The organism is Halorubrum pallidum, assembly GCF_055380345.1.
Map to the genome: position 1 here is coordinate 227,747 of NZ_AP043944.1, position 56,274 is coordinate 284,020.

At 57.1% G+C, this 56,274-nt stretch carries 57 protein-coding genes and 3 pseudogenes (2 of these 60 only partly in view); 28 read left to right on the forward strand and 32 right to left on the reverse strand.

Translation table 11 applies throughout. From position 1 onward, the window contains the following. On the forward strand, positions 1-93 hold the 3' portion of the coding sequence (locus tag ACZ45C_RS01210; RefSeq protein ID WP_379771240.1) for a CBS domain-containing protein. The gene continues 408 nt to the left of window position 1, outside the view; 93 of the gene's 501 nt are visible here — the last part of the coding sequence; its start codon lies off the left edge, out of view; it ends in the stop codon at positions 91-93. Positions 94-161: 68 nt separating this feature from the next. Here the strand turns inward: ACZ45C_RS01210 and acnA are convergent, their stop codons facing one another. From acnA to ACZ45C_RS01230, 4 genes are all read right to left on the reverse strand, one after another. Beyond that, positions 162-2,945, reverse strand: coding sequence for an aconitate hydratase AcnA (gene acnA / locus ACZ45C_RS01215; protein ID WP_379771238.1), 2,784 nt, complete (start codon positions 2,943-2,945; stop codon positions 162-164). A 96-nt stretch (positions 2,946-3,041) separates the two neighbouring features. After that, positions 3,042-3,317, reverse strand: coding sequence for a DUF7521 family protein (locus ACZ45C_RS01220; protein WP_434523278.1), 276 nt, complete (start codon positions 3,315-3,317; stop codon positions 3,042-3,044). Continuing rightward, positions 3,314-3,613: a DUF7521 family protein gene (locus ACZ45C_RS01225; protein ID WP_379771236.1), complete on the reverse strand. Its 300-nt coding sequence runs from the start codon at positions 3,611-3,613 to the stop codon at positions 3,314-3,316. The genes ACZ45C_RS01220 and ACZ45C_RS01225 overlap by 4 nt, the downstream gene beginning before the upstream one ends. 2 nt (positions 3,614-3,615) lie before the next feature. Next, a complete protein-coding gene (locus tag ACZ45C_RS01230) occupies positions 3,616-3,966 on the reverse strand; it encodes an ArsR/SmtB family transcription factor (protein ID WP_379771234.1) in 351 nt (116 codons plus the stop codon). A gap of 130 nt (positions 3,967-4,096) precedes the next feature. Between ACZ45C_RS01230 and ACZ45C_RS01235 the strand changes: the two genes are divergently transcribed. Beyond that, positions 4,097-4,765 carry a cupredoxin domain-containing protein gene (locus ACZ45C_RS01235; RefSeq protein ID WP_379771233.1) on the forward strand — a complete coding sequence of 223 codons (669 nt, stop codon included), beginning with the start codon at positions 4,097-4,099 and terminating at the stop codon, positions 4,763-4,765. Between the two features lie 56 nt (positions 4,766-4,821). Here the strand turns inward: ACZ45C_RS01235 and ACZ45C_RS01240 are convergent, their stop codons facing one another. After that, positions 4,822-5,355 (reverse strand): hypothetical protein, encoded by a 534-nt coding sequence (locus tag ACZ45C_RS01240; protein ID WP_379771231.1) that lies wholly within the window; start codon positions 5,353-5,355, stop codon positions 4,822-4,824. 399 nt (positions 5,356-5,754) lie between these two features. Here ACZ45C_RS01240 and ACZ45C_RS01245 point away from each other — a divergent pair, with 399 nt between their 5' ends. Beyond that, positions 5,755-6,264 carry a S16 family serine protease gene (locus ACZ45C_RS01245; RefSeq protein WP_379771229.1) on the forward strand — a complete coding sequence of 170 codons (510 nt, stop codon included), beginning with the start codon at positions 5,755-5,757 and terminating at the stop codon, positions 6,262-6,264. 60 nt (positions 6,265-6,324) lie between these two features. Here ACZ45C_RS01245 and ACZ45C_RS01250 read toward each other — a convergent pair whose 3' ends face one another. Further along, entirely contained in the window at positions 6,325-6,522 is a 198-nt protein-coding gene (locus ACZ45C_RS01250) for a heavy-metal-associated domain-containing protein (RefSeq protein WP_080505595.1), read from the reverse strand. A gap of 134 nt (positions 6,523-6,656) precedes the next feature. Between ACZ45C_RS01250 and ACZ45C_RS01255 the strand changes: the two genes are divergently transcribed. The 6 genes from ACZ45C_RS01255 (at position 6,657) to ACZ45C_RS01280 (ending at position 13,698) form a co-directional block, all read left to right on the forward strand. Next, positions 6,657-7,247, forward strand: coding sequence for an AsnC family transcriptional regulator (locus tag ACZ45C_RS01255; RefSeq protein WP_271904109.1), 591 nt, complete (start codon positions 6,657-6,659; stop codon positions 7,245-7,247). 94 nt (positions 7,248-7,341) lie between these two features. Further along, positions 7,342-9,948 (forward strand): heavy metal translocating P-type ATPase, encoded by a 2,607-nt coding sequence (locus tag ACZ45C_RS01260; protein WP_379771226.1) that lies wholly within the window; start codon positions 7,342-7,344, stop codon positions 9,946-9,948. 17 nt (positions 9,949-9,965) lie between these two features. Beyond that, a complete protein-coding gene (locus ACZ45C_RS01265) occupies positions 9,966-10,190 on the forward strand; it encodes a DUF7123 family protein (protein WP_128904675.1) in 225 nt (74 codons plus the stop codon). Then, on the forward strand, positions 10,187-11,188 hold the full coding sequence (locus tag ACZ45C_RS01270) for a DUF63 family protein (protein ID WP_379771224.1): 1,002 nt from the start codon (positions 10,187-10,189) through the stop codon (positions 11,186-11,188). The genes ACZ45C_RS01265 and ACZ45C_RS01270 overlap by 4 nt, the downstream gene beginning before the upstream one ends. Positions 11,189-11,562: 374 nt before the next feature. Further along, entirely contained in the window at positions 11,563-11,934 is a 372-nt protein-coding gene (locus ACZ45C_RS01275; protein WP_239638655.1) for a DUF411 domain-containing protein, read from the forward strand. 807 nt (positions 11,935-12,741) lie between these two features. After that, positions 12,742-13,698, forward strand: coding sequence for a hypothetical protein (locus ACZ45C_RS01280; RefSeq protein ID WP_379771222.1), 957 nt, complete (start codon positions 12,742-12,744; stop codon positions 13,696-13,698). A gap of 209 nt (positions 13,699-13,907) precedes the next feature. Here the strand turns inward: ACZ45C_RS01280 and ACZ45C_RS01285 are convergent, their stop codons facing one another. After that, positions 13,908-14,729 carry an IS5 family transposase gene (locus ACZ45C_RS01285; protein ID WP_379771219.1) on the reverse strand — a complete coding sequence of 274 codons (822 nt, stop codon included), beginning with the start codon at positions 14,727-14,729 and terminating at the stop codon, positions 13,908-13,910. A 378-nt stretch (positions 14,730-15,107) separates the two neighbouring features. Between ACZ45C_RS01285 and ACZ45C_RS01290 the strand changes: the two genes are divergently transcribed. From ACZ45C_RS01290 to ACZ45C_RS01300, 3 genes are read left to right on the forward strand one after another with little or no spacing between them, the layout of a single operon-like run. Beyond that, positions 15,108-15,839: an ATP-binding cassette domain-containing protein gene (locus ACZ45C_RS01290; protein WP_379771217.1), complete on the forward strand. Its 732-nt coding sequence runs from the start codon at positions 15,108-15,110 to the stop codon at positions 15,837-15,839. Further along, the gene (locus ACZ45C_RS01295; RefSeq protein ID WP_094529644.1) at positions 15,832-16,569 is read left to right on the forward strand and encodes an ABC transporter permease; all 738 of its coding nucleotides are present in this window, start codon (positions 15,832-15,834) and stop codon (positions 16,567-16,569) included. Before ACZ45C_RS01290 ends, ACZ45C_RS01295 begins: the two co-directional genes overlap by 8 nt. Next, positions 16,566-17,318 carry an ABC transporter permease gene (locus tag ACZ45C_RS01300; protein WP_049909288.1) on the forward strand — a complete coding sequence of 251 codons (753 nt, stop codon included), beginning with the start codon at positions 16,566-16,568 and terminating at the stop codon, positions 17,316-17,318. Before ACZ45C_RS01295 ends, ACZ45C_RS01300 begins: the two co-directional genes overlap by 4 nt. Positions 17,319-17,453: 135 nt before the next feature. On the opposite strand, the gene ACZ45C_RS01305 is transcribed toward ACZ45C_RS01300, so the two are convergent. The 10 genes and pseudogenes from ACZ45C_RS01305 to ACZ45C_RS01350 form a co-directional block, all read right to left on the reverse strand. Beyond that, on the reverse strand, positions 17,454-17,696 hold the full coding sequence (locus tag ACZ45C_RS01305) for an SHOCT domain-containing protein (RefSeq protein ID WP_271968267.1): 243 nt from the start codon (positions 17,694-17,696) through the stop codon (positions 17,454-17,456). A 219-nt stretch (positions 17,697-17,915) separates the two neighbouring features. Further along, positions 17,916-18,098 (reverse strand): annotated as a pseudogene (locus ACZ45C_RS01310) (cupredoxin domain-containing protein); the annotation flags it as partial. A 160-nt stretch (positions 18,099-18,258) separates the two neighbouring features. Beyond that, the gene (locus ACZ45C_RS01315) at positions 18,259-19,431 is read right to left on the reverse strand and encodes an ISH3 family transposase (RefSeq protein ID WP_460561835.1); all 1,173 of its coding nucleotides are present in this window, start codon (positions 19,429-19,431) and stop codon (positions 18,259-18,261) included. 472 nt (positions 19,432-19,903) lie between these two features. After that, positions 19,904-20,257, reverse strand: a complete 354-nt coding sequence (locus ACZ45C_RS01320; protein WP_049983674.1) for an SHOCT domain-containing protein — start codon at positions 20,255-20,257, stop codon at positions 19,904-19,906. 6 nt (positions 20,258-20,263) lie between these two features. Further along, positions 20,264-20,680 carry a DUF302 domain-containing protein gene (locus ACZ45C_RS01325; RefSeq protein WP_004048654.1) on the reverse strand — a complete coding sequence of 139 codons (417 nt, stop codon included), beginning with the start codon at positions 20,678-20,680 and terminating at the stop codon, positions 20,264-20,266. Between the two features lie 105 nt (positions 20,681-20,785). Then, complete coding sequence (locus ACZ45C_RS01330) at positions 20,786-21,133, reverse strand: SHOCT domain-containing protein (RefSeq protein ID WP_049986201.1); 348 nt, start codon at positions 21,131-21,133, stop codon at positions 20,786-20,788. Positions 21,134-21,196: 63 nt separating this feature from the next. After that, entirely contained in the window at positions 21,197-21,514 is a 318-nt protein-coding gene (locus ACZ45C_RS01335) for a hypothetical protein (protein ID WP_004048656.1), read from the reverse strand. 272 nt (positions 21,515-21,786) lie between these two features. Beyond that, positions 21,787-22,491, reverse strand: a complete 705-nt coding sequence (locus ACZ45C_RS01340; protein ID WP_123624180.1) for a DUF7546 family protein — start codon at positions 22,489-22,491, stop codon at positions 21,787-21,789. Positions 22,492-22,524: 33 nt separating this feature from the next. Beyond that, positions 22,525-23,106, reverse strand: a complete 582-nt coding sequence (locus ACZ45C_RS01345; protein WP_004048657.1) for a helix-turn-helix transcriptional regulator — start codon at positions 23,104-23,106, stop codon at positions 22,525-22,527. Between the two features lie 125 nt (positions 23,107-23,231). Next, positions 23,232-24,620 carry a permease gene (locus tag ACZ45C_RS01350; protein WP_049986199.1) on the reverse strand — a complete coding sequence of 463 codons (1,389 nt, stop codon included), beginning with the start codon at positions 24,618-24,620 and terminating at the stop codon, positions 23,232-23,234. 328 nt (positions 24,621-24,948) lie between these two features. Between ACZ45C_RS01350 and ACZ45C_RS01355 the strand changes: the two genes are divergently transcribed. Then, entirely contained in the window at positions 24,949-26,415 is a 1,467-nt protein-coding gene (locus ACZ45C_RS01355; RefSeq protein WP_004594621.1) for an amidohydrolase family protein, read from the forward strand. 29 nt (positions 26,416-26,444) lie between these two features. Here the strand turns inward: ACZ45C_RS01355 and ACZ45C_RS01360 are convergent, their stop codons facing one another. Continuing rightward, positions 26,445-26,969: an ArsR/SmtB family transcription factor gene (locus ACZ45C_RS01360; RefSeq protein ID WP_004048660.1), complete on the reverse strand. Its 525-nt coding sequence runs from the start codon at positions 26,967-26,969 to the stop codon at positions 26,445-26,447. 201 nt (positions 26,970-27,170) lie between these two features. Here ACZ45C_RS01360 and ACZ45C_RS01365 point away from each other — a divergent pair, with 201 nt between their 5' ends. From ACZ45C_RS01365 to ACZ45C_RS01375, 3 genes are read left to right on the forward strand one after another with little or no spacing between them, the layout of a single operon-like run. Then, positions 27,171-27,386 carry a heavy-metal-associated domain-containing protein gene (locus ACZ45C_RS01365; protein WP_004048661.1) on the forward strand — a complete coding sequence of 72 codons (216 nt, stop codon included), beginning with the start codon at positions 27,171-27,173 and terminating at the stop codon, positions 27,384-27,386. Between the two features lie 4 nt (positions 27,387-27,390). Beyond that, positions 27,391-29,310 carry a heavy metal translocating P-type ATPase gene (locus tag ACZ45C_RS01370; protein WP_006186939.1) on the forward strand — a complete coding sequence of 640 codons (1,920 nt, stop codon included), beginning with the start codon at positions 27,391-27,393 and terminating at the stop codon, positions 29,308-29,310. Between the two features lie 28 nt (positions 29,311-29,338). Next, entirely contained in the window at positions 29,339-29,992 is a 654-nt protein-coding gene (locus ACZ45C_RS01375) for a hypothetical protein (protein ID WP_006186940.1), read from the forward strand. 35 nt (positions 29,993-30,027) lie between these two features. Here ACZ45C_RS01375 and ACZ45C_RS01380 read toward each other — a convergent pair. Continuing rightward, positions 30,028-30,305, reverse strand: a pseudogene (locus ACZ45C_RS01380) (site-specific integrase); the annotation flags it as partial. A gap of 349 nt (positions 30,306-30,654) precedes the next feature. Next, complete coding sequence (locus ACZ45C_RS01385) at positions 30,655-32,331, reverse strand: transposase (protein ID WP_464374310.1); 1,677 nt, start codon at positions 32,329-32,331, stop codon at positions 30,655-30,657. Positions 32,332-32,485: 154 nt separating this feature from the next. Here ACZ45C_RS01385 and ACZ45C_RS01390 point away from each other — a divergent pair, with 154 nt between their 5' ends. Both ACZ45C_RS01390 and ACZ45C_RS01395 read left to right on the forward strand, forming a co-directional pair. Then, on the forward strand, positions 32,486-33,478 hold the full coding sequence (locus ACZ45C_RS01390; protein ID WP_144927967.1) for a DUF8137 family protein: 993 nt from the start codon (positions 32,486-32,488) through the stop codon (positions 33,476-33,478). A 476-nt stretch (positions 33,479-33,954) separates the two neighbouring features. Next, positions 33,955-34,272: a hypothetical protein gene (locus ACZ45C_RS01395; RefSeq protein WP_144927964.1), complete on the forward strand. Its 318-nt coding sequence runs from the start codon at positions 33,955-33,957 to the stop codon at positions 34,270-34,272. Positions 34,273-35,147: 875 nt separating this feature from the next. On the opposite strand, the gene ACZ45C_RS01400 is transcribed toward ACZ45C_RS01395, so the two are convergent. Next, entirely contained in the window at positions 35,148-36,383 is a 1,236-nt protein-coding gene (locus ACZ45C_RS01400; protein WP_095638109.1) for an MFS transporter, read from the reverse strand. A gap of 259 nt (positions 36,384-36,642) precedes the next feature. Here ACZ45C_RS01400 and ACZ45C_RS01405 point away from each other — a divergent pair, with 259 nt between their 5' ends. From ACZ45C_RS01405 to gdhB, 3 genes are all read left to right on the forward strand, one after another. Beyond that, positions 36,643-39,525, forward strand: coding sequence for a bacterio-opsin activator domain-containing protein (locus ACZ45C_RS01405; RefSeq protein WP_144927961.1), 2,883 nt, complete (start codon positions 36,643-36,645; stop codon positions 39,523-39,525). Between the two features lie 109 nt (positions 39,526-39,634). Further along, positions 39,635-39,778 carry a rubrerythrin-like domain-containing protein gene (locus ACZ45C_RS01410; protein WP_137691468.1) on the forward strand — a complete coding sequence of 48 codons (144 nt, stop codon included), beginning with the start codon at positions 39,635-39,637 and terminating at the stop codon, positions 39,776-39,778. A gap of 2 nt (positions 39,779-39,780) precedes the next feature. Further along, complete coding sequence (gene gdhB, locus ACZ45C_RS01415; protein ID WP_095638111.1) at positions 39,781-41,082, forward strand: glutamate dehydrogenase GdhB; 1,302 nt, start codon at positions 39,781-39,783, stop codon at positions 41,080-41,082. Positions 41,083-41,821: 739 nt separating this feature from the next. Here the strand turns inward: gdhB and ACZ45C_RS01420 are convergent. Then, complete coding sequence (locus tag ACZ45C_RS01420; protein WP_095638113.1) at positions 41,822-42,796, reverse strand: deoxyhypusine synthase; 975 nt, start codon at positions 42,794-42,796, stop codon at positions 41,822-41,824. Between the two features lie 91 nt (positions 42,797-42,887). On the opposite strand from ACZ45C_RS01420, the pseudogene ACZ45C_RS01425 reads away from it, so the two are divergent. Next, positions 42,888-43,625, forward strand: a pseudogene (locus ACZ45C_RS01425) (uroporphyrinogen-III synthase). A gap of 39 nt (positions 43,626-43,664) precedes the next feature. Here ACZ45C_RS01425 and ACZ45C_RS01430 read toward each other — a convergent pair. Together ACZ45C_RS01430 and ACZ45C_RS01435 are read right to left on the reverse strand one after the other, a co-directional pair. Continuing rightward, the gene (locus ACZ45C_RS01430) at positions 43,665-44,831 is read right to left on the reverse strand and encodes an MFS transporter (protein ID WP_095638114.1); all 1,167 of its coding nucleotides are present in this window, start codon (positions 44,829-44,831) and stop codon (positions 43,665-43,667) included. A 457-nt stretch (positions 44,832-45,288) separates the two neighbouring features. Continuing rightward, positions 45,289-46,059, reverse strand: a complete 771-nt coding sequence (locus tag ACZ45C_RS01435; protein ID WP_144927955.1) for a glucose 1-dehydrogenase — start codon at positions 46,057-46,059, stop codon at positions 45,289-45,291. Between the two features lie 161 nt (positions 46,060-46,220). Between ACZ45C_RS01435 and ACZ45C_RS01440 the strand changes: the two genes are divergently transcribed. The 3 genes from ACZ45C_RS01440 to ACZ45C_RS01450 all read left to right on the forward strand — a co-directional run bounded on the left by ACZ45C_RS01440 (position 46,221) and on the right by ACZ45C_RS01450 (position 47,342). Continuing rightward, entirely contained in the window at positions 46,221-46,454 is a 234-nt protein-coding gene (locus ACZ45C_RS01440; protein WP_095638115.1) for a hypothetical protein, read from the forward strand. Between the two features lie 155 nt (positions 46,455-46,609). Then, positions 46,610-46,891, forward strand: a complete 282-nt coding sequence (locus tag ACZ45C_RS01445) for a helix-turn-helix transcriptional regulator (RefSeq protein ID WP_095638116.1) — start codon at positions 46,610-46,612, stop codon at positions 46,889-46,891. A gap of 106 nt (positions 46,892-46,997) precedes the next feature. Further along, positions 46,998-47,342 (forward strand): plastocyanin/azurin family copper-binding protein, encoded by a 345-nt coding sequence (locus ACZ45C_RS01450; protein ID WP_233139251.1) that lies wholly within the window; start codon positions 46,998-47,000, stop codon positions 47,340-47,342. Here ACZ45C_RS01450 and ACZ45C_RS01455 read toward each other — a convergent pair. After that, entirely contained in the window at positions 47,299-48,483 is a 1,185-nt protein-coding gene (locus ACZ45C_RS01455) for a tellurite resistance/C4-dicarboxylate transporter family protein (protein WP_095638118.1), read from the reverse strand. The two genes, ACZ45C_RS01450 and ACZ45C_RS01455, sit on opposite strands and share 44 nt — an antisense overlap. Positions 48,484-48,648: 165 nt before the next feature. On the opposite strand from ACZ45C_RS01455, the gene ACZ45C_RS01460 reads away from it, so the two are divergent. Continuing rightward, positions 48,649-49,014 carry a group I truncated hemoglobin gene (locus ACZ45C_RS01460; protein ID WP_186313448.1) on the forward strand — a complete coding sequence of 122 codons (366 nt, stop codon included), beginning with the start codon at positions 48,649-48,651 and terminating at the stop codon, positions 49,012-49,014. 45 nt (positions 49,015-49,059) lie between these two features. On the opposite strand, the gene ACZ45C_RS01465 is transcribed toward ACZ45C_RS01460, so the two are convergent. Then, on the reverse strand, positions 49,060-49,401 hold the full coding sequence (locus tag ACZ45C_RS01465; protein WP_095638119.1) for a CGCGG family putative rSAM-modified RiPP protein: 342 nt from the start codon (positions 49,399-49,401) through the stop codon (positions 49,060-49,062). 140 nt (positions 49,402-49,541) lie between these two features. Continuing rightward, complete coding sequence (locus ACZ45C_RS01470; protein ID WP_144927952.1) at positions 49,542-50,213, reverse strand: helix-turn-helix domain-containing protein; 672 nt, start codon at positions 50,211-50,213, stop codon at positions 49,542-49,544. A 544-nt stretch (positions 50,214-50,757) separates the two neighbouring features. On the opposite strand from ACZ45C_RS01470, the gene ACZ45C_RS01475 reads away from it, so the two are divergent. Further along, on the forward strand, positions 50,758-51,975 hold the full coding sequence (locus tag ACZ45C_RS01475) for a hypothetical protein (RefSeq protein WP_144049585.1): 1,218 nt from the start codon (positions 50,758-50,760) through the stop codon (positions 51,973-51,975). A 70-nt stretch (positions 51,976-52,045) separates the two neighbouring features. On the opposite strand, the gene ACZ45C_RS01480 is transcribed toward ACZ45C_RS01475, so the two are convergent. Together ACZ45C_RS01480 and ACZ45C_RS01485 are read right to left on the reverse strand one after the other, a co-directional pair. Then, positions 52,046-53,275: an RNA-guided endonuclease InsQ/TnpB family protein gene (locus tag ACZ45C_RS01480; RefSeq protein ID WP_144927947.1), complete on the reverse strand. Its 1,230-nt coding sequence runs from the start codon at positions 53,273-53,275 to the stop codon at positions 52,046-52,048. Between the two features lie 9 nt (positions 53,276-53,284). After that, positions 53,285-53,425: a DUF2080 family transposase-associated protein gene (locus ACZ45C_RS01485; protein ID WP_144049586.1), complete on the reverse strand. Its 141-nt coding sequence runs from the start codon at positions 53,423-53,425 to the stop codon at positions 53,285-53,287. Positions 53,426-54,029: 604 nt separating this feature from the next. On the opposite strand from ACZ45C_RS01485, the gene ACZ45C_RS01490 reads away from it, so the two are divergent. Further along, complete coding sequence (locus ACZ45C_RS01490; protein ID WP_186313447.1) at positions 54,030-54,182, forward strand: DUF7837 family putative zinc-binding protein; 153 nt, start codon at positions 54,030-54,032, stop codon at positions 54,180-54,182. A 305-nt stretch (positions 54,183-54,487) separates the two neighbouring features. Here the strand turns inward: ACZ45C_RS01490 and ACZ45C_RS01495 are convergent, their stop codons facing one another. The 3 genes from ACZ45C_RS01495 to ACZ45C_RS01505 form a co-directional block, all read right to left on the reverse strand. After that, complete coding sequence (locus ACZ45C_RS01495) at positions 54,488-54,793, reverse strand: cupin domain-containing protein (RefSeq protein WP_095638124.1); 306 nt, start codon at positions 54,791-54,793, stop codon at positions 54,488-54,490. After that, positions 54,790-55,170, reverse strand: coding sequence for a cupin domain-containing protein (locus ACZ45C_RS01500; RefSeq protein WP_095638125.1), 381 nt, complete (start codon positions 55,168-55,170; stop codon positions 54,790-54,792). The genes ACZ45C_RS01495 and ACZ45C_RS01500 overlap by 4 nt, the downstream gene beginning before the upstream one ends. A 186-nt stretch (positions 55,171-55,356) precedes the next feature. Continuing rightward, positions 55,357-56,274: the 3' portion of a multicopper oxidase family protein gene (locus tag ACZ45C_RS01505; RefSeq protein WP_144927944.1), read on the reverse strand. It continues 921 nt past the right edge of the window; the window shows 918 of its 1,839 coding nt (coding positions 922-1,839); its start codon lies off the right edge, out of view; its stop codon occupies positions 55,357-55,359.

Here is a 56,274-nt window from a genome sequence, read left to right on the forward strand (position 1 = left end):
TTAATTACGCATGTTGCTGGTGAGAGCGCACACGTTTCAGCTCAGATGGATAACGTAGCGGGCATCATCCGAACAGAGTCTACGCACGATTGAAACGCTAATTTGGACTCAAAGTTATTCGTGTTGCTTGTGCTTCCAGAAATAGAGTCAGTTGAGAGAGATTATTGCGTGAGGAGCCGTCTAAGGACGTAGTGGAGGATGCCGCCGTGTTCGATATAGGTCACGGCGGCCGGCGTGCCGACCTGTGCTGTGACCGGGAACTCGACAGTCGACCCGTCCGCACGCTCGGCGATAACGGCCAGTTCGTCCATCACGTCGAGCCCGTCATCGAGGCCGTGGATCGTGAAGATCTCCGACCCATCCAGACCGAGAGATTCCCACGAGTCGCCATCATCGAACTGCAGGGGGAGCACACCCATGCCGACGAGGTTGTCGCGGTAGATGCGCTCGTAACTCTCGGCGATGGTTGCGCGAACACCGAGTAGGTCCGTTCCTTTCGCCGCCCAGTCCCGGCTGGAGCCGGTACCGAACTCTTCGCCCGCCATCACGACGAGCGGGACTCCCTCCTCGCGGTAGCGCTGGCTGGCTTCGAACACGGTCGTCTGCTCGTCGGTTGGGTGGTGGATCGTATAGCCACCCTCGACATCGTCGAGCATCTCGTTCTCGATGCGGACATTGGCGAACGTTCCCCGCATCATCACCTCGTGGTTGCCCCGACGTGCGCCGTAGGTGTTGAACTCGTGTGGCTCGACACCGTGATCGAGCAGCCACTGACCTGCGGGGAGGTCGGGACCGAACGGGCCGGCTGGACTGATGTGGTCGGTCGTAACGGTATCGCCGAGCGTCAGTAGACAGCGTGCGTCCTCGATATCGGCGACGCCGGGTTTCTCTACCGGGAAGTCCTTGAAGAACGGCGGTTCACGGATGTATGTCGAGTCCTCATCCCACTCGTAGACGTCACCCGTGGGCGCGTCGAGAGCAGCCCATCGCTCATCGCCCTCGAACACGGAGGCGTACTTCTCCTCGAACATCTCCGGAGAGACGTTCTCGTGGATTGCGGCCTGCACGTCCGCTGCGTCCGGCCAGATGTCCGCCAGATAGACTGGGTTACCCTCATCGTCAGTGCCCAGCGGCTCGTGTTCGAGATCGATGTCCATCCGCCCTGCGAGCCCGTAGGCGACGACGAGCGGCGGGCTCGCGAGGTAGTTCGCGCGGATCTTCGGGTGGATACGCGCCTCGAAGTTCCGGTTCCCGGAGAGAACGCTCGTCGTCCAGAGGTCGTGGTCGTCGATTGCCTGCTCGATGGGATCGGGAAGCGGCCCAGCGTTACCGATACAGGTGGTACAGCCGTAGCCGACGACGGCGTACCCGAGCTCTTCGAGATACGGAAGCAGCCCCGATTCTTCGAGATACTGCGTGACGACACGGCTACCCGGTGCGAGACTCGTCTTGACGTACGGCGGGACGTCTAGGCCTTTCTCGACGGCGTTCTGGGCGAGCAGTCCAGCAGCGATCATCACCGACGGGTTCGACGTGTTCGTACAGCTCGTGATGGCGCTGACGAGGACGTCTCCGTGTCCGATTTCGACCGTCTCACCGTCGAGGTCGACCTCAACGTGTTTGGTTAACGGATGCAGTTCGGCTTCAGGTTCGACCTGAACGCCACCGTCGGTCTCCGCACCAGCTGCGCCACCCTCACCGAGCCACCGCTGTAGGGCGTCCTCGTCGACGTCACCGAGGTCGTCTTCGAACTCTCCGTGGAGAAGTTTTCGGAAGCTCTGTTTCACGTCCCCCATCGGAATCCGGTCCTGTGGCCGCTTGTGTCCGGCCAGACTCGGTTCGACAGTCGAGAGGTCGAATTCGACGACCTCAGTATATTCTGGTTCCTGTTCTCCGAACAGCCCTTGCGCTTCGAGGTACTCGCGGACGAGATCGATGTGGTCGGGATCACGCCCGGTGAGTTCGAGATACTCGAGCGTCTGGTCGTCGACCGGGAACATACTGATCGTCGAACCCTGTTCGGGCGCCATATTGGCGATCGTGGCCCGGTCGGGGACTGTGAGGTTCTCCACACCAGGACCGAAGAATTCCACGAACCGGTCGACGACGCCGACCTCGCGGAGTCGTTCGGTGATGTGGAGCACGAGATCCGTAGCCGTCGCGCCCTCGGGTAATTCGCCTTCGAGACGGACGCCGACGACCTCGGGGAGTTTCATCGTGACCGGTTGACCGAGCATCGCCGCTTCCGCTTCGATGCCGCCGACGCCCCAACCGACCACACCGATGCCACCGATCATCGGGGTGTGGCTGTCCGTGCCGACGAGCGTGTCCGGCAGGAGCCAGTTCTCGCCGTCTTGCTCGCGGGCGTGGACGACCCGACCCAGATGTTCGAGATTCACCTGGTGGACGATACCGGTCCCCGGCGGGACGACGTTGAAGTTCTCGAAGGCGTTCTGCGCCCACTTGATCGCGCGATACCGTTCGGCGTTTCGCTCGTACTCCAGTTCGACGTTCTTCTCGTAGGCGTCCTCGGAGTCGAAGTAGTCGACTTGGACGCTGTGGTCGATCACGAGATCAATAGGAATCTCCGGTTCGACCAGGGTGGGATCTCGGTCTTTGCGGTCGACCTCGGATCGAAGGGCCGCCAGGTCGACGACTGCGGGTACACCGGTGAGATCCTGTAGGACGACTCGTGATGGAGAGAACGGAACCTCTGCGTCCGGTACGTCTGGCTTCCAGCCAGCAGCATTCCTGACATCTGACGCGGTGATAGTTTTGCCGTCGACGTTTCGGAGCACCGATTCGAGGAGGATACGGATACTCACCGGAAGCGTGTCGAGTTCACAGAGTCCATGTTCTTCGAGTGCTCGAAGGTCAGCCATCTTGTACGTCGTCCCGTCGACGTCAAGTTCGCGGACGGCATCGAACGGGAGTGTGTCAGTCATAGTATCTAAATGTGTGCTCGGGAGCGATATTAATCTCCCTTCGAATCCATTCCAATGGGAATCGGGATCCTGAATACTGTGACGGCATTTCGGAACTCACCGAATGAAAGACCAGAGGAGGACGGCAAACCCACACGCCAACGCAGCGGATTCGGCAACATGTACCTGCGTGAGCGTTAATGCTGTGAGCTGGTAGAGAAAACCTTCTATGAGGACACCGAGCGTCATGAACCCGAAGCCGATCGTTGCGTCACGTAGGTATCGAGTCCGTTCCTGACGATACGCGCGAAAGCTGATCGCTGTCGTCGCAATACCCAAGAAGAGGAGAAAGACACGGACTCCAATTAGCGTGACTTCCCATCCAGTAGTCACGATTCCTCGCCCCCCTGTGTCGGCTGGGACATTTGTCCGTGTAGCGAATAAAGGATAATGAGCATACCTACCGCGACAAGTGTAGTCTGAATGGTCCCAGCAACGAAGATGGACAACCCAACGACGTCGAAAAGAATGCCTTCGATTACGGACCCGACGCTGATGAATAGGAATCCGATAGCGACGTACAGCATTGGTTCGCTACCGTAGACTCTGTATCCACGATACGCTTGATACGTTATCGACAGCCCTAGTCCGACTGCGATGAGCTTTGCAATGACGAGTGCGGTGTGCATGGTTAGGTGTCTCGGATGTCGGTCCAAATACGCGAGAACCGCTGCGCGGCGTCCTCACGAACGTCCATCTTGATGTCGATCGTTCCATCTTCGATATCGACATCGATGTGGTCAACGTTTGCTTCGTACACGCTATGATGGCTCCCATCAGTCTCAATCTGTGTTTGTTCGACGAGCAGGTCATTAGCGACCATATCTTCGACCCGGCGGTAAATCGTTGAGAGGGCAACGTCGCATTCCTCACTCAGCTCCTTCGCTGAGAGGGGGTCCCGGCTCGTCGCGGCCAGAATCTGACGAACCCGCTCCTCCCCGAGGAGGTCTAATAACTCGTCAGCGCGATGATCCGTGGACACAGCTGTTCCTCGCAATACAAATTAATGCCCTACCGAAACGTAAGTAACGACCAGTTTTGCGTCGCACGCAAAACAGCTCACCCGTCTATTTTCCCCCCCTCGTATTCTCACCTGTGAGGTGACCTACCCTATGACAACCAATTCAGGACTCACCCGGCGGCGAGTGCTCCAGTTGACTGGTGGTACAGCTGTCATTGGACTCGCAGGATGTACGGGATCGGAATCAGACGGCAGTGATAGTGGGGCCGAAAGCACTGCGACATCTACCGAAGACGGAGGCGAGTCGGGGCATGACGAAGGAGAGAACAGTAGCGAAGGAGAATCGGGGCATGACGACGAGGGAGGTCACGATGAAGCCGTCGGGGAACCGAGCGATACAGCTGAGGTGGCGATGGTCACCGAAGACGGAGGATATCACTTCGAACCGCACGTCGTCCGCGTCAATGTCGGTGGGACGGTAACGTGGACTAACGAGAGCGGCAGTCACTCCGCGACGGCCTACCATCCAGACAACGACCAACCCCAGCTCGTTCCCGATGGTGCTACATCATGGGATAGTGGTCTCCGCTCGGAGGAAGGAGCGACGTTCGACCACACCTTCGAGACCGAGGGTGTCTACCACTACTACTGTACGCCCCACGAGACGGTCGGTATGCTCGGGAGCGTCATCGTCGGCGACCCCGATCCACATGAACAGATCGCGCTCGAAGAACCCCCCGAGGAGAAACCGGATACTGTCCGAGAGAAGCTCACCGAACTGAACGGGATGGTCTCAAGTGCACTTGGCGATGACCACTAACTGCTGACGTACGCTCCCGGCATCTTTTCTATCGCTGCCGGACGCGGTTTAAGGAGTCATACCAGTAGGTTATACATAGCGTGTGCTATTGCGAGAATGAGATACCCTCCCAGAAGGAAAAGAAGAGTTCTTCGAGGCAGTGATGGCAGGCCAATCGTGTCGGATCCGTGAATACGCTCACCGAGGGCATACACAAACCGACCGGCTACCAATGCGAATGGAAGATGCACGAGTAGTATCGGGACAACCATCGCATCGAATCTGGCGGTGGCTTCAAGCCGGGACAAGTATTCGAGTTTGAAGATTAGTTCCAGCCCCCCAACAGTGATCCCGGATGCGGCGGTCGCCAAGATCCCCTCCGTTTTCGAGAGTAGCTGGCTTCGCCAGTAACTCCAGAAGTAGAAGACTACGATCAACGGAAGCAGTCGGACGAACGCTTCCTCGATAAAACCGACAAGAAGCATTCCGATGCGAGAGGTCGTAGCCGGTAGGAGTACAAGCTCAACCTGATACGCGATCCAGACACCGACACCTGTCACTACAGCACTGATCGCCACAAGTGCGAAGAGAGAGCGGTACCTGGTGGACACGGCTGACTAATTGGGGATGCGTCAAGATAGTCGTGTGGAATCTAACACGGGAATACTCGTTTTTGCGCCGAATTTCTGACCGACACCATTCTTATATATTCACAAGCGTTACCTAGTGACATAGTACCATCACTACCCACGAAACACTCCCAGAGTATGCCACCTACCGAACGAGAGACAACGTCCGCATCCACGTCTGACTCAAGTGACGACATCGTCTCTCGCATCGAGCGAGACCTCCTTTCGCGGAGAGAATTTCTTGCTGGACTGGGTCTCGGATCGATAGGCGGTGCCGGTGGAGCAGTCGCTCTCACGCGGTCAGATACCGATTTCCAGTCACTAGCGACACTGGCAGGCGGGGCGGCCTCTCTCCCGGACACACAGTTCCATCTTCCGGCAGTGGACGCAGCTAACTCAGGTCTCATTATCGCGACCAATTTCGAGTTTTCTGATGGCAACGGTGAGCTGTTTGTCAATCTGAACGGTATCGAGATCCGCCACGACCTCCAGCGTGCACTGGATGAGGCGAGACAAACCGCTACCCGTCTTACTGGTCGTTCACTTGGAGATACGGCTACGCACGTATCATTCGTCTCACCTGAGACGGGCACTCTTACACTCCGTGGAAAAAGCTGGGAAGCCGGCCTTACGGTTGCTTTTATTGCCAGTCTTCGCCAGCAGTCGCTGTCGTCTGAGACCCTCATCACTGGAATCGTTGCCGACGATGGCAAGCTGCTCCCGGTTGGCGGAATCAAAGCAAAGGCCCGGAGTGCCCGGGCGTTCGGAGCGACCGAATTGCTTGTTCCCAGCGATCCCGATTCAGATGTAGCTATCGAGGGATTACGCGTGACACCCGTTGAATCGATCTCAGACGCACTTAGCCACTTGGCACAAACTCAACGTTCGTAGCAGTGAAGGCGAGATACGCTACGATGGGGCGTCGCTCGCCTTCTATCGTTACGTGATAGCTTACGTAGAGGCGTCGTACCCGGCGTCTTCGACCACAGTCACGAGGTCATCTGATTCAGCTGTTCCTTCGACTGTCGCGGATTCCGAGTCCCGATCCGCAGTCGCCGATGTGACTCCGTCGACTTCTTTGAGTGCTTCCTCTACAGTTTGCTCACAGTGTTCACAGGTCATTCCTTCGACCGAGATGGTCTGACTCATATCCATACATGATTAGGGCCCCCTATTCTATGTGCTTTTCTGCTTGGAACCCAAAGTTATTCCGAGTTCAAAACCGCACTCTCAAAGGTCTATTTTGAGAAAAAATAATGTATCCTGCGGTGCGACGCTGTTGTATGCGCAACCTAGACGAAACAGATCTGGAGATTCTCTCGTTACTGGCCGAAAACGCCCGTCGTCCATTCAGCGCCATCGGCGAAGAAGTTGATCTGTCCGGGCCAGCTGTTTCCGATCGAGTCCAACGATTACAGGAAGCAGATGTTATTAACAACTTCACGATTGATGTAAACCGGGCGCACCTTCGGGCCGGTGTTCCAGTATTCATTCAAACAGAAATCGAACCGGGATCGCTCGAAGAGGCCCGTACGCGAGTCCGGGAATCGGACGGCATCGAACACGTCTTCACGACCTCAGAAGGCGATCTCTGGTTCTATGCCCGCGTTGAGGCACAGAACGTCCGTCAGTGGGTAGACAGCCTGTTTGATGGGCTTGGGATATCTGGATATTCAGTCACCTTGATCGACGAAGCTGAATGGACGCCTTCGATCGACGGCGTCGAATTTGCTCTCACCTGCACTGAATGTAACAATACCGTCGACAATGAAGGTGAGACGAAGCGCATCGATGGCGAGATCTATCACTTCTGTTGTCCATCTTGTCTCGCACGGTTTGAAGACCGCTATCAGCGGCTCGAAGAGGGTGTATAGAACGGTCTTTGGATTCCAAATTTTCTTGGTGTCGATAACCACCTTCTCGAAACAGTAAACCGCCTAAACATAGACCCCGTATAGTAAGATGAACATGACAAGCCGAACAACCCATCTCGATATTACGGGGATGTCCTGTGCCAACTGTTCGGGAACGATCCAGGACACCCTCGAATCCCTTGACGGGGTATCGAAGGCGGATGCGAACTTCGCCACCGACGAGGGATCCGTAACCTACGATCCCGATGAGGTATCACTCCAGGAAATCTATGAGGCGATCGACGAGGCAGGCTACGGCGCAATCACGGAGACGGTCTCTATTGCTATCTCCGATATGACGTGTGCCAATTGCGCCGAGACCAACGAAACCGCTCTCGAGAATACACCGGGTGTCGTCACCGCCGAAGTCAACTACGCGACTGACGAAGCGCAGGTCACCTACAATCCGGCAGAGGTGTCTCTCAATACACTGTATGATGCTATTGAGGACGCTGGCTACTCGCCCGTCCGCGAAGATGGTGATGACGACGAGTCGGGTCAAGACGCACGAGATGCCGCACGACAGGCTGAGACCCAAAAGCAACTCAGACTGACCCTCTTTGGGGCAGTGTTGTCGGCTCCGTTGCTCTTCTTCCTCATCGACAAGTTTCTGCTCGGTGGCGCGATCGTCCCTGATGCCGTCTTCGGCGTTGAAATCGGGTGGCTCGAGTTCCTCCTCGCCACACCGGTGCAGGCGATCCTCGGCTGGCCGTTCTATAAGAACTCGTACAAGGCGATCGTGAAAAACGGCCGCGCCAATATGGACGTGCTAATCGCAATCGGTTCAACAACCGCCTATCTCTACTCCGTGGCAGTCCTGTCTGAACTCATTGCAGGTGGGCTCTACTTCGACACGGCAGCGCTCATCCTCGTGTTCATTACGCTCGGCAACTACCTCGAAGCTCGGTCGAAGGGGCAAGCGGGCGAGGCCCTCCGGAAGCTCCTCGAAATGGAAGCCGAAACGGCGACCATTATCCGCGAGGACGGCAGTGAAGAAGAAGTTCCGCTCGAAGAGGTCACAACGGGTGACCGGATGAAAATCCGTCCGGGTGAGAAAGTTCCCACAGACGGCGTCGTTGTCGACGGTCAGTCCGCCGTCGACGAGTCGATGGTCACTGGTGAATCCGTCCCTGTAGAGAAGGAAGAGGGCGATGAGGTCGTCGGCTCGACGATTAACGAGAACGGCGTCCTTGTCGTGGAGGCGACAAAGGTCGGAGAAGATACGGCTCTTCAACAGATCGTTCAGACTGTCAAGGAGGCGCAGTCGCGCCAGCCCGACATCCAGAACCTCGCGGACCGTATCTCCGCGTACTTCGTGCCTGCGGTCATCGCGAACGCTCTCCTCTGGGGCATTGTTTGGTTCCTGTTCCCGGAGGTACTGGCTGGCTTCGTCGACTGGCTCCCGCTGTGGGGTCAGGTCGCTGGCGGCCCGGCCCCGGTCGGTGGGACCGTTTCCGTCTTCGAGTTCGCGATTATTGTCTTCGCGTCCTCGATCCTCATCGCCTGTCCCTGTGCGCTGGGGCTGGCGACGCCCGCAGCCACGATGGTCGGGACGACGATTGGTGCCCAGAACGGCGTCCTGTTCAAGGGCGGTGACATCCTCGAACGCGCAAAAGACGTCGACACGGTCGTCTTCGACAAGACGGGCACCCTCACGGAGGGTGAAATGGAATTGACCGATGTGGTCGTCTTCGATAGCGATGGAAATGCAGTGACTGACGGTGGCGAGCCGACGCCAGATGGTGGACAGATCAGCACTCGTGAGCGCCTCTCCGAGGACGACGTGCTGCGGCTGGCGGCGATAGCAGAAAGCGGAAGCGAACACCCGCTCGCGCGGGCAATCGTCGACGGGGCTGAAGAACGCGGGCTGGACGTGACTGAGCCCGACGACTTCGAGAACGTTCCTGGTCACGGGATCAAAGCGGTTGTTGGTGACAACGAGGTACTGGTCGGCAACCGCAAGTTGCTGCGAGACAACGACATCGACCCGTCACCCGCCGAGGAGACGATGGAACGCCTCGAAAACGAGGGGAAGACGGCGATGCTTGTCGCTTCCGAGGGCAAACTGGTTGGTGTAGTGGCTGACGCCGACACAATCAAAGAGAGCTCCAAGCAGGCCGTTACAGCCCTCCAAGAGCGGGGCGTCGACGTAATGATGATTACGGGCGACAACGAGCGAACTGCTCGTGCGGTCGCCAAACAGGTGGGTATCGACCCGGAGAATGTCCGAGCAGGGGTCCTTCCCGAAGACAAGTCTAACGCGGTCGACAGTATTCAAGACGAGGGCCGTCAGGCGATGATGGTCGGAGACGGCGTTAACGACGCCCCCGCGCTCGCGGTCGCGCACGTGGGGACAGCCATCGGCTCCGGCACGGACGTGGCCATCGAGGCTGCAGACCTTACGCTGATGCGCGACGACCCGCTCGACGTGGTGAAGGCGATCCGAATCTCGGACGCGACACTCCAGAAGATCAAGCAGAACCTCGTGTGGGCGCTCGGATACAATACCGCGATGATTCCCCTCGCGTCGCTCGGGCTGCTCCAGCCGGTGCTCGCTGCAGCAGCAATGGCGTTCTCGTCGGTGTCGGTGCTGACGAACAGCCTGTTGTTCCGGCGGTACACCCCCGATCACGACTACAAGCTCTTCGGGTTCCTTCGCTAACCGTCGCCTCTATCTCAATGTCGAATATTTCCCGCCAAACGGTTCGGAGGTACCTCGTCGAGACAGCCAGTAGCGAACCGACGTACCTCCGGGCTCACGAGATCGCCGGTGATCTTGACGGCTCTCCGAAGGCTGTCGCGCAATACCTCAGCCAACTTCAGGACGACCTCTCACTCGTCTCACTCGAACAGTGGGGGCGCTCTAAGAGCACGACGTGGCGCTTGGAGGTGAACGAGTCGTGAGTACTGTCACGCGACGCGTCGAAACCGCCCTTCCGGAAACAGGCTCACGCGAGTGGTGGGCGCTGTACCTACTTGCTCCGCCCGTCCTCATCGGTGCGGGAATCCTTGCGTTCCCGGGCCTCGTCTTCGACCAGTTCATTTGGCAGTACCTCTGGGGACCAGTCGTCGCTGACGCTGCCAGTGAGCCAGTCATGCATGAGGGGATTCGTGCTGTTCGGGGCTACAACGCGGTGAACACCGTAACCTACCTCGCGGCGGTCGTGTACAGCCTCCCCGGACTACGAGTGTATCTCGATCAACTCGACGTCACGTTTGACGCACGACTGGCCTACGGGTTCGCCCCGATCATTATCGCCGGCGGAGCGATGCGCGCCCTCGAGGACATCGGCCTACTCGGGGACTACGCGGTGTGGTTCATCACGCCGTCAATCTACTTTGTCGTTACCGCTGTCACCGTCCTCGCGCTCGGCATCGGCGCACTTGCGCGTGATCGGAATACCGGTTCCATTCCGTCAACGGTCGGGCTTATCGGGTCGGTGTGGGCTGTCGGTGCTGTCGGGTGGGTGCTTTGGTACGGCCTCTCGATGTCGACCCCGCTCCGTCTGTGGGTTCCTGTCGCAACGACGGGGATTGCTCTCGGGGCGACCGCGCTCTACTACTGGGGAGCGAGTTTCGTCAATGTCACACACCTTCGACACCCGCTGATTCTGCTGGCCGTCTTTGGCCAGCTGTGGGACGCTGCACAGAACCTCATCGGTGTGACGTTTCTCGGCTACTCCCCCAAGCTGGTCGTCACGAATCTCGTATACCAGGCGACTGGATTTGCCGGATCGACGTTCGTGCTGAAACTCGTCGTGACTGTCGGCATCGTGTGGTATCTCGCTGATGCGAAAGAGGAGATGAACCACACATGGTGGTGGCTTATGACGTTCTTCATCGGAGCGATCGGGCTCCCGATGGGCGTTCGCGGGTCACTTCGGATGCTACTGGGGGCCTAACAACGGCCTCGGCGATGTACCGCGCTTTCTGTTAAGAATCGAAACCGGCCGAACGGTATCTGGGATGGTGGATTGAGGCGTTCACCGCGCGTAGCCTTGCTGGATCACTCCCGTTTCGAAAGAAAACAGAGTGGAGTGTGGGACCGGCGTGTCCTAGAATAGACAATCCTACCGAAGGCGACTGTGATCACATTCCGGGTTATTAGTAACAGGGGTAAAGCGTATGGGAACTACTGTTGTATCGTCTAATAATGCCGCAACCGTGGAATCGTCGTCGGGTGCTTCAACATAGTGGTACAATCGGAATACTAGGTCTTACAGGCTGTCTAGGTGGCTCAAGCACGAACTCATGGGATATTGATGACCCAGTAGCAGTGGCATCAGCACAACAATTTAACTCACCAGGATGTAGCTGTTGCGAGCAGTATGCATCATATCTTCGTGAGAATATCACTGGTGACCTCTCAGAGACCGTACCGGATGATATCCAAGCAGTAAAGCAGGAATATGGGATCCCCGAAGACCTCCAGAGCTGTCACACACTCGTCCTCACAGATTACGTCGTAGAAGGACACGTCCCGGTCGAAGTAATCGCCCGGCTTCTCGATGAAAACCCACCGATAGATGGAGTTGCACTCCCTGGTATGCCATCTGGGACACCGGGGATGGGTGGAGAGAAAGATGGCTCGTTAAGCATATACGCTATTGACGGCGATAAAGCCGGAGCTGAGTACACTGAGGTATAGATTCAGAGATACAGTAGATCTGGCTCTGTTGAAATCCTCAGTAAGTGATATATTCTCACCCAGTCGCGGTCAGTACAGGGAAAACACTTACCGGAGCTGTGGGAGAATTTAGTCATGAATCGTCGGCAGCTTCTTCGTGGTGCTGTGGGTGGGGGAATCTGGCTTCTGGCGGGTTGTTCCTCTACTGGCAGTGAGGGATATGCGACGATACAAGACCTCAGTTTCGTAAACACGGGGTCTACTACGGTGCCAGTAGAGTTACGGATAGAGCGGACTGATACGGATGAAGTAGTTCATACGGAGACTCGTGAGCTGACGGTAGACCCGGAATGGGTTATCATCGAGTGTGTGTGGCCAGATGTACCGTTAACAGTCATGGCCCGTCATGAAGATGGAGAGTGGAATAGCTTCAATACAGAGGACCGAGACGGCTGTGTCGGTGTCATAGCTGCAGTACACGACCAGAGAACATCATTTTACGCGCATAACGCTGAGTGTCCAATTGATAACGCGAGATGCCACACTGATTAGTCCGCAGTTTTCATCGACCGGCTGTTTCAGGCGAGAATATGTCTGAATAATAGGATTTCAACAGAGCTACAAATTCATAATAACATCTTTCGGGTCTATCCTGATCTGGTAACCGGACGGTGTCGTTTTGTCTACCGGGGGCTGATACGCGGCAGATCGGTGGCTGGCGCTTTCGATATTCATAAATGAATCTACGGCTCTATTGGCGCGCTACGCACCAAAAACAGATGTTTAAGCCTCCCAAAGGTATTTTTGATACAACATCTTTTTTCAAGTATGGATCGAAGGGCATCGATCGCCGTCGTTGGCAACGGTTTAGTCCTTGCCCTCGCTGGGTGTATCCAGTTTGAGGAAACTCCCAACCCGCGCTCTAACGGTGATCCGGGGGTGGAACCAATAGCGAGTTTGGAGATGATTCCGGTGACGGACAAAGAGATCGCCCGAAGGCTCACGTACTCGCTCGATGAGCCACAACGGAAATTCGCGGCGGAGGTCATCGAAAATGGTTCGAAGACAGTCCGAGGAACGGACGAACCATTCCCACCCGATAGACGGTTCGTCTACGATGATACACTGTATGAATTCACAGCTGAGGTCATTGACTCCCAGCCTGCGGTAGTCTTTCGGATCACTCTTGAAGAGGTGGATGACACGGACGCTGAGACGATCGCATACGATGACCTCCCACCCGTTGACAAACAGGCCCTCGAAGAGTACGGGTGGGACGACCCGGACGTGTTCGAAGTCGGAGGAGCTCCGTTTGTCTACTTGGAAGACGAAGTCTCAGATTCCATGTTGGTTCCGGAGCCTGATTACCCCGTAATCGTGTGGGAGTCCGGCATTCAGGGCCGGTTTATTATCGAAAGTCAGTCTGAAACAGCGATGAACAAGTATACGTATCGTGCTCACACGGTTCACGAATCTGCGAGCGAATACGGGGGAGAGATTCGACGCGAACACGAATTCCAGCTTTCAAGCCTCCCGGAAGCTCAAGAGCGCATCGTGTCCGAGGCGATCTCGGATGAACATGGGTACAAAATATTGCCAGATGAATCGATTCCAGATACTTTTAATGAACTTGTAAAATACTTTTCAGACGAGGAGAAATTCAGACCAGAAGATACTGGATCCGAAACGACAATCTCTGGTCTATATTTTGTCGAATACGACGGAACGAACCACTGGACCGAGTTACACGTAGAGGACGACAGGAGTGAAGATTCGAAATCGTGAACCGAGGTTGGATTGAACCAAGAATTTGACTTGTTTTACAGAAAGTCTCGTAGCGCTCTCAAAATGGACTGTCTCCGAAAACCAATCATCTTCGAGGCTCTGTTGAAATTCCCTTCTTCACAGAGGTACTTGCCTGAAACACCCGGTTGATAAGACAATTCAATTGAGTCTGTGGCGGTGTTGGTAATTGTACACCCTGTATAGACCGCTCAGAGCGACCGGTCGAGATTATGAACGAGACAGGCGATGGCGAGTTCACGGAACTGTTTCCACCATCGTCGTGATCGGACGAATGCACCGTACTTCCGCTTGAGCGTAGAGTTGACGGTCTCGGATTGACTCCGCTGTCCGTAGAGTTCAGCATCTAAGCGCGCGTTCCATGCCTTATGAATTGGTGTGAACTCACGGTGCTTGATCAGAGGGCGAGCCTCGTATTCATGGGCGAGTCGCCTGATTTTCTGGTCGTCGTAGCCTTTGTCACCGAGCAGAACATCAATTTCCTCGGGATTGCGCTTAATCAAAGAGGGCGCGATCTGGCTGTCGTGTTTTCGTGTCGTGGTCACATGTAGGTCGATGACTGCGTTCACCTTCGCATCGACCAACAGCGTCACTTTGAGCTGCTGAATCGTGAGTTCGGCGCGTTTCGTGTAATGTTTCGAGGCGTGACTGCGGTCGAACCCTGACGCATCAACTCCAACGACGCCACTCGTCGGAAGGAGCGCCGTTGAGAGACCCAGTATGACACGCCACACAGCCATATCAAGCCGATTGAACGCCTTACAGAGCGTTGAAGGTGTAGGAAGTTCAGCTAATCCAAGAGCGCGACGGATACGTGGCATCTCGATCAGTTCGTCAAGAAGGCCACGATAAGTCGTGTTTTTCCGAACTTTGAGACATAGCAGAACAACGTGCTGCGGGAGTGTATAGCGGTGTTTAGAGAATTTCGAGGAGTATCGAGAAACGGCTCGGCGGGCCAGATGGATCGCCTTCTCAGTAAACCGGAGAATCTGCGACTTCGGGAGGGCCTTCATCTCGTCGAATTACAGGCCGAACATGTAACTCTCTGAGGATTTCAACAGAGCCGTAGATCTGCAACTGATGTTCAGACGGCTTCTCTATGGGTTCGGATACACCTTCGCGCGTCTCATCTTTTTCAACGCGAAACTTCAACAGCTGTCTTGAAGCGGGTTTGTATCGCGTTCTGGCTTGTTGGTGATCCAATTCAGAAGCTTTCCCGTGTAAACTGTGAAACAGCTTATAGGAGACAGTATTCAGAAAATCAAGAGGTATCTAACACGTTGAGTCCAGCGTCAGCTCTGTATGCAATCTCTGATTATTCACGGGGTTGCTACTGATAGTTTAGATTTGAAACAGTAATCGCAGTAAATGAGGAGCGTGTGTATTCATCTATGGAAGCGCCCACAACCTCCACGACAGAGGCTACCACCAGCGAGGTACTCGTCCGTGCTGATGAGATTGAAAAAACGTACGGGTCAAACCTCCCATTTACACGATCGGTTCCCGTCCTCACCGGTGCCTATCTGGAAATCCGAGCAGGAGAAATCGTCGGAATCGTCGGGGGGAACGGTTCGGGGAAATCCACGCTTATGAACATCCTCGTCGGCGTCCTCAAGCAGGATTCCGGAGCAGTTGAACGAACAGGGACGGTTGGCTGGTGTCCACAAGAACCACTGCTTTACGACCGCCTGACGGTCACAGAGACGTTCCGCCTGTTCGGTTCCGGATACGGAATGACCGCCGAAGAAATCGACGAGGCCAAACGCCGATTCGCATCGAAACTCGATTTCGAGCAGTACCTTGACTATCGAATCGACCAACTCAGCGGTGGAAACCGACAAAAAATCAATCTCAGTATCGCCCTAATGTATGATCCGGACGTCCTCATGCTAGACGAGCCCTACACCGGGTTCGACTGGGAGACATATCTCACCTTCTGGGACCTCGCCGACGAACTTGCTGCCGACGGAACAGCTGTCGTAATGATTTCACACTTGATCGAGGAGCAGAGCCGTCTCGACCGTATCTACGAGGTTCGTGATGGACACGTCTACGACGTGACTGAGCGGGAAAGTGAGACCGAAGCGACGACCGGTGAACGGAGGAGAAAGGCCGATGAATAGAATTCAAACGGGGATCCGGACGAACGTCTCCACCTTCCTCAGGACCCCCCTGAATGTCGTCTTAGCACTCCTCCTTCCGGTTGTCGTTATCGAAGGCTGGGGACAAGCGATGGCGGGGTTGCCAACTATGCCGACAGTTGAGGCGATTCCGATCGATCTGGGTCGCCTCCTCGGAGCGATATTCGGTGTCGCCATCATCGCCGGCCTGATGGGACTCGCCCAGATGATTAGTGCGCGTGCAGCCGATCGACGACTCGTTCAGACAGGCTATCCACCCCGAACACTGCTTGCGACTCGATTAGCGACGCTCGGAGGGGTCACGGTCGTCGTGGCTGCCGTGAACTACGGCGTGCTCTGGCTGACGATTTCACCGGAAGCCCCTGTCCTGACGTTCGTATTCCTCGTCCTCGCCGGCCTCGTCTATGCGTTTCTTGGCGCACTCGTCGGGGCGCTCCTTCCGCGACTGTTCGAAGGCTCGCTCGTCGTGGTGTTCCTCGCGATGATGGACGCGTTCCTCAGTGGCGACAGCCCGCTGGCTGCTGACATTCCTGAGTTCGTGGAATACTTCCCGCTCTATCATCCGAAGGAACTCCTTCAGGAGGCGATGTTCCAAGGTACATATACGACGGGCGACCTCGGCTTCGTTGCCGGATACCTGCTCGTCTTGCTCGTGCTCGTCACCGTAGTGTTCGGAGTGACGATGCGCACCAGTGGTGGGTGGTCCGCATGAACCGTACGACAACGGCGTTCTCGATCGGCATCAAAGAACAGGCGCGTAACTACGTCCTCGTCGCTCTACTGGTCGTCCTACCGGTCTCGTTCATCACGTTGGCGTTCGCAGTCACCCAGGACGTCGAGATGCCGGTTCGGACGCTCGTCGACGGTGAGACGGCGACGGTCATGCGGGGGATGCCTGAGGTCCACGGCGTGATCATGACGCCGATTACGAGTGCTCTCATCGCCGGACTCGCCGGGTTGTTCCTGATGCGAGAAGCCAAAGACACGGACGGTCGTCTGGCAGTCGCTGGCTATCGTGCATGGCAGGTAATCGCTGCCCGGTTTGGGGTTCTCGCAGCAATTACTCTCATCGTCACCGGTGTCTCAGTTGGTGTGATGCTCGTCGATTTCCAGCCCGAGTATCTCTGGTGGTTCGTCGCAGCGATGCTCGTCGTCTCGGTCACGTATGGTCTCATCGGGATGCTCGTCGGGGCCGTCTTCAACCGCCTAGCCGGGATGTGGCTGATGCTGATTCTCCCGATGCTCGATATCGGACTGTTTCAGGATCCGCTGTTTATTCAATCTGAACCTGATTGGTGGATGAAACTCTTTCCGGGCTATTGGCCAGTCCGTGTAATGGTCGATACCGGACTCACAACCGACGTAGATACGGCTCTCTCGTTGGTGTGGGCTACTGGATATCTTCTCCTCGTAGCCGTGCTCGCAATTGGTGTTTACTACCGAGCCACACAGGCGAGTTGATCACAAGAGAAATCAGTCATAAATGGAACAAAACAAGTCACGGGATCGTTCTGAAATCAAAGGTATCGGTGAGGGCGGTATTCTCTAATCCCCGAATCACTTGACCCCGGTGAGTTCACCCTCTCACGGTGGCAATCAGTTGGAGATGTCCTCATCAGTAGCATCTAATCGCTCACGGCGACGTCTATACTCCTCCTCGTCAATTTCGCCCCTGGCATAGCGGTTCTGGAGCGTTTTTCTGGCTGAGTCGTCGGTAGTCGATTGAGGAGATTTTTGGTTTCCAAGCCAGTAGAGCCCGCCACCGAGAACGCCCAGCATTCCGAGTACGCCACCAACAGCTGGTAGCCCTCCAACTCCACCTCCGTTGCGGCCACTCATCATTCCAGAACCACCTCGTCCCATCATTCCACCACCAGTATTCCCGCTTCCATCGCTGCTTGAGCCGTAGGCGACTGTACCCTGGTCAACAATCGCCTCACTCGATGGGACCTCTCCATCCGGGATTGAATCCTCCTCTGCCGGTCCGCCAGGACTGCCAACTACGATCCGTCCGACCATCCCAATCGACTTGTGCGGGATGCAGTAGTAATCATACGTCCCTGGCGTTTCGAACGTATATTCGAAGCTCCCGTCTGAGATCGTCCCACTATCGAAGGCGGAAGCGCCCTCCGGAATACGATCTGCGTACGCCGTAGCGGAATGTGCCCCCGCTGCGAGTTCAAATTCGTTACTTCCCGAACGAACCGTGTGAGCACTGCCTGAACGCCACGAAACAGTCACTTTCTGTATGATTAGACGGTCAATCTCGGTTGCTACCGCAGAATAGATTGAGGCAGTTCCAAGATACCGATCCGAACAGACCAGATCAACCGAATTTCGACGGTAGCTGCCGAGAGCTGTCGCTCACCGCCCAACGGACAGGCCGTGGGCTGACCCCTGGTCAGCCCGCAGCCACTGCTTGTGACGCTGGTAGACCAACCCCGTTCGCCCTAATCTTCCACCGCCGACGCAACTCCTCTTCCAGTTCGTGGCGAATCCAGTCACAGAACGTCTTGAACGTGAACTCATCGGGCAGGTCGCGCCCGCCCCGCCGCGGGCGGGCGACGACCGCCCACCTCAGTACGAGCCACAGATTCTCCAGCAGTGCTGCAACCAACATGATCGCAAACCGCACGACGGGATCACGCGTCGTCGTGATCCCGCGTGCTTGTCGGAGCAATCGGTAGCTCGTTTCGATGCCTGAACGCTTTCTGTAGAGGCGTTCGACCTGCTTCGCTGATCGATCAGTAACGCCGCAGGCGACGTAGCCACGAACAACCTCGCCGTGCTTGCCCCGATCTCCGTTCTGGTAGGAAACAGCGACCGCGAGCGGGAAGCGCAGTTCCCGCTCGCTGTCCTTGTACATGCGGTAGGTCGTCATGTACGACTTGTGCGTGTCGAGTTTGTCCTTCATCCGCTCGCCCTTCTTTGGGACGTGGACGACCGTTGCGGCGATCTCACGAGCACGGCGGATGACGCGCTCGTTGTAGAACCCGCTGTCGGCAAGCAGGAGGTCGATCTCAAAGGGGTAGTTCTCGACGCGGGCGAGCACACGCTCGACCGCGTCGGCCTCGTCTTCGTCGTTGCGGACGTACGTCATCGCCAACGTCACCGGCTTCTCGTTGGAGACGACGTAGGCCGTGCAATAGCGGTGGCAAGTGGTCGTCCCGTCTTTGGGAGCCATCGAGCAGAGTTCGCCTTCCTCGTTGTAGTGCTCGCCATGATAGGGATTGTCGATGAAGTCGATGGAGACGATTCTCGACCGGTCAGGGTCGAGAATCGTCATGGCAAGGCGTCCAAGCAGAAGGTTAGCGACGAACTCAAGCCAGTCACGGTCGAGGGTGTGAAGCCACGTGAAAGTCGTGTCGTCACAGGGTGTTCCGTCGGTGTCTTTGCACGTTTCCCAGATCGAGGTCTGGTTGACACAGGCGAGGATGACGACGAGCCAGATGTCGCCGGGGTCGAGGGGACTCCCCTCGACGCCCGGCAAGGGGAGTGGAGCAATGACTTCTTCCGCTACGTCTTTCACGTCCGAGGCCGAAAGGTACCCGTCTGGGTTTGGGAGGTTGAACACATCCGAACCCAGACACTTTCTCGTGGTCAATCCGGCGATTCAATTCAGCTGATTACATCAGTTGGGAAGTACCGAAATTGAACGGTTGTCCCGGGATCAACACGTAGGCCGATTGGGTCGAAGTAATTGTTTCCCATCTCCACGATGGGCGTCTCCTGTGCGTTCGCTGACTGAGCAAAGCCGGTGCTGGCGACTGCGCTGGCACCGACAATGCCTAAGAATTGACGTCGGCTGTGATGTGTCATGTTGTCTGGATCATTCTTCGGTGGGTAGCTACGCGCGATACTGGTGCGAAGACTTCGGACGTGACTCACTCCGAACTTGTCGTTTGTTCCCATTACTACTCATAACCATATGCTGAATCGAGCACACCATTTCGATGTAACGGAACGATGCTGCCGAACGGTTGGTTTCGATACCCTCGAGTCGATCCGCAGGTGTTCAAACGGGTGAAACGCGGTTTGGGTAGTGGTCACTCTGATTGTTCGAGCTTTTCTCGTCGGGCTTCGAACTCTTCGTCCGTGAGATCGCCACGAGCGTACGCCAGACGTAACTCTTCCATCGCGGGATTATGAGACGTCTGTGTCTCGCTCATCCGCCGGAAGATGAGATATCCACCGCCCAGAAGCGCAAGGAGGAAGATGACCGGGACGAGCATCCCGATGAGGGGCCACCAACCACCTGTGGTACCGTACTGGCCCATCATTCCTCCGTATCCCATCATCCCACCGAACCCCATACCCATTGTGAGCAAGGGAAGGAGGATGAACGCTCCGAGGACGATGAGCAGTATCGTCGTCGTATCCAGTTGATCCGATGATGCCATCAGAGATCAGGCCTCCGATGCGGATCCGAACTCGTCAGTTACGGCTGCCAGTACGCGGTCGAATCGTTCGCTGACCTCGGTCGCGACGGAGTCAAGCGCGTCGTTATCAGCGATCCCGACTAACTGTTCCGGGTCGACCGCACTCACCACGATGACGCCGTCATCGTTCTCGTAGACGATGACGTTACAGGGCAAGAGCGCACCGAGTTCAGTTTCTACACTCAACCCTTCGTATGCCAGCGGAGGATTGCACGCACCGAGGATGCGATACTGGCGGAACTCCTCACCGAGTTTCTCCTTGAGCGTCGCCTGAATGTCGATGTCACAGAGAACACCGAATCCCTCGTCTTTGAGCGCGGCATTCGTTGCGTCGACGACATCGTCGAACTCTCCATCAATCTTGGTTTGTATTGTGTAACTCATGTAATACTGTATCCTGTTTACGCACTTAAGCGTTCGGTCCCGTCGCCCCAACTGGCAGACGAGAATTTTTTCTCGACGATGCTCCTTCTATTTCGGTCATGGGCACTACTCGAGTTGCTTTCGTCGACGTTCGAACTCTTCATCGGAGAGTTCACCGCGAGCGTAACGCTCACGAAGAACCGAAAGCGGCCGACTATCACTCCTCTCAGAATCTCTGTTGAGGAGTGAGTAGACGAGATAGAGCGGGACGACGATTAGGAGCCCCATCCAAAGGAAGCTCCAGAGGCCCATTCCACCGCTGAAGACCCCCCAACCGCCGCTACCCATCATACCGCCGCCGTAGCCTCCACCACCGTGAGCCGCTGCGGTGCCCGTTGCTACAATCAACAGCGGAACCGCTAGTATTGCGATTCGACGAGTCGTCCGCCCGAGAGTGTTGGTGTAGTGTGTCATTGTGATCGTTGAGTCAGTAAGTCGAATATCTATCGTGTCAGACGAGGATCCGAACAGGGATCGTTAGCAGCCGTACCCCTGTCCGTTCATCCCCGTCGCGGTGTGATTGTCGTCCGCCATATCTTGGGCCATCTCGTCGACGGTCACGCCCATGTGCGCTTCCATCTCGTCAACGGCATTCGGGCCCATGTAGTCGGTCATGTGACCTTCCATCCAGGCCGCCCAGTCTGCTGCACTACCATCGGCTGGCGTCCCTTCAGCTGCCGTCTCGTTCCCCTGGATCGGTTCGTCACCGTGTGCGCTAACTACCGGGGCGGCAAACGCGAGTCCGACAATCGCGAGCACCACGAGCAGCCATCGTCCGAGGTTTCGGTTGGTCATTGTTTTTCGCCTCAAGTAGTCATACGGTGGGTTCGGAGTTATCTTCGTGGGAGTGAACTCAAACAGGAGAGCGTTCAAGAACGTCTATAACGCCATCTAAACGTTTTCTACTGACGGGATCGTTCATACCTGCCGAATTCGAAAGGATCAGAGGAATGGTGAGAGCAAAGGGGATCCGTCGAGACTGTTCACCTCATTGCGGCGATCCAGACAATAACCACGGTTCAGGCGGCGAGGGAGGCTCGGGTATTGCTGACCACGAACGAGATGGATCAGTTCCCTCGGAACTGGTGATACTGCCTCGTGAGTGCCTGACGATGGTAGAGGATTCCAATTGTCATGAGGAACAGAACGGTCGCAATTTCGTAGCCATACGCACCAAGCAATAACATCGTTGAAGAACCACTCAGTCCGCCTGCAAGTAGTACGGCAAACAACGGGCTAACGCAGGCAGGGCACGCCACAATCCCGACTATTCCTCCGACTGCCGACTGCGAGAAATCAAGCAATGCATCATAGACGAGATACGCCAGCGCGAACAGGCCAACCGCTTGGTAAGGAATGAGCGAGACCGTGATCAGGTCACCTGTATAGACGAAGACCGGACTCCATCCCAAAGATCGACCCCACGTTATTCCGAAGCCGCTTGGTCCAGTGAGCTGCCCGAAATGAGAGGTGCTCGGTCCAAGTAATCCTGAAAAATAAAACATCACGATGAGATATAGAGCAACGACAAGTGCGGCACCAATACGATACACTCGACGTTTCGTTACAGGTCGAGTGTGCCAGATCACCCAGACTGAGGCGGTGAACCAAATAAATGGAAGGACGAAATGGGTCCACCGGCTCCCCATATCTCCTGTGAAATATGCGTACACCAACCCGGCGATCAACTGTGCGGCGAGGAGGAGATTGAGCCACGTGCTTGACTTGAGAACCCGGCTAATGCGATCAGTTTCGAGTGTTGCTTGTGACATGATGGGTAGTGTTAGTATGAATTTCTACGTCTGTTAGTTCTGCAGGTCATCACTCGGATACACGCGGTAGGTTCGACCCTGTCGTTCCCGATACAGCAGCCCGCGCTCCTCGAGTGAACTCACGGTCTGGCTCACTTTACTCTTTGAGAACTCAGATCGATCCCGAAGTTCGATCTGCGTGATTCCAGGCGAGTTCAGGACGGGTTCAAGGACGCGTCGTTCATCATCCGGTAAGAGATCGAGAACGCGCGCTTGCGGATCCGATTCAGGATTGATAGGCGTCGCCGGCGAGGCGTCATCGTCTATCGATGTAGGCGTTGCCTCCGATACCTGATCGGGGTCGATGTGATCCGCTGAGTCGGTTGTCGAATCGATGAGATTCCCTCGAACCACGTAATAGATGCCACCGATACTGCCTGCGACCAGAAGGGTTCCAACCACGTACCAGAGAGGATCTGGACCGTGAATCGCCCCCATAGACGAGTCCATCATCGGCCCCATCGACTGCTCGATAGCGCGACGCTGTTGATAGGCCCGCCAACTGAGTAGTCCGCCAGCCAAGAGGACGAACCCAAGGAGCACACCAACGACGGTATCCGCTGGACGTTGGTTCATATGACATCCCCTTGTTTCGATATCTGACTGCTCATACAATCAATTTTGGCGCGACAGGTGTGACAATTGCGGATTGAAGGTGCGATGATGAAGTGCTTCACAGCGGATGAACCACAGTACATCTATCAGTGATCGTGATCGTGGTTTGTTATCTGCGGGCTTTGATCAGCAAATTCCGTGGGCTCTTCCTCGAATGCCCGCTTACAGGTCTTCGAGCAAAAATAGTACGTCATCCCATCATTGGACGCACTCGGCCCCTCATCGTCGGTCCGCATGCCACACACCGGATCACGATACTGACCTGGTGCGCCGATTCCACGTCGGTAGACATACAGGAGGAACCCGGAGAGCGCGAAGGCGATAATATTGAGGTAGAACGTGTAGTTGAGCTCGAAGTACGTCTGTTCGGTCGCCGTCTCGCCACCGGCCAGATCTGGTACGATGCCGAGGGCGTCGAACAGCAACTCCATGAGGAAGCCAGTGAACGCCATCGTCACGAAGAAGACGCCAAGGATGTACAGCATGATCTTCCAGCCGTAGTACTTCCGGTAGACGTTCAGCACGGGCACGGTGATGAGGTCGGCGTAGACGAACGCGATGATCCCGGCGAAGCTGACGCCACCGCCCCACAGCGCGACGGCGAACGGGACGTTGCCCATACTGCCGACGAAACTGAGCACGGCGATGATGACGCCCATGACGGCGTTCTCGGCAGTCACGAGCAGGCCGTCGCCCTGAATGAACAGCGTGTTCCACACCCACTGCGGGACGAAGACGATGACGAACCCAGAAATAAGGAAGCCGGCGACGATGTCTTTCCAGATCATCGACCACTCCTTGCGGTACTGATTCCCGACCTTGTACCAGCCACCCCACGACAGCAACTCGTCACGCCACCCGCCGCTACTCGACGTCTCCTGGCGATAGGTCTCCATACAGCCCTCCGAGCAGAATTTGAGCGTCTCACCGCCGTCGGTCGTGAGCGTGTACTCGTCTTTCCCCTCCATCCCGCAGGTGGGATCTTCCGTGACGCCCGCCTGGCGGTCGCGCTCGTTGAGCTTCTCGCGGACTTCGTTAAACAGGTTTTCGGGAAGCGTGAGGTGGACGATGGCGGCCATGACGGCGATGAGAATCAGGCCGCCGAGCAGTTCCGCGACGAGGAACTCCCAGCCAAGCAGGATGAGAATCATCAGCCCTAGTTCGACGATGAGGTTCGTCGACGCGAACATGAACGCGAGGAAGTTCACCGCGTGCGCCCCCTTCTTGAACAGGCCCTTCCCGATGGCGACGGCGCCGAAACTACAGCCACTGCTTGCTGCTCCGAACACAGTCGCCTTGGTAAGTCCAGTTAGATCGCCCTCACCCAGCACCTGTGCCATCCGCTCCTTCGAGACGTAGACCTGGACGAGACTCGTAATCGTGAGGCCCATGATGATCGCCCACGCCGCCGTCCAGAGAAATCCGACACCGATACGAAGGGATTCAAGAACTCCGTCGATTATCGTCGCCTGCATAGGTGTATCATTGTAGGGATCATCTATTGCGGTTTTGGTTAGAATATACTGCCTATGAGGGTATCAGTACTATGGCATCGTAACCGTCGGCCATAGATGATCTATCGTGAAGAGGGGAAAACATTGCAAACCTCCACAAGCTCCACGGAATCCGACTTCAGATTCAAAAGGGGAATCTGATTAAATCACGCCGACGTATTAGAGGCTAATGGGACCAGTAGAGACCGATGATATCCCAAATGAGGGGAACACCACCTGGAAGAACAGCCTTCGCCGGCCTGCTCGGTTGTCCAGTACGGTAACTGTCACATCCACTTCCTAATTTACGATGGCTGTCGATCTGGCAATCCATGATGCACTCGTTCTCACAGCCGACGAGCGGAACCGCCTGTACGAGCGCGGCACAGTATGCATCACCGATGGCTGTATCGAAGAAGTCCGACCATCACGTGCAGGAGACGGAGAATTAGAAGCATCCACCGTTATCGACGGGAACGGGAAACTGGTGATGCCGGGGTTGGTGAACGCCCACACGCACCTGGAGATGACACCGCTCATCGGTGCGTTTAGCGAACTCGAGCTGACGGAGATGCTTGGGAGTGGGACGGCCTTGTTTAACAGATTAGGGAACGGCGAATTCGAGTACCTCGTCGAGGCAGGCGTCGAGCTCGCAGCGCTCAATTTCCTCTTGGGCGGTGTCACGACCGTGAACTCGATGGACGCACGGCCTGCCGCAGGTGCGGAGACGTTCGGGGAAGCAGGGCTCCGCGGATTTTTCGGCCCGGCGATCTCGGACCTCTTCTGGGACCAACCAGTCGATCAGCAGTTCGCCCGTGCTCGCGAGTTCGTCGAAACGTACCACGACACGTACGACGGCCGAATCAGGGCGACGATCTGCCCGCACGACGACTGGTCGTGTACCCGGCAGCTGTGGGAACGGACCGCATCCCTCGCCGCAGAGTATCCGGACCTGCTCGTCCACACGCACTTGCTCGAACTCGAGGAGAGTAACACGATGGCACGAGCGAACGGTGGCGAGGACTCGGTAGGATTGCTCGACGACGTTGGACTCCTGGACGACCGACTGGTCGCTGCTCACTTCCGCCTCGGCGACGAAGAGGACATCCAGCGAACCGCCGAGGCGGACGCGGCTGTTGCGCACTGCCCGTCCGTCTTCTGTTACTGGAATCCGGACGGGGAGACGCAGTGGACGCCCGTTCCCGAGCTTCGAGCCGCCGGCGTCGACGTCGGAGTAGGGATTGACGACCACTACTGGCACGACTCGTACAGCATGTTCGGTGAAGCGCGGCAAGCTCGGCTGGCGGCAAATCTCAAGCGTTCAGCCGGGCAGTTCGACTCGATGGAACTGATACGAATGCTCACTATCGAGGGCGCACGCGCGCTGGGGATGGGCGACGAGATCGGCAGTATCGAAGCGGGAAAGCGCGCGGATATTATCCTCCTCGACGTCGACAAACCGAAGTTCACGCCACTGACCAACGTTCCCGCACACGTCGTGAACAACGCGGTCCCGGCCGACGTCGAGACAGTGATCGTTGACGGCGACGTCGTCCTCCGGAATGGTGTGCCCGAGACAATGGACTCGGACGACGTGCGACAGCGAGTAAATCAGGCTGTCGAACGCTTCATGGACGAGACAGGCTGGGAGTTAGACATTGGTGGTAGTGAACCGCCGACCAGCATCGAGACTGTACGGGACCTCCCAAAGCGTGGCCCTGCGCGACTCCTGACTCGCCTCGCGATGCAATCCGCGCGTGATCGGTTCTCCTTCTAAGACCCTGCCAGCGTAGGGGTGGTTCCCCCTCAGGAATTTCTGTGGGCGCGAACGAACGCACGTCGCAGGACGGTCAGAAGAACGTACGTCTCGTACTTCTGGGTCTGGCAGTGCTCGCAGGGCTGCATATCCTCGACGATCTCCTCAATAGCGTCGTCGTACTCGTCGGTGAGCGTAGTGAGCGCGTCCGTGATCTGGGGCTGGGCAGCGTCGATCATCTCCTCGACGGCGGCGTCGGCCGAATCTGGTAGTGAGTACGAGAGGACGATCGTGTTCGCGTGGTAGTACTTCGTCGTCCCACCACGCCCCTCCTCGAAGCGAACGACGTCGACGAGGCCCGCATCCCGGAGCTCGTTGATGTGATGGCGGACCGTGTTCTCCGTCCGGTCGATGCCGCGATCGTCGAGGCGTTCGTGGACCTCGGTCGCAGTTAGGGCTTCCTCGGACAGAATGTCGAGGACCATCGCCCGCATTGGCTCGTCGATGGCGTCCGAAATCCGAGTGTCTCGCACCGCGATGTCGTCGAGACGGTGGTCGGTATCGGAATCACTCATACGAGAACTGAGCGCGAGCACGCGGGAAAAGGTAGCGGGGCAGGAGTCGGGTAGGTGTCTGTCGAGGTATCCAGTACAGGATGGACCCGCGATAGCGAAAGCCCTAGACGACCCGTTTGACTGTTCCAACGACCCGTATCCGAATTCAAACATATCATCTAAAAAATACTTATTGAGGTACGGGCACTATCTCAAACTGTAATGAGCGACACAACCCAATTCCGCGTCCTCGACTTCGACTGCCCGACCTGCGCGAGTACCGTCGAACGCGCCCTGTCGAACGTCGACGGCGTCCAGCACGTCGAAGTCCACTACGCGACCGGCCGCGTCGAGATCGAGTACGACGACAGCGTCACTGACCCCGACGCCTTCGCAGAGACCATCGAAAACCAGGGGTACACTCCCCAGCCCGCCTAACACTATGAACAAACAATCGATCACGCAGTACTACCGGAACCACCGGAAGGCCATCGTCACGGCGACGAGCGGCCTGCTGTACGGCGGTGGCTGGAGTCTCGGCTACCTCACGAGTTTCGAGATGGCAAGCGCCGCCATCCTCGTCCTCGCGACGGTCGTGGGTGGCTACGACATCGCCAAGACCGCTTACCACGAGGTCACCAACCGGACGCTCGGCATCAAGACGCTGGTGACGCTGGCCGCCATCGGTGCTATCGTCATCGGGGAGTACTGGGAAGCCGCCGCCGTCGTCTTCCTGTTCAGCCTTGGCAGCTACCTCGAAGGCCGGACGATGCGGAAGACCCGGACGGCACTTCAGGAGCTACTGGAGATGACGCCCGACACGGCGACCGTCCGTCGCGACGGGACACTCCAAGAGGTCTCCGCCCGCGATGTCGAAGAGGGCGAAGTCGTCGTCGTAAAGCCGGGCGGGAAGATCCCGGTCGACGGAACCGTCGTCGACGGCGAGAGCGCAGTCAACCAGGCGCCGGTCACCGGCGAGAGCGCGCCCGTCCACAAGGCCGACAGCGACGAGGTGTACGCCGGGACGGTCAACCAGGAGGGCGCGCTAGAAATCCGGACGACGGGAGCGGGATCGGATACGACTCTCGAACGGATCATCCGTCGCGTCGAGGAGGCCCAGGAGGCTCAGTCGCCCACGGAGAGTCTCATCGACCGGTTCGCGAAGTACTACACGCCGGCCGTCATTGCCCTGGCTATCGGCGCGTACGCGGTCACGCAGAACGCGATCCTGTCGCTGACGCTGCTGGTCATCGGCTGTCCGGGCGCGCTGGTCATCGGGCCACCGGTCAGCATCGTCTCGGCCATCGGTAACGCCGCCCGGTCGGGCGTGCTGATGAAGGGCGGCGAACACCTCGAACGCGCCGGCAAGATCGATCTCGTCGCCTTCGACAAGACGGGGACGCTCACGAAGGGCGAGACCACCGTCTCCGACATCGAGGGGTTCGGCGTCGCCGCCGCCGACGTCCTCTCGCTCGCAGCGACCGCCGAGAAGAAGAGCGAACACCACCTCGCGGACGCCATCGTCGACATGGCCCGCGAACGCCAGACGGCTGCGACGGACGGTGGAGCGACGGTCGCCCAAGCGGACGATACGGACGTGGGGCGCAGGTCGGTCCCCGATCCCGACGACTTCGACGTGGTCGCCGGCAAGGGCGTCATCGCCCATGCCGATGGCCAGGAAGTCGTCGTCGGCAACCGCGCGCTGCTGGACGACCGCGACGTCGATGTCCCCGATCGGGTCGCCGACTACGTCCGCGAGCGTGAGGGGCGCGGCGAGACAGTCGTCCACGTCGTTCGGGACGGGGACATCATCGGCGCGATTGCGATGCGGGACGAGCTCCGGGAGGCCGCTCCTGGGGTCGTCGCGGCGCTCCAAGACGCTGGCATCGAGACGGTGATGCTCACCGGCGACAACGATCGGACGGCCGCTGCCGTTGCCGAGGAGGTCGGTATCGACGAGTACCGTGCCGAACTCCTCCCCGAGGACAAGCAGTCCGTCATCGAGGGCTACCAGGCCGACGGCCACGTCGTCGCGATGGTCGGCGACGGCATCAACGACGCGCCATCGCTGGCCACTGCCGATGTCGGCATCGCGATGGGTGCTGCGGGAACGGACACCGCTATCGAAACGGCTGACATGGCGTTGATGGCCGACGACCTCGAACGCATCCCGTACGCGGTCAAACTCAGCAAGGCGACGCGCTGGAACGTCCTCGAGAACGTCGGGATCGCGGTGCTGACCGTGACCGTCCTCCTCGCGGGCGTGCTCACCAGCTACGTCACCCTCGCGTCGGGAATGCTGGTCCACGAGGCCAGCGTCCTCCTCGTCATCCTCAACGGGATGCGACTGCTCCGCTACTGACCACGAGACACGATCACAACCACAACTCATGACATCGAATTCGACTGCGACTGACACGACCCAGACGAGAACCAATTGGCAGGTCGACTACGACGTCGAGCCGATCGAAATCCGCGACCCCGTCGCGGAGGCCCTCGACGTCCTCGAACCGGGCGAGCCGTTCGTCATCGCTTATAGAGACGCGGTGAAAGAGGCAGGACACTCCTGTCCGACTGCCTCGGGCGCCTACCGGATCGTCCAGCTCGGGCTCGACGCCCTGTATCCCGACGACTATCCAGTCCGGAGCGAAATCGAGGTCCAGACGGCCGGCCCGCAGGAGGATGCTGCGTACGGCGTGATGAGCCGTATCATCTCGTACGTGACTGGCGCGACCGGCGATGACGGATTCAGCGGGCTCGCCGGCGGCTATGGCGGCCGCCGCGACCTCCTGTGCTTCGACGGGTTCGACCCGGACACGGCGGACCCGACGTTCCGGTTCCGGCGAACCGACACGGACGAGACCGTCGAAGTGGCCTACCACGTCAGCGACGTTCCTAGCGGTGGACCCGCAATCGGGAACCTCCAGAGGATTCTCGACGGATCGGCAAGCGACCAGCAACGGGAGGCCTTCGCTGACGCTTGGCACCGCCGCGTGCAGGCTGTTCTCAGAGACGCCACCCTATTCTCCGTCGAAGGGGTATGAACGCGGCGGTGTACCCCTCACACTCGTAATGAGAGTTACCGCGATATACTGTTGGGCTCCTTGGGTACCTTGGTAGCGCCATCACCTAACTCGCCGACATCGATATGAGAGTACCCCACGCAAACCATCCCCTCAGAGTTGTCCAAGTATCGAGCTACAACCGCCAACCCAAATACTCAAACAAGAATCTCGCCCATCCCGCGTCAACTGCCATATGGAGCAAGGTAATCGTGTTTCCAATGGTCGATATCGATCTCCACAGCCTCTGAAGTCGTTGGAGAACCGACCGTGACCCATCAGTCATAATCTGCGGCAACGTCTACGGACACATCTATGCCGTTGTATGAGTCGTCGGAGCGCCCTGTCGGTGCCGTCGATATTGACGGGGTACAAGAGGTCAACTATGATTTATTTCCAGTTCATTTCGAACTGATTCGAAGGCACGCATCAAATCTATCCTCCGAGGTTGTGGAAGTTGAGACTACGGCGGCTATAGCACCGCTGGTATGCACGATATCAGCCGAACCACCGAACTTGACACGGTTCACACTCGGGCCGGGACACCACTTCCAGTTAGTATCCCAACTAGAACTGCGTATTTGAAGAGATCAGAACAGCGCTGCCGCTCGTTACTCCTGTTCTCACTGGCTCAATATCGGCGATTACCCGACTCCAGTTTCCTTCTTCAACAGTGTGAGCGTATTGTCCGCAGTCACAATCGGGGAATGCTCGTACTCACCCGTCAACTCGACTTGCACGAGGAGGTCGACGGCCCGCCAGATTGAGTACAGCAGACAGGCGAACGCGAAGTAGAAGAATCGCAGTACGAAGTTCTTCGAGGTTGTCGCGGCCATGAACCGCTTAATGCTCCGGTAGCCGCTCTCGATCTCCCAGCGATAGCCGTACTCACTCAGCAGTCCCACATTACCGTTGCACATGAACACCGAATACTGCCGGTGGTCAGTGTGCTCAGAATTCTCGTTTCGACGGTACACGAGCGTCGTCTGGTGCCACTCATTCTTGCCCAAGTGGAGCTTACGGTCGTTCACGTATCGATCTGTCTCACTCTTCAAGAGTCGTTTCGCCTGGGCTCTCTCGCTCGTGTGCATCCGCTTTGGGACGACGTACGTGAGCCCGCGTTGGCTAATCATCTCCAAGACGTGTTGGCTGTCGAATTCTCTGTCCATCAGCACGCTGTCGACGTGGACGAGGTCCTCAGCCGAGTCAAGTAGATCCTCGACAATTTCCAGCCGACTCTCGCCACGCCGCACCGGCCTTGCGTCTAAGACAATCGGGACCGCATTACCGACGAGCTGGACGGTCGCCCACTGATAGGCGTATTCGTCGGTCTTCTCTTTTGTCCCGATGATCTCATCCTCGTGACCTGTTCTATCACCGGTGAAGGGCTCAGCTTCAGTGATGTCGATGGCCACGATTCCGGCTCGGAAGAACTGCTCTGTCTCCGCGACTTCATCCAATAGCCGTTTCACGGCCTGACGGTACATCTCACGAATCTCCGCTATCGAGAGGTCACGAATCTGATCACGATGGGCGTGCCCCAGAGGTGTCCGACTACGCGTCGACTCGTAGATGAAGCTCCGAGCCCCCTCATTGGCAGCTAAGTTCTCGCGGAGGCCGAGATAGGTCTGTAAGTCCCAGTAGGCATTCTCGTGGATCTCACAGCCCTCTCCGCGATCCATCGAGAACGCCGGGAAGACAACGCGACTGACGTGATCCGTGATCGTTCCCGCCTGTTCCAGCACGGTCTGCTCGTCCGGATCGGAGTCTCCGGTACTGTCTCCTCGCTGAGGGAGCGTCCTGTCCGGGTCACGCGGAACGCTCACACCCGCGTTTTGGGCATTGATCAGGGCCGTCCGGGCAGCCGTCTCAACCGTCTCGCGTAACTCACCCGTGAAGCGCTCGTGCCAGCTACGCCAGAGCGTCGACTGATTCGGAACGCTCTCGAGTCCGAGTTGCTCACGCAATTCAGGGTGGCACTTGAGGAATTCGACGAGTGCTGTCTCGTGGTCCCATCCGTGGAGTTCTTTCAACATGAACACTCGAAAGAGGGTGTCCATCTCGTAGCTCGTCGATCCCGCATAGCGGTCATGGGTCTCGAATTTGAAGTAAGCGAGCGGCAGCGAACAGACGAACTTTTCGACCGAGTTGTGGCACTCGTGGCAGAACCACGTCTCCGAAATCGTCCGAACATCTGATTCCAGTCCCGCGAGCGACGTTCGGTCATACAGTGGTGTCGAATCATACGCCGGCCACTCAACGTACGATCGCTGAGCGATACGTCGAAAGATCGTTCGACGAGACTCGGGAGTCGAAGCCACTACGAGATACTGACTCGGACACGCAGAAGTCCTCGTCCATCTCGATAAGAGACATCGAGATTGGGGAAGGTCGGTACTCGCTAGGGGAGAGAGATTAGTTCCGCAATCCGGTTCCAGGGGGAACACATTTCCTCCACATGCCTCTAGTCGGACTATGGCTCACGAGTGCGACGATTGCGGGGAGTCGTTCGAGACACTCACTCATCTCCGACTTCACGACTGTGGCGATGTCCAATCGGACACGTTCTCGGCCTCGACCGATTCGGGGAGGTCTAAATCTGACTCATCTCCAAGCCAAAAACGGAACAAAGAGGTTGCCGAACTCGATAACCTGCTTGATCGTTTCTCCGACGGTGACGTGGATGCCCTACACTACGCAGTCGTCGAATTCGAAGCAGCACTCTCGACTGCAGTCGAGGAAGACAGCAGTGGAGATACGTTTCGGGACGTCTTCTGGCCATACTACGAGCGCGTCAGCAACGAACTCGACGATGCAACGAGAGTACACGGTTGGCCATTCCTTGCGGATGTAATCGATGCGCATGAGCCCACTGAGAAGGCCGAATTTCCGCTCGTCACGCCCACAATAGCAAACGCTGTCGGGCGATATCTTATTCGAACGCGGATAACCGATGGTGTCGAGGCGATTCCGGTCAAGGCACTCGAATATCTGAACACTGTCGCGGTCAACGCTCCCGAAAGCGACGATGTCGCACGCGAGGAAGTCCATGCTTATGGGTGGGGAATCGGACATCCAAACCACTCAGTCGTCGACCAGCTCCACGCCCGTACGACGGAGGACATCTTCTCCGTCAGCCCAACAGTCGAACACGCCTTCTACGCTGACCAGTACGCTGCCGTCGACCTGCTCGAACAGCTGGTACGAGACGAATCGATCAATGGGACGCTCCCTCGCGTCACCCGTGACGATATGCCATATCGTCGCTACCTGCTCGACTGCGTCTACGGACTGAAAACAGACAGCCACTGGCCGGGGATGCCACGGTACTACGACTGGTACGATGAGTTGGATTACGCCTTCGAACTCGACGAGACAGTCGAACAGCGTATCCGAGACCTCGTCGAAGAGATGGGCTTCGATGCCGATCTCTCGAATGACTGGACGTTCCGCGATCTCGGTATTTGAGGGAATTAACAGTACGCTTTCCCCGCCGCCCGACATACTGGCTGGTAATGCCGTTCAGCGTCACGTAGCACGTGTTCTTCAAGCAATAAGAACTCCTGGCTCTGATAGGATGAAAGCCTGCTAAGTCCTCAGAGTGCGTAAATAGGTACTGGGGTGGTCAAAGGCCGATGATTCAACAGCGTTTCAGAACGCGTGGCTCTGATTGGCCTACGTGCCAAGGAAGCACCATCATGGGAGGTCGAATAGGTGTTGCTCCATTTACGCACACACCACCCATCAGCGCAGCAGCAGCTCGTACCGATCTGCTAGGTGCTTGACCGCATGGAGGAATTTGATCCACAAGAAGTGGCTCTGTTGAAATCCTCAACAAATGATATATTCTGGCCCGGTTGCGGTCAACACAGGGAGTTAACCTACCTAAAGCCGACCGATTTTCTCGGGTGTAAGTATTTGTCGGAGCACTATGGATTATTCATATGGCGATGTCCTCCAAGACCCTCAATGTGGGATTGCGTGATGTCGGTTTCTCCCTCCTGTGTATCGTGTCGGTCGCCGCGATACTGCCCGTACAATTCGTCTCACTGATCGTCTTCGATACCATCGGACTCGACCAATTCATTCCCAGTACAGTGATTTATACGGTGGTGCCTGCTGTAGTGGTGACTGCTATTCCGGCAATCGTGGCCGCTCGTCAAAACAACCGTCGGGGTTCGCAGGTGATTACGGCGGTAGTGTTCATCGCCGCGATCCTCGCCTCTATCCTCGTGTGGAGCGGGTTCTTCGTCATCGGATAGCGACGAAACACACGCAGCTCTCACCAACCGGCTGTTTCAGCCTATCGTATCTCTGAAGAATGTGGGTTCAACAGAGCCGGATATGTGGCTCTGTTGAAATCCTTTTCTTCAGATATGTTCTCGTCTGAGATAGCCGGTTACTGAATAGTGTTTCTTGATCTTGTGCGGGAGTAGGTGTAGTACGTCGCTCAGTGTGATGGCGTGGGGATTTATAAGTCAGATCACCGTGTTGCTGTCGGCTGTTTATAAGCGGTCGACGCTGCTGCGGTGAGGGCCTTCAAATCCCCAGTCGCGAGGCGGGCGCACGCTCGCTGCGCTCCTCACTCGGTCGCTACCGCTCCCTCGTTGCGGTGCTTACGTCGCCTGCGCCCGCCTCGCGACTGCCCCTTTGAGTCCCGCCCCGCACAGCACCGCACAGCACCGCACAGCACCTCACGCCTCCCCAGCCTCGCCGCTCACGCCCTTGCGGGCGTTCGCGGCGTCCCTCGCGGGCTGGCTCGCGGCCTCCGCTTCGCTCCGGCCGCTCGCAGGCGCGCCACCGCACCGCCTGCCATTTATAATCGACCGTCGGCGCCGCTAGCGACTATTTAAATACCGAATCGCTACTACCGATCTGCGATACTCACTTCCGCAATCGCTCGTCGCTACGTCTGTACTGAGCGATTCATGAGTCCCCTGTACTGAGCGATTGAGGATGAAAAACTATCAACTTCAGAGGGTTTCAACCTACACGTCAAAACGGCGCCACCGACGTACCGACGTTCATCACCGAGAGCCGAACTGTCGCAGAATCCTTTCCAGTTGAAGAGCACCAACAGCTGTTCAGCGCCGAGTACCACGACTTGACAGCGTGAAAGACAGTTGCTGAACCCTTTCTACGAGTAACCTGGCTCTGGAGCTCGCCATGCAACCACGATTCCACAGATAGCGACGACTCCAGCGAGTAGAAATGCCGTATCGAACCCCGCTCGGTCGACAACAACGCCGCCTACAATCGGGGCAAGGAACGCCCCCGCTAACCCGACACTCGTCTGGAACGCGACGGCTGTCGCAGCGACTCTTGAATCGACGACTTCCCGGACATACGTGAAAGACAGCCCCAGCGTAAGCTGAACCGCGAACCCGGTGAGCAGCAGGAGCGCAACGAGTAATGGAAGTGACCGAAACTGAGTGAACACCAATACGAGCGGAGCAGCAGCTGCGAAGGACCCGAAAACGATGGGTTGGCGGCGACCACCGAAGACGCGGTCAGACAGGAGGCCACTACTGATTCTAGAGACGACCCCGATTGCGGGGAACACTGCCACCAGGAGTCCACTCACAGCGAGTGACAGGCCAAGCTCGGTCGTGAGATACGACGCGCCCCAGCTATTCACGAACAAGTACAGCGAATAGCCGAGAAACCCGAGCAATCCGACAGACCAGACCTCCCGGTTCCGAAGAACTGCACCAAACTCCTGAACCGAGGGGGCATCTCCCTGACTCGTCCCGATCCCTCGACTTGCTGGCCAGAATACGATGAGACCCATGACTGTGAGCCCCGTGAACGCAATAAAGATTGTAGGCCACCCGAATCGATGCGCAATGAGTGGCCCGGTTCCTTGACCGAGCGCGAATCCGATCGGGCCACTTGCGGTGAAAATGCCGACAGCGGTTGCTCGATTCCCGCTAGTCGCTGCTCGACTCACGATATCGATGCCAGCGTTCCACACGACGACGTAGGCGACCCCCCCAAGCGCTCGCGACGCAATCACTGATCGGTAGTTCCCTTGCCGTCCAGCGATCCATCCCCACGTTCCGGCGACAAGTAGTGTGAGAACGGCGAGTGCCATCACGTTTCTAGAGTCTGTCCGGTCAAGCACCGCACCAACTGGAAGGCTTGCAATCACTGCAGTACCGAACATGACTCCAACGAGGAAGCCTGCGATTGTTGGCCCGATACCCAGCGAGTCACGAATAAGCGGGGAGACGCTCGCGGGCACAATCTCGTAGGCTGCCAACCCTGTCGAGATGAGGCTCGCGCCGGCGACGATACCCCACGTTGACTGATGTTTCTGGTGTGGATCGCTATTAGTGGGTTCTTGATGCTGGGGGGTCGGTTGGGTAGTCATTACTCGAGAATGTGGACGGACGGTGAACCACGGAAATCGGGTATCGACAGGTGCCTGTAACGAATTCTGACGATAGTGTATCCATGTTATGTATCTCTCCGCATACCTTTAAGGGTTAGATGGTAAATCCTTTTATTCTCTTACTGTTAGATGGTTAACCACCAATGTACATTCATTCTGGCCTAGGCCAGCAGCAGAATTGGGGACGAATTCGAACCGGGCTCGAGGGAAGCGTTCCCTGTATTCAACTGATCGAATAATGGTCGCTTCTCAATTAGTCCTCAATTCGTCGACGGTACTACTCGTCGGAACAAATAACTGGCTCACGCAATTCGCTGTTACGCTTGAGACACGGACTGACGCGACTGTACATACAGTTGGAACCAAGGCGGAAGCGAGTGATATAGTCCGAAATCGGACCATTGACTGTCTCATCACCGGAGACACGCTCGAAGGGGCAACAGGGCTGGAACTCCTCAAGGAGATCCGCACCGAAACCACGACGCTCCCGGTCGTACTTTGTACCGCCGCTGGGAGCGAAGCTATTGCCAGCGACGCTATCAAGGCTGGTGTCACGGATTACATCGTGCTCACGGAGCCGGTAGAAGAGATGACCGACGAACTCATCGAACGAACCGAGCGTGCCGTCCGATCCGCACGGCGGACAGCCACGCGATGGGACCGGGCCAGACAGTTCGACGCCATATTCAACGATTCGCGGACCGCGACGTGGGTGCTCGATCCTGCTGGCTCACTTGCGCGTGTGAACAAGACAGCACGGGAAATGAGCGATGTGGATGTTGAAACGATCGTCGGTGAACCGTTCTGGACGCTTCCGTGGTGGGCAAAGACCGGTACGAAGAGCACGGACGTACAACAAATCGTGGAGAACGCGTTCGATGGGAGATTCGGCAACGCGGTCGTCACACAGCCGCCACACGTCGAGGATCCACGCGTCATCGATCTCTCCGTGCGTCCAGTCGAGAACGAGCGTGGAGATCTCGTTTCAATCGTCGTTGAGGGCGTAGACATCACCGAGCGCGTCGATCTCGAACGCGACCTCCGACAATCAGAGGAGCTCCACCGCGTCACGCTCAACAACATGACCGATACCGTCCTCATCACGAACGAGGCCGGCGAGTACACCTATGTTTGTCCCAACGTCCACTTCATCTTCGGCTACACGGCCGACGAGATTCACGAGCAAGGGACGATCGACAACCTCCTCGGTACGGACCTCTTCGACTGTGAGGAGCTCACAGAAGACGGCGTGCTTAAGAACATCGAGACGACCGCGACGGACAAAGCGGGTCGTGAGCACACGCTTCTGATCAACGTTCGCGAGGTCTCGATTCAAGACGGGACGCTTCTCTTCAGCTGTCGGGATATCACGAAACGTAAGCAACGCGAGGAGGCGCTTGCGACCCTCCAAGAGACCGCCCGTGATTTTCTGTACGCCGAAACGCATCAGGAAATCGCCCAGCATGTCGTCGACGACACACCTGTCGTCCTCGATCTGGATGCAAGTGCGTTCTATCTCTTTGATGCTGATGCCAACGAGCTTCGACCCACAGCGCACTCGGCGACGATGAAAGAACTCAACGGTCCGCTCCCCACCGTACACGCCGACGGCGAAACACTTCCGGGTTACAGTTTCGTCGAGGACGAAGCGCTGTTTTTTGACGATGTTCATGAGGCAGACCGGCTCGAAAACCGGGTGACTGACCTCCGCAGTACAGCCTACATTCCACTCGGTAACCACGGCGTGTTCGTCGCTGGCTCGGACCGAGTCGGCGTCTTCGACGACGTAACCCGGGAACTGGCTGATCTTCTCGCTGCAACCGCCGAGGCAGCCCTTGACCGCGTCACACGCGAGTCCCGACTTCGAAAGCAAGATCGCACACTACAGGAACAAAACGAACAGCTGACCGAGCTGAATCGGATCAACGAGACAATCCGGGAGATCGATCAAGCTCTCGTGCAAGCGGAAACACGGGAGGAAATCGACCATACTGTCTGTGAGCTGTTGACCGGCGAGAACCGATTCCAATTCGCCTGGATCGGGACGATTGACCGGATAACTGACTCCGTCGAACCACGGGCTTGGGCAGGCAGCGAACAGGGATATCTGGATAGCCAAGCATTCGCTATCGACGCATCAGCTGGGGAGCCAGCCGGGCAAACCGCGGCCACTGGCGACGTGACGATAGTGACGAACGTCGCCGCTGGTCTCCGCGACGAGCCGTGGCGGAAGGCCGCACTGGCTCGTGACTACCTCTCTGTATTGAGCATCCCTCTCGTGTACAACGACCTTACGCACGGCGTGTTGACTGTCTACGCACCGACCCAGGACGCGTTCGACGACACGACGAAGGCTGTCCTCGCTGAACTCGGCGAAACTATCGCGTCTGCGCTCAGTGCTATTGAACGAAAGAATGCACTGCTCACGACATCGGTGACGCGGGTCGAATTCGGCATCGATGATCCTGCGTTTATCCTTTCACGGCTCGCTCGAGACGCAGCGTGTACACTCTCGTATCGAGGTGGAGTCCAACAATCCACAGAGGGAAGTTACGTGTTTGTGACTGTCGACGACGGAGCAGTAACTGACGTTGTAGACGCCGCCTCGCAGTTGGTCGGGATTGACGACGTACAACAGATTAGTACGGATGGTGAGGGGAGTGTGCTCCGGTTGCGGCTTACCCAACCGTTTCTCGCTCTCGAGCTGGCCGATCATGGTGCTGTCTTCCACGAGGCAACCGCCGACCCGACATCCACAAGCCTCGTCATCGATATTCCGGACAGTATCGATGTCCGGACCATCACCCAACTCGTCCGAGAGACGTTCTCCACCGTCGAACTCCGTTCGAAGCAGACGCTGGATCAGTCCATGGAACGCGACTTGTACTCGAAGTTCCTCGAGAAACTGACCTCACGGCAACTCGAGGTGATCCAGACGGCATACTACAGCGGGTTCTTCGAGTCACCACGCGAGAACACAGGCGAAGATGTTGCGGAGACACTCGGAATCTCCCCTCCAGCATTTTATAAACACTCTCGGACTGTCCAGCGCAAACTGTTCGAAACGCTCTTCGAGGAGCACAATATCTCAATTTCGGGAATCGAAGAGTTCAATAACTAACTCCAAATTTCAGAGGGTGTTTGGTGGTTAACAGCTGAATATTCCCTTATACACTTATTACACGTACATAGAGTGCCCTATATTACCGGCTGGCACTCGTGAACCCACTATGATAGATGTCGACCCTGAATCAGACGAAAAAACCCCGTACGAGTGCTTCGAGTGTGGCAGCATCATCATCGCAGAAGACAGCCCAGGCCAATGTCCCGACTGTGGCGGCCCGATGCGAAACCGGCGAATGTCACTTGAATAATTATGGCATCAAAATCTGAGAGCACCCACAACGGATCGGACGACGAGGCGGCAGAACCAATCGAGCCTGAGTCGGCACTCGAGACCGCCCGCCGTCAGTTGGATCATGCTGCCAGTCACTTGGATATCGACCCCAGTATCGTCGAACGGCTCAGATATCCGAAGAAAGTCCACGAAGTAACAGTCCCAGTCGAACGCGATGACGGTACGGTCGATGTGTTCACCGGCTACCGAGCTCAACACGACAGTGTCAGAGGCCCGTTTAAAGGAGGGCTCCGGTATCACCCCGAGGTGAGTAGAGACGAGTGTGTCGGACTCGGCATGTGGATGACCTGGAAGTGCGCTGTTATGGATCTCCCGTTCGGGGGTGCCAAGGGTGGCGTCGCAGTCAACCCGAAAGAGTTGAGTTCGGGAGAAAAAGAGCGACTCACTCGTCGGTTTGCCCAGGAAATTCGCGATGTTATCGGACCGAATCGCGATATTCCCGCGCCGGATATGGGTACTGATCCACAGACGATGGCGTGGCTGATGGACGCGTACTCGATGCAGGAAGGTGAAACGATACCGGGAGTCGTCACCGGGAAGCCACCAGTCATCGGGGGGAGTGAAGGTCGTGAGGAAGCGCCTGGACGGAGTGTCGCGATCATCACCAAGCAGGCCTGCGAATATTATGGGAGCGATCTCGAGGGAACAACGGTCGCAATCCAGGGCTACGGGAGTGTCGGTGCGAACGCCGCCCGGCTGCTTGATGAGTGGGGAGCAATGGTCGTCGCAATCAGTGACGTGAACGGCGCAATGTACGACCCAGACGGGATCGAGACGGCGACCGTCCCGTCACACGACGAGGAGCCTGAAGCCGTCACGAAATACGCAGACGACGTGATCTCAAACGATGAGTTGCTCACACTCGATGTTGACGTACTCATCCCTGCCGCTCTCGGAAACGTGATCACCGAAGCAAATGCGAGTGCGATCGCCGCTGACCTCGTCGTTGAAGGCGCAAACGGTCCCACCACTTCGACGGCGAGTGCGATTCTCGCAGAGCGAGACATTGCAGTTATCCCCGATATTCTCGCTAATGCTGGCGGAGTCACGGTGAGCTACTTCGAGTGGCTCCAGGATATCAATCGCCGATCGTGGTCGCTCGAACGGGTGAACGACGAACTCGAAACGGAGATGCAAGCCGCTTGGCAGGCAGTCACAGACGAATACGAGCACCGCGATGTCACGTGGCGTGATGCAGCCTATATTGTTGCGCTCTCACGGATCGCTGAATCCCACGAGGTACGGGGGCTCTGGCCGTAGGGAGATGGACTATCGCCCACTCAGACGGATCCGACAGCCAACTACCCCGTTTGAACGGGGACTGTTTGGACTGTATCAACTCGTTAGCCCCGGGACTATCCTCATCACTATCTGCTTTATCGGATACGTCGTCATCGGCTTCAGTTTATCTTACGTCGGAATCTATGAACCAACGTACTCCGTTATGGGTTTCACTGATCCATTTTTCACGAGTTTGTCATTTCTAACAGGGCTCTTCATCAGTACGATGTCGGGGACGCTTGTGGCGCTCACGCTCTTGCTTAGTCCCAACGATTCGAAGGCTGATCTCGTTGTCGTGGTGAGTTTCATCGCTCTTGGATTTGGGGCCGCTACCATGCGAGTCACATTCGGAGCCGTCCAAGCATATTTCACTGAGATAGTAAGTAATCTTCTATAAAAACAATAAATAGTTTGAAATACGGAAGAAATTGGTTACTTGAATTGAGGCGCTAAGGCCCCTTCCTCAACGAGCAAGTGGAGCGAGCGAGTAGGGAAGGATTCAGCGCCGCACAAGTATCAAACACGTTAGACGCTCGGCCTACAGGCGCACCACCACCTTATTATATTGTTCTCAAGAACTGCTCAAGTGGATCCAGACACAGGGGCTTGCTACCGATGGCCGGTCGGTTCACTGTACAGGATACTGGTAAGTCCCATCCGTCTCGTGACTGATCACGCAACAAGCCGGCTGCGTGGTTCATGTTCGGGTGTATCATCTCTACTCGCTGAAAGCACCCGCCACGAGCAGTGGGAAGACGAGCGTCGCCTCTGCTTCGACCTGCGTATAATTTGTCCGGTCATCATCTTTGATCTTCCCCCACGATACTGCCTCGTTCGGGGGTGCGCCAGAGAGTGACCCATCCCCTTCCATACCGGTCGAGATATAGACGACGTAATCGGCCCCACCGCGGAACAAGTTCGTCATAATCGCGTGGTGTTTCGGCACGCCACCTCCAACTGCGATCAGACCCGTCGTATCGGCGAGCATTCCGTCCTCAATGAGCGAGTCGTAATCGTCGAGAATCTCGATTCCGACCTCCGAATCGTACCCCTGTCGGTAATAGTAGAGAAAATTCCCAACCTCGGAATCCGTCAGTGCCGGACAGTAGACGGGAACATCATTGTCCGCTGCTTGTTTCAGAACCGAATCCTGATCGTCGAGTGTCTCCCCTAACTCTCGGGCAAACGATGTCGGCGTCCGAACCTTTTCCTCAGCGAAGAACTCCTCGAAGAAGTCGTATAGGTACTCCTCCAACCAAACGTAACGGTTGGAAGGGACGAACAGATTCCCAAGACGGTTGATTCCCTGTTCCCGGAGAACTGCTTCATCCGCATCCCACTCTCCCATTTTGAACGGCTTCGCCGTTTTGATAACATCCTCCGCCAGCGATCCCGCGGTCGTGATAAGCACGTCGACGTACCCTTCACGAACGAGGTAGGCGACGACTTCACGCAATCCCGACGAAATGATATTCGACGTGCATGTGAGATAGATCGTGGCATCGGCGTCTTGCATTTGCTCGGCGATGTCGATGGCCTCTGCGAGTTGCGTCGCCTGAAAGCCCGTCGTTGCATACGCTTCCAGCATCTCCTGAAAATCGAATTCGCCACGGAAGTCGTAGCCCTGCACGTCTGGCGTGGTCAACTCTTCAGCACTTCCCGGAACAACGTGGTCGTGAGACTCCTCGTCCATACCGGCAATTAGCAGGATGCCGGTTTGAATCGTTCGAGACGGGTCGCCGATTCTCGATACACACAAGTCCAGCATCAGCTAACTGTTCAATATGTCCCAGCCGACGGTGGCTGTTCTCCGACCCGACGACAGCCGTATCGTTGAGGCGGTCGAGTATCTCCAGTCACTCGATGTATCCCCGATTCCAGACCCAATGCTGGCAATCACACCGACCGGTCAGGTTCCCCCAACATGCGGACTACTGTATCTTCACAAGCGAGACCGGTGTCGATCTAGCTGCGACAGCGGGATGGAAACAACGAGGCACCACTGTTTGTGCTGTCGGAGATCAGACTGCAACCGCATTATGCAATCGGGGCTATTCAGTCGATATCGTTCCATCGACGTTCACATCCACAGGACTCGTCGACGAGTTATCTACTGAAGTCGAGGGCCAAACCGTTGAACTTGCTCGGAGTGCACACGGCAGCGAAGTACTTGTTGAAGGACTGGAAGCAGCTGGTGGAATTGTCAGCGAAACAGCCTTATATCGCCTGAAACGACCGGAGACTGCGGGACAGTCGGTTTCACTTGCGGTAGACGGTAAGCTGGACGGTATACTGTTCACCTCGCCAAAGACGATAGAGCACTTCGTTCAAATTGCGACTGAACGTGACGCTGTCGCTGCACTCCAACGCGAGCTAGAGGAGACGATTGTTGGAGCGATAGGAGCACAACAAAACGTGCTGTCGACAAGCATGGGATCGCTGTTGATGTTATGCCGGATACAGTGGGGTTCACACAGCTTGCCGAGGTCACCGTACGTCGAATTCTGGATACCCACCAATGAACACATTCCGTCTCCAATCTGTTAGCTGACTTTGAGTGTTCACTGACGTCTCACCGTAAACCACGTTACTCCGATCAAGAAGGCAGCGGCACCAGACACTAACAGGGTTTGACGATAGCCGAACAGTGCTGCAGCCCCGACACTAAGCGGCGGACCGACCGTCGTGCCGAGTCTGAGAACACTTGTCCGAATACTCATAATGCTCCCGCGGAATTCGTCCGGTGCTCGTTCGTTGAGTGCCGTATCCGTAATCGGCTCTGCAAGTCCTTGACCAAGTCCGAATAGAAGGAGTGCACCAGCAACTACGTATATAGAGTCTGCGACGGCGACGCCGACGAGTCCGATCCCGTAACTCACGAATCCGAGCGCGATCGATTGGAAGCTCGTGAGCGACCGAAGCACGCGATCACCTTGCATTGCTGTCGCTCCCATCGTAACCGCGGGTAATCCCACGAGAAGGCCGATACTCGCTGATGAGAGGTGATATTCGTTGGCGAGCAGGAATGGAACGGCGGTGAGTTGCGCGCCGTAGAGGATGACGAAAATACCGAAGATAGCGAGATAGAGCACGACGAAGGGGGTCATCGATGTGGGTCCGGTGAGGAATGCACGGATACTCGAATTCGTATTGTTCTCGTCGCGCTGTGGCTCCTCGAGCAAGGTTATGCCGGGTACAGCGACGAGCAGCGCGAGGAGAAAACACGCGAAGGGAGCCGACCAAGCGACTGTCGCCAGCGCACCGCCGAGTAACGGATAGCCAGCAGCACCCACCGCGAGAATCGCCGCGTTGGTCCCAATTAGCACTCGTCGTTGTTCACCGGAATAGAGGTCGCCGAGGAGCGTGACCGTGAGCATCGCAATCGCACTACTCGCCGCCCCTTGGATGGCTCGCAGGACCAAGATCAGGGTGAAGTCGGAAATGAAGATGATACCGCCCCCACTGAGTCCGAAGACAACAAGCGCCGGGATTAGAATCGGTTTTCGACCGATGCGGTCAGTTAGCAGTCCAATCGGGAGAGTGAGAAAGATCCCGGGGAGCGTGAACGCCGACAGCAAGAGGCTGGCCTGTGCCTCCGAAATGTTCCATGCCTCCTGGACCGCTGGGAGTACAGGGCTGATGAGTGAGACACCCATGACAGCGACGAGCGTACTCGCGAAAATCACGGCTGTTGCTGGCGAGTTCCGGAGTTTCCGTATCCATTCCATTCGCTCTATTACTCTTTCGGTGAGCGCTCCCCGTAAGTCATCCGCTATGGGGGAGTGGTCGCCCTGAATCAGAACCGGAGGACGTTCACGGTGAGCCAATTATGTTCACAAGCCCAAAGACGCAGATTATTACAAACGGTGTAGGTGAAAGCCACGTGGTTTGACATCCAAGCAATTCACCACGGAGTGTGACTACACTGGGCATCGGACGTCCGGGAAGAAATTATCACCATGACTGAGCTCCTTGAGGAGACGTACGTTGCGGCGCTGCAGCGTGATTTCGTAGATGTTTCCCCGGAGGCATGCTCGTAGGTGTGGTTCGACGACCACCCTGCTGGTTTAGAACAACAACCGACGAAAACTACCCCTCAGTTAGCCCTCCGCCGGATCTCCTCGACGAGTTCAAACAGTTGCACGACGGACAGTACCGACTCTCGTGACCGGCTGGATCCGTCACTCACCGCTGCGTCTGGCCACCATCGACGGGAAGCGCGTGCCCAGTGACGAACGAAGCGTCGTCCGAGCAGAGCCACACGATCACGCTCGCCACTTCGGCGGGATCGGCCGGTCGACCCATCGGCACGCCGGCGGTGACTTCATCCTGCTCCTCGGGAGACATCGACTGGAGGGCACGTGTGTTAACGATTGTCGGACAGACTGCATTAACTCTGATACCGTCTGCGGCGAATTCGAGCGTGACCGACCGCGTGAGCCCGACAACGCCGTGTTTGCTCGCGCTGTAGGGCGTCCGACCGGGACTGCCCCGTATCCCGGCGTGTGAGGCAGTGTTGACGATAGCCCCGCCACCGGAGTCCAGAAGAGCCGGTATCTCATGTTTCAGCCCGAGCCACACGCCTTTCTGGGAGATGCTGGTGACGCGGTCCCAATCCTGCTCGGAGATGTCGGTTACTGGCGCGGGATCGGCTCCGGTGGCGACGTTGTTCACTGCGAAATCGAGGCGGCCATACTCTTCAAGCGCACGCTCAATCATCGCCTTGACCTCAGTGGAGTCGCTGACATCAGTGCGGACGAACGTTGCGTTCCCGCCGTCGTTTTCGATGCGGCTGACTGTCTCTCCGCCAGCCTCGTCGTCGATATCCACGACAACGACATCGGCTCCCTCGTCGGCGAATCGCTCCGCAGTCGCTCTGCCGATCCCCGACCCCGCACCCGCTACCAACGCGACACCGTCACTAAAGTTCCGCGAAATGCTGCTGAAAGACACCATTTATAACCTTCGCCGGAGCGTCCGATACCCGTGAAATCCGCCACCGTGTACCGAAATTACAGAGTCGTGAAATCTAGTGAGAACACTGGAAAACCGGTGTGGAGGTGGGGGTCTGGCGATGATCCCAATGTCCTACTATCTGCGTTTCATAGGTACTGGCAATGGCGAATTCGCGGCGGCCCATCGCACCAGCTGAAGAAAATGTCCTCAATCATCTTGAGGCATATCTCGAAGAACTGGGCGATACCAACCCGCTTACGCGTGAGATAGCTATCACATACCTCGAAGATCACGGAATCAAGCCTGCCGACGGACGCGATATAATCAAACAGCTACTCCTGAAGGGGTATCTGTATGAGGTTGGTGACGAAATTCGGATTCCACCACGCTCGTGACGAGTTGGTACGTCTGTTGTCTATCAGACTCTTCTCTCTCTCTTATCGCTAGTTCACGCCTGTACCAAACACAACAGATCTTCCCCAGATGGTTCGTTACTTCCGATATACCAGAAATCGATAGTATTTCATGAATATAACTCGAGACGCGAACGATGTACGATCTCACTGGCTTTCAGCGCGATCTCCTGTATGTTATTGCCGGGCTTGAGGACCCACACGGGCTCGCAATCAAAGACGAACTCGAAGACTACTACGAAAAAGAGATCCATCACGGGCGGCTGTATCCAAATCTCGACACACTTGTCGAGAAGGGGCTGGTCGAAAAAAGTCAGCGTGATCGACGAACTAACGAGTATACCACCACTCGTCGAGGAACTCGAGAGATCGAGGCCCGAGTAGAGTGGGAAAACCAGTACATCGATCACGCAAACTGACACCCCATCCGTCTTTAGTTAATACTATCAGTAATACTCGGTAGCCGTGGTTTTCGCCCAAATACGGCCTAGCCACACCAGCTACGGCAATAGAAGGGCGTTTGTGATGGTTACTTATCGCTCGATCTCGCCAGTACTGGTGTCTCATCTGTATCTTCTCCCGCCTCTAATACTGACAAGCATACTTTTGAGAATTGTATCACTCTCAAGCTTAACTAAAGACGAATGGTCTGGCACCTATACGTACGTCTGTACACCGCATGAGGTGGTCGGCATGAAGGGTGCCATTCACGTAGAGTTATCTTCTCTCCGCCCTGATGACGAGGTCTTAGCCTTACTATTTCCAGCCGGCGAAAACGCTACGAGACCATCGGGTGACCGCTCTCTTCTACCCGAGATAGCGTCCGTCACACGGACTCCCGAGCCGGTTCCTCCGTCGGATCGATGCTGAAAAACACCCGTCCGAGTGCCCGTGCCATTCCGACAAGCGTCAGCGCCCACACCACCAGCGCAAACCAACTCCAGTACACAGGCACGACGGAAAGCAGTCCGAAGGTTCCAATCCCGGCGAGATTCAGCGTACACGCCGTGTACATCCCCATCGGGAACACCCGCCCCCACGCAGTCGGCGAGTACGTGTGAACCCCCCTACCGAATCCGAGCCGCAACCACGGGGCCACAATCACCCAAATTGGCGGTCGGCCGTCGACCCCATCGGTGAGGAACTTCCAGACGTCAATCGCGAGCAGCAGGGGGATCCACCAAGAGGCGATCGCCCACGCGAGGAACGTTACGCCGACTATCACTGGTGCATACGGTTCCCAGCCTTGAAACGCCACCAGCCCCGGGCCGAGCGTCGTCCCCGCGAGCGTCGTGATCGCCGCCGCGCCCATCGTGATCCAATACGGGCCGGTCCAATCGTCCGGGCGGATGGGGCCATCGAGGAGTCGATAGCTGACGACAGTAACGACGACGAAGTAGAGGACATACCCAGAGCCGAAGTAGCTCATGCTCAACAGGACGACTACGTTTCCGTACCCTGCCAGCGGTTCAGCAAGCAACCCGCCGAGGACTGCGAGCGACTGCATGCAGACGATCACGAGCAAGAAGGCGCCGTCGATCCGCTCGCTCACACCCGCCTTTCCCGTGCCGATGATCTCGGTTACAAACAGGTAGTACAGCAGCAGTGGCGTGGCGACGACGGTCACGCCCCACATCGCGGCCGCCACCGCGACAATATCGAAGAACAGCAGAAACTGAACCCCGATGGTATTCGTGGCAACAATGAAGGTCAGCGTGCCCCAGTGTCGGTCTCGGTTCCGTAGATCGGCGAGCGTGCGTTTGGGAAAGGCCGCAGCTCGAACTGCGAACAGCGCAAGCAACAACGCGTAACAGGCGACGTTGAACACCGCTAGCGGCCGCGCGATAATTGTGATACCCAGCTCGAAGAAGGAAATTGAGACGATCCCAGTCGACATGACGAATCCGAAGTATGCCGGGTCGAGTATCTTGAGAGCGCTACCGAGAGAGGCAGCGAGTGTCTCCCTGTTAACAGAGGTAGACCGGTCGTCGATTCCGGATGAATTGGTCATTTCAGTCGCTCAAAGTGGGGGTCGATCCCACCGTATTGTCGGATTTTGGCCGGGCGGATGGTAAATGGGTACCGTTACGAGATCACACCTAACCACATCCCGGAAGACATTCACCGAACATGTTCTTTCGGAGCAGTCTTATTCTTGAGATATTAAGTGACAGTAGTGGCGAAAACGCAAACAATCTACGCAAGGATCGGCGGAAATGAAGCTGTCGAATCTGTCGTGGCCGATTTTTATGATCGTGTCTTCTCAGATTCACTTCTTCAGCCGTATTTCGAAGATATCGACCGTGATGCGCTGTACGCTCACCAAGTACAATTCATAAGTGCCGTAGCAGGCGGCCCGGTATCATACGACGGCGCCGATATGCAGGCTGCTCACGAGGGAATGGGAATCACCGGGGAAGCCTTCGGTCGCGTTGCGACATACCTCGCCGAAGCGCTCAGAGAGAACGGTGTCACCGAGGACGACGTCGACGCGATCCTCGATGAAGTCGGTGCGCTCAAGCCGGATGTCGTGGCCCAGTAAACGCATGTAAGTCGAGAGGTCTTTCTGAGGAGCTTTTTTCACAACTCACTGCTGGACGCGATACACGTAGCCGCCACAACCGCACTGATCGACGACGCTGGTCTCTGCGTCCGGGTAGTGGTCGTGGATCGGCGCCTCAAGGTACTCCTCGGGAGTGCCGTGGTTCGGATGCGTGACGAGGTTGACGTGGTAGTCAGGTTCCGTCTGATTGATCGCCGCAAGGGCGTGCTCGATTAGCGTCTCTCGATCGTCAGCGTACCGTTCCTGTTCGAGGTTTGCGGACCACGACGCATCATGCTCCTCATCGAGAAATGAGGGTGCCAACTCGTTGGTTTCGGAGGCAGCCGTGGTACGTTCGCGGTCTGATTGCTGGTTCCGTGTGGACATGAGAATATGTATGAGACGGACACGCCTCCATGTCTGTGCGAACATGTTCGCTACGTTCCGCTTTGCGGAGAGCCAGGTCGGGGGTCACGGGTGCAATCCCGACGACCTCCCATTCGTCACGAATCGTTGAGACCGACGCTCTACGTATCGGTGTCTGTGCCGGGATCGAATTCGAGCGGATTTCGAGGGAGATCGTCGACGAACTCCCGGACGATCGTTCGTTCCACGCGTTGGAGTGTCTCGCTGCACGTGGATTTCGCGATCCCGACGTGTTCGGCGACCTCTGTCAACGTACAGGTGCGTGGCACGTCGTAGTAACCGCGTTCGACCGCCTCGAACAACAGCTCTCGCTGCCGCTCGGTGAGCGATTCAGCCGGGTTCAGCCGCTGTTGAACGTACTCGACATCGAACTCCGCACCGACGCCTCGAAGCATCTTCCCGAAGTCGGCGATGCGCTCGTGGGCGCCGGTGACGTCGATTCGGGCCACTCCGTTCTCGATCTCAACGGGCATCTCGATCGGGATGCCGGCCTGCCGTGCAGCCGCCATCAACAGCGGTGCATGTGCCTCGACTTGGACGGTGGCAACCCCGTCACTCAACGCCATTACCGAGACTTCCTCGATCGTGTCGTGGACCGTTATCGCGTCCAGAATTTCATCAATATCGTCAGCGGTGATCTTCACGAGCGCGAACCCCGCACCGTCTCCGGGGGTCGCACTGAGTACCTGAATCCGTGCTTCCGGGAAGTCCCGAGAGACCTCACCGACCCACGGTCCGTCTGGGAGATCAACGTTGAGTCGAGCCTGTGCCATATTCACCATTCGCTGTCACCGGGGAAATGGATTCGTCTTCGTACCCCGATCTCAGTGGATATCGGTTCGTCAGATCGGAGGCGAACGGAGACTCTCACGTGGATTTGGAGATGAGTGCCGCTTCGTATCCCACGGAGTGAGAGTCATCCTATCCCTTTTCGGTCTTTCTGCGAGAATATGAGAACACACCGGAATATCGATTACCATGACAAATACAAAATCAGATATAGCAGTCACATTCAATCCACAAGAATGGGTCGACGGACCGTACCACCTAGACGATGGGGCAGACAAACAACTGACTCCCGCCAAAAATCGGGAACCAGTAACGTTCGAAATACCCTGGGAGGACGGAACTGACGAGGAGGGAACTGTGTTCCCGGACGAATCGTACGAGGCGAATCAGTTACAATCGCACCCTGCTGCTCCGGAGTGGGTCCGAAATTGGGATGGGCCATACTACGTTCGGACAAAATCGGTTGCCGACGAGTAACGGGCAATTGACAGAACAGATCAAGTACCTCGAGAATAGCAGAAGTGAACCATGGCCGCTGAAATCTCACGCTGGTCGCGTCGATACGTTCTCATCGGGGTGATCGCACTCTGTTGTTGGCAGGTTGCCACTGTTGCTGGCCTCCCGCGACGCACGACGGTGGCGTTGGGCGTGTTCGGGTTCGTGTTCCACGTCATCTTCGGCAAATCCTACGCCCTCGTGCCGGCGTACTTCGACGCTGATCTCGTCTTCGAACACGCCCCGATGGTCCAGTTTCCCTTCATCGTTATGGGGACTGCGTGTTTCGCGCTCGACCCGCTTCTCGTTCGTCGCTTCCGTGTCGACCTCGGCGTTCTCGGCGGTGTGCTCTGGGCGGTCGGCGTCGCCGTGTTCGTCGGATCAATCGTACTGACGATCGCCGGACCACTCCGACGCGGGACGACTGGAACCGGGGATCACAACGCCGACCGACGGCCGCTCGACCGATTCGCGAATCGCTTCGTCCCGATCGTTCTCCTGTATCTCCTCGCCGGTAGCTACGAGAACGTCGCCGGACAGGCCAGCGAACTCCCGCCGCTGATCGGCGTCCAGGCTGCCGCAACGCATCTCTTGGCCGCCGGGGCTGCGACGTTGCTCGTGGTCACGCTCGGCTTTCGACTGCTTCCGCGGTTCCTCGGCGCACATCCGACCCGATCGTCGGCCGCCCTTGTCCTACCCGTTGCCGCGACTGCCCCCGGGATCATCGCCGGCGGGTTCGTCGACGAACGATTGCTCCCACTCGGTGCCGCTCTGATGGTGATCGCGATGGTCGGCTTCGCGCTCGTCGTCTTCGGAATGTGGTTCCAGTCCGACAAACGCCGAATCGGATTGTACGCCCTTCTCCCAAGCGCGACGTTCGGCGTCATCGGCGTCCTTTTCGGCGGTCTCTTCGCAGTCGGCGGAACGTCTCCGGCGTTGATCGAGACCCACCTCCGAGTCAACCTGCTCGGCTTTCTCGGCCTGATGATCGTCGGAACATCGTTTCAGTTCTATCCGCCGCGGCTGGGCGCGTTTCCCGGGTCGTCGAACCGTTCCGCGAGCGTAGCGATCGCTGCGCTCGCTTGCGGACTCGGGATTGAGATCCTCGGTGCCGCTGTGATCGCCGTCTTCAATTCCTCGACGGCGTCTCTTTCGACACAAGCGATCACTCTCGGCCGTTGGCTCACGCTCTTTGGTGCGTTCGGGTACGCGTACCTCATCGCGAGTGTGTTCAGGGCACGATCGACATGATCTTCTCGGTCAACTCGGCCGTATCAAATCGTCTTATCTAAACGGGGTACTTCTAGTGAACTACCCCACCCTACTCGCTCACGGCTGACGCCGTTCGCTCCTTGAGGGTGGGGCTTCCTGTTTCAACGACGCACTTTGCAGATACCGAGGTATCCACAGGGAGCGCAGTCTCCACAGGCGTTGATTCGGAGCGTCCCGCTCCTAACCGCTTCCTGATACCGCGAGAAAGAATGTTCCACGCCGCGTTCGCGTCCCTATCCGCTTCAAACCCACACGCCGGGCACGAGTGTTCCCGGATCCACAACGGCTTCTCGGTTGAAACGCCGCAGGACGCGCACTCTTTCGTCGTCCCTCTCGGGTTCACAGCGACGAAGTGTGTCCCTTCGCGTTTACACTTGTACTCCAGCATCCGCAGGAACGTCCCCCACGCTGCACCTGCGCGGTTCCGAGAGTTGCCCGGTAGCTCGACCAACCCCTTTGCGTCCAAATCCTCTACGGCCACGAGGTCGTATTCGCGGGCATAGTAGTTCGAGAGTTTGTGAAGAAAGTCGCGGCGCTTGTTCTTCAACTCGGCGTAGCGTTCGGCCACAACTCGGCGCTGTTTCTCCCAATTCGCAGACCGGTGCTGTTTCCGCGAGAGGTTGCGTTGGGCGCGTTCCAACCGCTCCCGCTCGGCGGACAGGTCGAGAGATTCGACGGCGGTTCCGTCCGTGTCGTGGGCGTACTTGAGAATCCCCACGTCGATGCCAACGCACTTCTCGGGATTCTCCGGCTTCTCCGGTGGGTTGTTTGGGGTTTCGACACCGAGGATGGCGTACCACTTACCGGTCGGTTCGCGTTTGACGGTGACGGTCTTGATTTCGGCGTCGTCGGGGAGGTCGCGGTGGAAGGTGATGGGGATTTCTCCGAGCTTCGAGAGCCACAGTCGGGTCCGACCGCTCGTGTTCTTGAGCTTGAAGCCGGATTGACTGTAGGTGAAACTGCGGTACTCACCCGGTACTTTCCACTTGAGCGTCCCAACGCGGTAGCCGTTCTCTTTCCGGCCCTGGAGTGTCGAGAGGTTGTCGTACAACCGCTGAACGACCTTCTGTAGCACCTTCGAGTGAACGGTTTTTAGGTCGCTCCACCACTTCTTGAGACTCGGCAGGAGTTTCTGTTCAGAGTACGACGAGGTGTCGTCGTTCCGATTCAGGCGGTGGAGGAAGTGGTTGTAGACCTGTCTACAGGTATCGACAGTCCACGCTAACTGTTCTTCGAGGGCGTCGGACGGTCGAAGTCGATACCTGTAGTTGTAGTTCATCGGGTGGTGCTACTCGTCGGGGTCGGTAGTTCTGACGACTTTCACGTCCGCGCCACGCCATCGTTTCGGGACAAGGACGTGAGCGCCGTTGCCGGTGGCTTTGGCCGTCCCGTCGATGACTTCGTGGCCTTCGATTTCGTGTTTATCCATCGCCTGTGTTTACACTTAATTTCAACATAAATGTGGCGGTGGCCCTGTGGTCCGAGCGTCGAACGTGTCTGAGAATCGTGCGGCGCTGTATCCCCTCCCTACTCGCTCCCTCCGGTCGCTCGTTGAGGAAGGGGCCTTAGCGGCTCAATTCAGGTAAACTAGGATCAAACGGAGGTACGTCACGTTTGTCCATTCACGTCACTGGTGGAAACGGTTTCGAGAAGAGTCTCGCAGCCACGCAAATTCTCCTGATTGACGACATTAACCGATGTATCCCAACCGCGGTAGTCTACTCAAATCTGGAGGCGCTCTATTTCATCCGACCCACATGTGGGACACTCATCTGCCCCCGATGAAAGATTCTCACCGCACTGGCGGCTCTCCACGACTACCTCAGTCTTGTCACCGAGTAGTAGCCGTGTAAGTACTGTGCGGACACTCATGGGATCCAGAGTTCTGGTGGTTGTGAGTTAATCCTACTGGTGATCTGTATTCCCTAGAAATTCGGTGCGTTCGACCCGAGTAGCCGCCAAAGGCTTACGTTCAAGGCCGATTGACAATTGTTTGGAAGGAATACTGTCACACGCCTCTTCCATCCCTTTCCATGACCGCTGACGAATCATCTCTCGGTCATTGCCCGGAATGTGGTGAGGACATCTCGGAGGCGTGGATTCTTGTTGAATATGAGAAGGACGACGGCACCAAGGGCGTGTGGGCCGAGTGTCCAGTGTGTGAAGATGTTGTAGCACCGGAGTAGTCGCAGACAGCGGAATAAAGTGTTCTTCGTCGCGCCTCTAGTATAAGTTCGAAAAGTGGAGATTTCAGCGGAAGTTAGGTGTCTCTGCTCGGGGAAAGTTCCATAGCATCACGGATCAGATGTAGTTGAGATACTGGAGCAAGCGTTCTGCCTTGGCGATCTAGAGGCAGACGCGACGCATTTTCCCTCTGAGACCAAGGTTGCAGTCTTCAGCGACCGGTAGTTCCTTACCATAGTGCGTCTGAAGACCGAGGTTTCACCAGAGGTAGTCTTCCGTGTACAGAGGCAGTACCACTCTCCTCTGGCTACTCGTCTGACCGAGACGCCAAGACGATTAGTGCAGTGCTATCCTCGACGGCATGGGGAGCGATCTCTTGGTCCCCGTCGAAGCAAGCCACGTCGCCTGCCGACAGCTCATGTGTCTCGCCGTCGAGTTCCAACTCGATCGCCCCCTCGATGAGATGGAACACGATTTTGCGGTCGGGATGCGAGTGAGGAGCGACTTCGCCGCCCGCGTCGAGAGTGAGTCTGATCGTCTTCGGTTCAGCGTCGGGGAAGACGTTGGCGTGGGGCTGTCCGTCCAGTTCGTTGAGGGTGTGTATCGTCGTCATGTATCGGTCGGATCGAATTCGTCGGTTCGGAGTCCTCGGCGGACCGGTTCGTGTTCGGCGTCGGTCGGCGGTGGAGCGGTGACGAGCAGCGCTTCGAGCCGCGAGTCGTCGTCGGCCTTGACACCGCGGTCGGTGTCCGCTCCGACGGTCACGACATCTCCTGGTTCGACGCGGTGTTCCGCATCCCCGTCGCGGATGAGCCCGGTGCCGGAACGGACATCGATCACCACGTCACTTGATGGAGCGTGAACCGGGATAAACTGTCCCGGTTCGAAATAGCCGCAGACGACTTTCATCTGTTCGCTCCGAAATACTTCGACTGTCGAGAACTTCTCGTCGTCGTACGTCCGTTCCGCGTCGAAGTCAACGGCCGTCATACCGGATCACCCGTTCGGCAGGCGCCGCGGTCGTTTGTCCGGACCGCCGCTCGGGCGCCGGCGATGGACGATTTGCCCGCTCGATGGTTTTTAGGTTGGCCTAAATTCATGCGACTCAACCTGCGGCACGGAGCGGTAATAGGGTTGGGACGAACATGTTCCCGTCAGAACGCCCCCCGTCGACGACTACTCGCTTCCACCCTCGTCATCGGGCGATCGAACCTTGAACGGTCGCATCATGTCGTGGTCCTCGTGTTCGATCATGTGACAATGCCACATGTAATCGCCTGTCTGATCGGAGAACAGCCCCTTGAACTCCCCGAAGTGTGCGATCACGTGTACCACATTACCTGGGTCGACGGTGACCACGTCGTTCCACCCGAGTTCGTACGACTCGGGGGCATCGAGCGCGTCCAGATCGATGTCGTCTTCGGCGGGATCGTAATCAGCAGCCGACTGCCGTCCCAACACCTGGAAGTGAACGAGGTGGAGGTGTATCGGGTGGGACATCCCCGTGAAGTTGGCGAGACTCCAGATCTCGGTGTCCCCAAGCGTCGGGGTCTCGGTGACCGGGTCCGTGAGTTCGTACCCGATCTTTTCGTTGCGAGTCCCGAGTGCGTAGAGGGGCCGATCGTACTCGTCCGTTTGTCGGGCGAGCGTGAGGAAGCGTTCGGTGTCGACGGATTCGATCGGAATCTCGGGGACCTGCGTCAGTTCGTCTGGGAGTTGCGTTGGCTCCTGCTCGCTCTCCGCGGCTGCCACGTCGATAAGCATGACCTCCGGGAGGGGTTCGGAGTCCTCCGGCCCGATTCCGCTCGTCCCGCGATACTTCGCCGGGGCGTTATTATGCAGGAGCAGGGTCTCGCCCGCGTACTCGCTGAAGTCGACGACGACATCCGCGCGCTGACTCGATCCGAGTTCGAGACGGTCAGCGGTCTCGACCGGTTTCGAGAGGAGCCCGCCGTCGTTCCCGATCTGGACGAACGGCGGCCCCGCCTCACCCGTGTCGCCCGATTCATCGTCGTATTCGAGCAGCTTGAGGTTGTAGTATCGGCTGTTGGCCCCGTTGAGCAGGCGGAACCGATACTGTTCGGGATCGACGGA

Coding starts and splice junctions, on each gene's coding strand:
- ACZ45C_RS01465 (WP_095638119.1), bottom strand. CDS start 49,401: ATGTCCACACGGAACCAGCAATCAGACCGCGAACGTACCACGGCTGCC.
- ACZ45C_RS01455 (WP_095638118.1), bottom strand. CDS start 48,483: ATGACCAATTCATCCGGAATCGACGACCGGTCTACCTCTGTTAACAGG.
- gdhB (WP_095638111.1), top strand. CDS start 39,781: ATGGCATCAAAATCTGAGAGCACCCACAACGGATCGGACGACGAGGCG.
- ACZ45C_RS01320 (WP_049983674.1), bottom strand. CDS start 20,257: ATGGCATCATCGGATCAACTGGATACGACGACGATACTGCTCATCGTC.
- ACZ45C_RS01300 (WP_049909288.1), top strand. CDS start 16,566: ATGAACCGTACGACAACGGCGTTCTCGATCGGCATCAAAGAACAGGCG.
- ACZ45C_RS01330 (WP_049986201.1), bottom strand. CDS start 21,133: ATGACACACTACACCAACACTCTCGGGCGGACGACTCGTCGAATCGCA.
- ACZ45C_RS01225 (WP_379771236.1), bottom strand. CDS start 3,613: ATGCACACCGCACTCGTCATTGCAAAGCTCATCGCAGTCGGACTAGGG.
- ACZ45C_RS01430 (WP_095638114.1), bottom strand. CDS start 44,831: ATGGAATGGATACGGAAACTCCGGAACTCGCCAGCAACAGCCGTGATT.
- ACZ45C_RS01420 (WP_095638113.1), bottom strand. CDS start 42,796: ATGGACGAGGAGTCTCACGACCACGTTGTTCCGGGAAGTGCTGAAGAG.
- ACZ45C_RS01405 (WP_144927961.1), top strand. CDS start 36,643: ATGGTCGCTTCTCAATTAGTCCTCAATTCGTCGACGGTACTACTCGTC.
- ACZ45C_RS01390 (WP_144927967.1), top strand. CDS start 32,486: ATGGCTCACGAGTGCGACGATTGCGGGGAGTCGTTCGAGACACTCACT.
- ACZ45C_RS01290 (WP_379771217.1), top strand. CDS start 15,108: ATGGAAGCGCCCACAACCTCCACGACAGAGGCTACCACCAGCGAGGTA.
- ACZ45C_RS01495 (WP_095638124.1), bottom strand. CDS start 54,793: ATGACGACGATACACACCCTCAACGAACTGGACGGACAGCCCCACGCC.
- ACZ45C_RS01255 (WP_271904109.1), top strand. CDS start 6,657: ATGCGCAACCTAGACGAAACAGATCTGGAGATTCTCTCGTTACTGGCC.
- ACZ45C_RS01350 (WP_049986199.1), bottom strand. CDS start 24,620: ATGCAGGCGACGATAATCGACGGAGTTCTTGAATCCCTTCGTATCGGT.
- ACZ45C_RS01400 (WP_095638109.1), bottom strand. CDS start 36,383: ATGACTACCCAACCGACCCCCCAGCATCAAGAACCCACTAATAGCGAT.
- ACZ45C_RS01410 (WP_137691468.1), top strand. CDS start 39,635: ATGATAGATGTCGACCCTGAATCAGACGAAAAAACCCCGTACGAGTGC.
- ACZ45C_RS01235 (WP_379771233.1), top strand. CDS start 4,097: ATGACAACCAATTCAGGACTCACCCGGCGGCGAGTGCTCCAGTTGACT.
- ACZ45C_RS01370 (WP_006186939.1), top strand. CDS start 27,391: ATGAACAAACAATCGATCACGCAGTACTACCGGAACCACCGGAAGGCC.
- ACZ45C_RS01480 (WP_144927947.1), bottom strand. CDS start 53,275: ATGAACTACAACTACAGGTATCGACTTCGACCGTCCGACGCCCTCGAA.
- ACZ45C_RS01470 (WP_144927952.1), bottom strand. CDS start 50,213: ATGGCACAGGCTCGACTCAACGTTGATCTCCCAGACGGACCGTGGGTC.
- ACZ45C_RS01295 (WP_094529644.1), top strand. CDS start 15,832: ATGAATAGAATTCAAACGGGGATCCGGACGAACGTCTCCACCTTCCTC.
- ACZ45C_RS01355 (WP_004594621.1), top strand. CDS start 24,949: ATGGCTGTCGATCTGGCAATCCATGATGCACTCGTTCTCACAGCCGAC.
- ACZ45C_RS01340 (WP_123624180.1), bottom strand. CDS start 22,491: ATGTCACAAGCAACACTCGAAACTGATCGCATTAGCCGGGTTCTCAAG.
- ACZ45C_RS01345 (WP_004048657.1), bottom strand. CDS start 23,106: ATGAACCAACGTCCAGCGGATACCGTCGTTGGTGTGCTCCTTGGGTTC.
- ACZ45C_RS01360 (WP_004048660.1), bottom strand. CDS start 26,969: ATGAGTGATTCCGATACCGACCACCGTCTCGACGACATCGCGGTGCGA.
- ACZ45C_RS01265 (WP_128904675.1), top strand. CDS start 9,966: ATGTCGAATATTTCCCGCCAAACGGTTCGGAGGTACCTCGTCGAGACA.
- ACZ45C_RS01395 (WP_144927964.1), top strand. CDS start 33,955: ATGGCGATGTCCTCCAAGACCCTCAATGTGGGATTGCGTGATGTCGGT.
- ACZ45C_RS01485 (WP_144049586.1), bottom strand. CDS start 53,425: ATGGATAAACACGAAATCGAAGGCCACGAAGTCATCGACGGGACGGCC.
- ACZ45C_RS01260 (WP_379771226.1), top strand. CDS start 7,342: ATGACAAGCCGAACAACCCATCTCGATATTACGGGGATGTCCTGTGCC.
- ACZ45C_RS01280 (WP_379771222.1), top strand. CDS start 12,742: ATGGATCGAAGGGCATCGATCGCCGTCGTTGGCAACGGTTTAGTCCTT.
- ACZ45C_RS01250 (WP_080505595.1), bottom strand. CDS start 6,522: ATGAGTCAGACCATCTCGGTCGAAGGAATGACCTGTGAACACTGTGAG.
- ACZ45C_RS01445 (WP_095638116.1), top strand. CDS start 46,610: ATGTACGATCTCACTGGCTTTCAGCGCGATCTCCTGTATGTTATTGCC.
- ACZ45C_RS01335 (WP_004048656.1), bottom strand. CDS start 21,514: ATGACCAACCGAAACCTCGGACGATGGCTGCTCGTGGTGCTCGCGATT.
- ACZ45C_RS01365 (WP_004048661.1), top strand. CDS start 27,171: ATGAGCGACACAACCCAATTCCGCGTCCTCGACTTCGACTGCCCGACC.
- ACZ45C_RS01435 (WP_144927955.1), bottom strand. CDS start 46,059: ATGGTGTCTTTCAGCAGCATTTCGCGGAACTTTAGTGACGGTGTCGCG.
- ACZ45C_RS01285 (WP_379771219.1), bottom strand. CDS start 14,729: ATGAAGGCCCTCCCGAAGTCGCAGATTCTCCGGTTTACTGAGAAGGCG.
- ACZ45C_RS01475 (WP_144049585.1), top strand. CDS start 50,758: ATGGCCGCTGAAATCTCACGCTGGTCGCGTCGATACGTTCTCATCGGG.
- ACZ45C_RS01305 (WP_271968267.1), bottom strand. CDS start 17,696: ATGAGTGGCCGCAACGGAGGTGGAGTTGGAGGGCTACCAGCTGTTGGT.
- ACZ45C_RS01500 (WP_095638125.1), bottom strand. CDS start 55,170: ATGACGGCCGTTGACTTCGACGCGGAACGGACGTACGACGACGAGAAG.
- ACZ45C_RS01490 (WP_186313447.1), top strand. CDS start 54,030: ATGACCGCTGACGAATCATCTCTCGGTCATTGCCCGGAATGTGGTGAG.
- ACZ45C_RS01440 (WP_095638115.1), top strand. CDS start 46,221: ATGGCGAATTCGCGGCGGCCCATCGCACCAGCTGAAGAAAATGTCCTC.
- ACZ45C_RS01450 (WP_233139251.1), top strand. CDS start 46,998: ATGGTTACTTATCGCTCGATCTCGCCAGTACTGGTGTCTCATCTGTAT.
- ACZ45C_RS01325 (WP_004048654.1), bottom strand. CDS start 20,680: ATGAGTTACACAATACAAACCAAGATTGATGGAGAGTTCGACGATGTC.
- ACZ45C_RS01375 (WP_006186940.1), top strand. CDS start 29,339: ATGACATCGAATTCGACTGCGACTGACACGACCCAGACGAGAACCAAT.
- acnA (WP_379771238.1), bottom strand. CDS start 2,945: ATGACTGACACACTCCCGTTCGATGCCGTCCGCGAACTTGACGTCGAC.